Source organism: Aquitalea sp. LB_tupeE (assembly GCF_013391415.1).
Classification (GTDB): Bacteria; Pseudomonadota; Gammaproteobacteria; order Burkholderiales; family Chromobacteriaceae; genus Aquitalea.
Window position 1 is genome coordinate 56,619 of the sequence record NZ_JACAXB010000017.1, and the last position, 56,849, is coordinate 113,467.

Sequence of the window (56,849 nt, forward strand, 5' to 3'; positions counted from 1 at the left end):
TACCCCGCTTTTCTTTCAGTCTCTGCACTTCATTCCCAGCACTCGCGGAGACCTCCCATCATGTACAGCCCCATCCTGCCTGGTATTCAGCGCATTGCCGACGAAATGATCACCTTGCGGCGGCAACTGCATGCCCACCCCGAATTGGGATTTGAAGAGTTCAATACCAGTCGGCTGGTCAAAGAAAAGCTGCAGGCCTGGGGGTATGAGGTGCAGCACGGTATCGGTGGCACCGGCGTGGTCGCCACCTTGCAGTGCGGCAAGGGGCCGAGCATCGGTTTGCGGGCGGATATGGACGCGCTGCCCATTCAGGAGAGCAGTGCGCGCCCCTGGGCCAGCCAGATCGACGGCAAAATGCATGCCTGCGGTCATGACGGGCATACCGCCATCCTGCTGGCGGCGGCCTGCGAACTGGCGCGCAGTCGCCGCTTTGCCGGGACCTTGCAGCTGTTTTTCCAACCGGCCGAAGAAGGACATGGTGGCTCGGGTGCCAAGCGCATGCTGGATGAAGGCCTGTTCCAGCGCTTTCCCTGCGACGCCATTTTTGCCCTGCACAATATGCCGGGCATCCCGTTGGGGAAGATGGGTTTTCGTGCCGGTGCCTTCATGGCCTCCACCGATACCATCACCATCCGGCTGCATGGCACCGGCGGGCACGGCGCAATGCCTCATCGTGCCATCGACCCTGTTGTGGTGGCGTCCGCACTGGTGATGGCGCTGCAAACCATCGTGTCGCGCAATGTCTCCCCGCTGGATAGCGCGGTAGTGACGGTAGGCGCCTTACTGGCCGGCGATGCGGCCAATGTCATTCCCGCCAGTGCCGAGTTGCGCCTGACAGTACGGGCATTGAAGGCGGAAGTCCGCGAACTGCTGCATCTGCGCATTCGCCAGCTGGCCGAGCAGCATGCGGCCGCTTACGGCGCACATGCAGAGGTCATCTTCGAGCATGGCTATCCGGTACTGATCAACGACGACATCATCACCCATCAGGCCAGTCTGTTGGCACGCGAGTGCCTGGGCGCGGGCAATGTGCTGGAAGACATTGCTCCTCTCACCGGCAGCGAAGATTTTGCCTACTGGCTGGAGCAGGTGCCCGGCTGCTACTTCATTGTCGGTAATGGCGATGGTGAGGGCAGCTGCATGGTGCATAACCCCGGCTACGACTTCAATGACGAAGCCCTGCCGCTGGCAGCCAGCTTCTGGGTCCATCTGGTGGAGTACTGGCTGGCCAAGGACGACGTCGTGGCCGATGCCACCCGTTGAATTCCATTGCCCGAGCAAGCAAGGACCTCCCATGCCCCAAAAAATCATTCTCGATTGCGATCCGGGTCACGACGACGCCATTGCCATGCTGCTGGCTCATGGCAGCCCAGCCATCGAACTGTTGGCCGTCACCACGGTGGCAGGCAACCAGACACTGGAAAAAGTGACGCGCAATGCACTGGCGGTGGCCCAGATCGCCGGGATCAAGGCCCCCATTGCCGCCGGATGTGACCGCCCGCTGGTACGGCCAAGTGAAATCGCTCCTGCCATTCATGGTGACAGCGGCATGGACGGGCCGGTGCTGCCGCCACCCACCCGTCAGCTTGACCCCCGGCATGCGGTGGACCTGATCATAGAACTGATCATGGCGCATCCGCCGGGCGAAATTACCCTGGTACCAACCGGCGCGCTGACCAATATCGCGCTGGCTGTGCGCAAGGAGCCGCGCATTGCCGACCGGGTACGGGAAGTGGTGCTGATGGGCGGCGGCTATCACACCGGCAACTGGAGTGCAGTGGCTGAATTCAATATCAAGATCGACCCGGAAGCGGCGCACATCGTATTCAACACACCCTGGCCACTCACCATGGTGGGGCTGGACCTCACCCACCAGGCCTTGGCCACCGCAGAAGTTCAGGCAGGTATTGCCGCCCTGGCCACCCCCCCCAGCCCGCTTCGTGCAGGAGCTGTTGTTGTTCTTTGGCGAGACTTACCGTCGTGAGCAAGGTTTTGCCTGGCCCCCGGTACACGACCCCTGCGCGGTGGCTTATGTAATCGACCCGCAGGTGATGACGGTACGCAAGGTGCCGCTGGATGTGGAACTGCAGGGTGCGCTGACGCTGGGTATGACGGTGGCGGATTTCCGCGCACCGCCGCCGCCGGACTGCCATAGCCAGGTTGCGGTGCAACTGAACCATGCGATGTTCTGGCAGATGGTGGAAACGGCCTTGCGTCATATCGGGGAGGGGGGCCAATGAATACCGGCAAGTCTCAAGTGCCGGTTGCCAGCCTGATGACTGCACTGTTGGCCGCCTGTGTGGCATTCCAGCTCAATGCCAGTATGCTCAGCCCGGTGTTGGTCACCATGGCCAAAGCGCTGCAGGCCAGCGAGGCGGCTGTCGGCTTGTCGCAAACCGCATTCTTTACTGCTGCTGCGCTGTTTTCCCTGTTCCTGCCCCGCCTGGGTGACATGCTGGGACGACGGCGCGTGTTGCTGGGCATGCTGCTGGTGATGCTGGCGGGCAGTGTACTGGCCGCCCTGGCACCATCCATTGGGGTCTTGCAGCTGGCGCGGCTGGTGCAGGGGGTGTCTGGCCCGGTGGTGCCGGTTTGTCTGTTGATGCTGTACCACGAAGTGCATGAACCAAGGCGTTACGGTCTGCTGATGGGTGTGATAACTGCCGTGAATGGTGGTATTGCCGGTATTGATGCCATTGCCGGTGGCTGGCTGGCCACCCAGTACGGCTTCCGCGCGGTGTTCTGGTGCATCGCCGTGGTGGCGGCGCTGGCCTGTCTGCTGGTGGCCTGGCTGGCACCGGAATCGCGGCCATCGCCACAGTCGCGCATGGACTGGCCTGGCGTGTCCGCCCTGGTCTTTACACTGGGCTGCTGGTTGTGGGCCTTGCAACTGCTGGCTGCCGATAGCAGCTGGCCCGCTGTGCTTGGCATGGCGCTGGCCGGGGGACTGGGTTTGCTGCTGTTTCTGTATCAGGAAGGGCGCAGCCCGCAGCCCTTGCTGGCACTGCCCTTGCTGTGCCAGCGCCGGGTCTGGGCCTTGCTGCTCACCACGGTGCTCACCATGACCGGGGTGTTTGCCATCATCAATGGCCTGGTCATGTCCCATGCGCAGGAGACGGCGGGTCACGGCCTGACGGCAGAACAGGCCGCCTGGCTGTTGCTGACTCCCTATGCGCTGATTGGCTGGCTGGTAGGGCCATGGGCCGGTCAGCTGGCACCGCGTGTGGGCTATGGCCGGGTACTGAGGCTGGGCTTGGCTGGAAGCATGCTGGCCATCGTGTTGATGCTGCTCTACGGCTTGTCCAGCCTGTGGTGGATGGTGGCTGCCACCTTGCTGGCGGGGGTGGCTTATGCCGGCACCGCCAACATTATTCTCAATGGGCTGGGTGTGGTGCTGTCACCGGCGGATGCACCGGGCTTGTTGCCCGGCCTGAATGCCGGGGCTTTCAATCTGGGGGCCGGTTTGAGCTTTGCCTTGCTACCGGCCATGGCCTATTACACCGGCCCGGCAGGCGGCATGTTGCTGGGGCTGGTGATGGTGCTGCTGGCCTGGCTGGTGTCTTTGCTGATTCCTCGCCCCGGCAGGGCAGAACTGGCCGTGGTAGCGGCAACTGCTCATCCCACGGTTGCGTCGAGCTGACTTTCCAGCTTGCTGGCCGTTTGCGGTCGTCCCAGCAGATAGCCTTGCACGCCACCGCAGCCCAGCTTGCGCAAATACTGGTGCTGGGCATCGGTTTCCACGCCTTCGGCCAGCGTATTCATGCCCAGTGCCCGTGCCAGGTGAATGATGGCCGATACAATCGCGGCGTCTTCGCTGTCGCCGGGTAGTTCGCAGACAAAGGAACGGTCAATCTTGATGGTGTCCGGCGCAAACCGTTTCAGGTAAGCCAGGCTGGAATAACCGGTGCCGAAGTCGTCAACCGACAGCCGTACGCCCATGGCCTTGAGAATGGATAGCTGACGGGAGGCCAGGTCGGCATCTTCCATCAGCGTGCTTTCAGTCACTTCTATTTCCAGATAGTGTCCCGGCAGCCCGCTACTTTGCAGGGCGGCACGGACGTCATCCGTGAAGTCGGTACGGGCCAATTGTCGTGCTGACACATTTACGGCCATCTTGGGCAGGGGCAGGCCCTGTGCTTGCCAGCTGGCCATTTGCTGGCAGGCCTTGTGCAATACCCAGCGTCCCAGCTGGACGATCAGGCCGCTGTCTTCCGCAATCGGAATGAAGCGGGATGGCATGATCAGGCCCTCGGTCGGATGCTGCCAGCGCACCAGTGCTTCGCAGCCTATCATGGCATTACTGTTGATGTCGTACTGCGGCTGGAACAGCAGGAACAGCTCATTCTGCTCCAGTGCATGGCGCAGGCGGTTTTCCAGCTGCAAGCGTTCGGCCACCTGGCTGTTCATTTCCCGGGTGTAAAAGCGGAAAGTATTCCTGCCCTGGGATTTGGCGTGGTACATGGCCAGGTCGGCATTCATCAGCAGAGTCTGGATATCCTGTCCGTCATCAGGCAGCAGGCTGATGCCGATGCTGCAGCCCACCACCAGCGAGGCACCGCCCACGTCAAACGGAGCCTGCATCGCGCGCAGTATGCGCTCTGCCACCTGTGCCGCTTCGTCTGGCTGGCTGATGGCAGGCAGGATCAGCACAAACTCGTCTCCGCCGGTCCGTCCCACCGTATCCAGCTCGCGTACTGCACCGCACAGTCGGCTGGCCACCTGTTTGAGCAATTCATCGCCCTTGTTGTGACCCAGGGTGTCATTGATGTTCTTGAAGTGGTCCAGGTCGACAAACAGCACCGCCAGCTTGCCGGCCAGGCGCTCTGCCTGGCGAATGGCTTGTTGCAGGCGATCGTGGATGAGAATCCGGTTGGGCAGGTCGGTCAGTGCATCGAATTCCGCCAGATGCTGGATGCGTGCCTCATGCGCCTTGCGTTCCGAAATATCACTGAACAAGGCAACATGGTGGGTGATGTTGCCCTGCTCGTCCGACAGCACGCTGATATTCAGCCATTCCGGGTAGGTTTCCCCGTTTTTGCGCCGGTTCCAGATTTCTCCGGACCACTGCCCGTACTGGCTCAGGTGATGCCACATCTGCTGGTAAAAATCGGCATTGTGCTGGCCGGATGCCAGCAGGGCCGGGGTACGGCCCAGCACGTCCTGTTCGCTATAGCCGGTTATCTGGGTAAACGCGTGGTTGACGGCCAGGATACGGTTGTCGGCGCTGGTGATCAGGATGGCTTCGTTACTGGATTCGAATACCCGCGCCGCCAGCCTTTGCTGACGTGCGGCATGGTGGCGCTGGCTGATATCGCGGGCGGTGGCACACAGATAATGCTCATCCTGATAGGCAAGGCCGGTCAGGGTGACTTCCAGATGCTGGTGCCCATCGACATTCTCCAGCCGGGTTTCAAAGCTGTGCGGCAGGGGGTGATCGCTTGCCGTCGATAGCAGGGACATCAGTTGCCGGTGATGGGCCTCGTCTTGCTCCAGATAGTCTCGTGCTGCCCGGTTGGCGTAAACCAGCGTTCCGTGGCTGTCTTGCAACAGCACCATGTCGGTTGCGTGGTCAATCATGAAGTGATTGAGCTTCAGCGCGCGGCTGTTGGCTTGCAGCTCGGCATGGCTGCGACGCAAATCATCCTGGTAACGTGCCAGCAGCGCGTTGATCCAGCGGTTGAAAAACCAGTACAGCAGGCTGGCACTACCCATGGCCAGCAGCGTCATCAGCACCGTGGCCTTGATCCGCTGCAGCAACTGGGCTTCCAGCAATGTGCTGGCCTGCTGATTCTCCACCTGAATCGACTGCACATGCATGGCGTTGATCAGCGTCCAGTTCCACTCCGGCAGTCGGTGCACATAGGCCAGATGACTGACCGCCTGCTGCTTGTCCGGTTGCGGCACGCTGTAGCTGAGGTAGCCACCCTTGCGGCCCAGTTGCATGGCTTCACGCGCCCGGCTGCGCAAAGGTTCGGGTAGTGACTGGTAGTGCTGGCCCTGCAAGCCTGGCGCGGCCAGGTACAGGCGCAGTACGCCGCGCTCGTCAATCACCATCAGGTCGTCCTTGTCCCCGCCTTGCTGGCTTCCCGCCAGCAGGCTCAAGGCTTGTTGCTGTAGTTCTGCTTCCACATTGGCCAGGTATTCGCCACTGCCGATCAACCAGTCATATGGGGCAAAGTGCCGTGCGTAGGCAATCTTGTCCGCCATCTGCCGGGTGCCGGGCAGATACCAGCGATAACTGGAGAAACCGGCTGCTTGCGGGCCACGGACCGAGGCTATCAGGGTTTGCATGATGTAATGCCCCTGATCGTCCCGGTTATCCAGCAAGGCGCTGCCTTCGCGCTCCGGCACCGTGGGCAGCAGCACACAGCGGCCATCCATGGTGTCGATGAAAAAATAGCCCCGGCCATCAAAAAAACGCAGCGGTCGCAGTGCCGTCACAATCAGCGCCTGTACTTCGGCGGCAGGCAGGCGCTGGTGCTCGTGTTGCCAGATACGTTCGGCCAGCAGATAGGCCTGGTCCACCTGAACGCGCAATTGCTGGCGCATGTCCTCACGGGCACGGCTGCGCATGGCCAGCAGAATGTGGCTGGTCTGCTCTGCCGACGATTGCAGATAGGCACGTGCATGCAGGTAAGCGTCGCGTTCGACTTGTTGTTGGCGTGCGTGGTAATCCGTCCGGCTGGCAAGCAGGAAATAAGTGGCCAGAGTCATGGCCAGCAAGAAGATGATCAGCAGGGTGCCAACTAACTGCAAACGCCACAGTCTGGCCTGATTGCGCAGCATTGATAAACGGATTCCACAAAAATGGCCGGCCAGTATAAATCAATGTCCTGGCTGCGCCGGAAAGAAAGTGCCACAACTTTGATCTGCTTCAGGTAAAATCGCCGGTTGGAAGTCAGACAGACAGTCGCCGCGCTGCTGCGCAAGCAGGGGCGGGGAGGAAAGTCCGGGCTCCGCAGAGCATGATGCCGGCTAACGGCCGGGCGCCGTGAGGCGACGGAAAGTGGAACAGAGAGCTGAACCGCCGATGGCTGACTTGTCAGCACAGGTAAGGGTGAAAAGGTGCGGTAAGAGCGCACCGCGGACGTGGCAACACGGACGGCAGGCTAAACCCCATCAGGAGCAAGACCAAATAGGGGGGCGTTAACGTGGCTCGCGTTGTCCCCGGGTAGGTTGCTTGAGACTGTCGGTAACGGCAGTACTAGAGGAATGACTGTCCAACGACAGAACCCGGCTTATCGGCTGACTTCCAATCCCCCACCCCGCCCGCAGTACCCGTCAGTACCATTTCTTCTGGCTATCGACCTTGCTCAAAAAATAAGCAAAAATTTTTTACCGCCTAAAAAAAAAGCAGTACAATGGCCGCCCTTTTGCTTGTTTGACCGCAGAACACCTGATGCGCATTGGTCCCTACACCCTGAAAAACCGGCTGATCGTTGCCCCCATGGCGGGTGTGACGGACCGGCCGTTTCGCATGCTGTGCAAGAAAATGGGCGCAGCCATGGCGGTGTCGGAAATGATTACGTCCAACAAGTCATTGTGGGCGACGGCCAAGACCTTGCGCCGGGCCGACCACACTGGCGAAGTGGAGCCGATTTCGGTGCAGATTGCCGGTTCGGACCCGCAGCAAATGGCGGAGGCCGCGCGCATCAACGTGGAGCAGGGCGCACAGATCATCGACATCAATATGGGTTGTCCGGCCAAGAAAGTATGTAATGTCGCCGCCGGTTCGGCCTTGTTGCGTGACGAAGCACTGGTGGGCCGCATTCTGGACGCGGTAGTCAAGGCGGTGGATGTGCCGGTGACGCTGAAAACCCGTACCGGCTGGAGTCCCGAGCATCGCAATGCCTTGCGCATTGCACGGCTGGCCGAAGACTGTGGCATCGCGGCGCTGGCGCTGCATGGCCGTACGCGGGAAGACATGTACCGGGGGGATGCCGAATACGACACCATCCGTGCGGTCAAGGCCAGCATCGGCATTCCGCTGATTGCCAACGGCGACATCGACACGCCGCAAAAGGCGCAGCAGGTATTGCAGTACACCGGTGCGGATGCAGTGATGATAGGCCGGGCGGCGCAGGGGCGGCCGTGGATTTTCCGCGAAATGCAGCATTATCTGGAGACGGGAGAATGTTTGCCGCCACCCACGGTGACGGAAATCCGCCAGCTGTTGCTGGAGCATCTGGATGATTTGTACGGGTTTTACGGCGAGTATTCCGGCTGTCGTATCGCCCGCAAGCATATTGCCTGGTACACCAAGGGGCTGAGGGGCTCCAACGAATTCCGCCAGACCATGTACCAGCTGGAAGAAACCGGCAGTCAGCGTCTGGCGGTGGCAGGCTATTTCGATCAGTTGGCGGGTTTGTCGGAACACCTGGAATACCTGGACGAACTGGCAGAAGAGACGGTGTCTGTCTGACTGGCAAGCAGCAGCAGGGTGCCCGGGGGCGGGCTACAGTGCAGTACACAGCGTTCACACCATATGTTGAAGACAGAACAATAAACATGCAAAACAACGAACATATTTCGCAGTCGGTCCGGCTGGCGATGGAACAATATTTCCGTGATCTGGACGGCGAAATACCCGCCTCCATCTACGATATGGTGCTGGCCTGTGTGGAAAAACCCCTGATCGAGGTGGTGCTCACCCACACCCAAGGTAACCAGACCCGAGCGGCAGAGCTGCTTGGGCTCAATCGCAACACCCTGCGTAAAAAAATGAAGTCGTATGATTTGATATGAAGATAAACCGGCCATGCCCCACACAGGATGGCCGGTTTTTTTGTGCCTGCTGGCAAGGCAGGGCAAGCCGCATACGGCCTGGTGCGGGCATCAGGCCACAGTAAAAACAGCTTTTTCATTCATTAGCCAAGGTGGTAGAGAACCATGACCAAAATCGAACGCGCGCTGATCAGCGTATCCGACAAGACCGGTGTTCTGGCATTTGCACAAGAACTGGCCGCACTGGGCGTGCATATCCTGTCGACCGGCGGTACCGCCAAATTGCTGGCTGACAATGGCGTGCCGGTGACCGAAGTGTCCGATTACACCGGCTTCCCGGAAATGCTGGATGGTCGCGTGAAAACCCTGCATCCCAAGGTGCACGGCGGTATTCTGGGTCGTCGCGACCTGCCGGAACACGTGGCTAAGATGGCCGAATACGATATCGGCAATATCGACCTGGTATGCGTGAACCTCTACCCGTTTGAAGCCACCATCGCCAACCCGGACTGTGTACTGGAAGACGCCATCGAGAATATCGACATCGGCGGCCCCACCATGGTGCGCTCGGCAGCCAAGAACTGGGCCCACGTTGCCATCGTCACCGACGCGGCTGACTACGCGGCACTGACTGCCGAACTGAAAGCCAACGACGGCAAACTGGCCAAGACCACCCGCTTCGAGCTGGCCAAAAAAGCCTTTACCCATACCGCCGCTTACGACGGTGCCATCTCCAACTACCTGACCAGCCTGGCTGATGGCGTGGTGAGCGGCAAGCCCGAACGCGTGGCTTTCCCGAACCGCCTGAACGCCCAGTTCGTCAAGGTGCAGGACATGCGCTACGGCGAAAACCCGCATCAGTCCGCCGCCTTCTACCGCGATCTGGACCCGGCCGCCGGTTCCATCTCCGGCTATCGCCAGCTGCAGGGCAAGGAACTGTCCTACAACAACATCGCTGACGCCGATGCTGCCTGGGAAGCGGTCAAGACCTTCGACCAGACTGCCTGCGTCATCGTCAAGCATGCCAACCCCTGCGGTGTGGCCGTGGCCGGTGACACCCTGAGCGCCTACAAGCTGGCTTTTGCCACCGACACCACCAGCGCCTTTGGCGGCATCATCGCCTTCAACCGCCCGGTAGATGCCGAAACCGTGGAAGCCGTGACTGGCCAGTTCCTGGAAGTGCTGATTGCCCCGTCCTTCACCGAAGAAGCCAAGGCCATCATCGCCGCCAAGAAAAATGTGCGCGTACTGGAAATTCCGCTGGAAACCGGTGCCAACCGCTACGAACTGAAGCGCGTGGGCGGCGGCGTGCTGGTACAGACCCCGGATATCCGCAATGTGGCACTGGACGAACTGCGCGTGGTGACCAAGCGTCAACCCACCCCGCAGGAAATGTCCGATCTGCTGTTTGCCTGGCGTGTGGCCAAGTTCGTCAAATCCAATGCCATCGTGTTCTGCAATAACGGCCAGACCGCCGGTATCGGTGCCGGCCAGATGAGCCGCGTGGACTCCACCCGCATCGCCGCCCGCAAGGCGCAGGATGCCGGTTTGAGCCTGCAAGGTGCCGTGGCCTCCAGTGATGCCTTCTTCCCCTTCCGCGACGGTATCGACGTGATTGCCGAGCAGGGCATCAAGGCCATCATCCAGCCGGGTGGCTCCATGCGTGACGAAGAAGTGTTTGCTGCCGCCGACGAGCATGGCATTGCCATGGTGCTGACCGGCGTGCGACATTTCCGCCACTAAGAACTACTGGCAAAAACCTGCTGTGTCGTACTGCTTGCCCAGTCTGCGTCGGCTCGCTTTGCCTGAGGGGAACCGACGCTGATTTGTCAGCTTGCGCTGAGCCGTGCCCGTCTCCCCGCTGCACATGCGGCGGGGAGGGCAGTGCCAAGTAGCGCCCGCCGGAGAAGCCGTGAACAAGACCATCAGAATCATGCTGCTGATTGTGCTGCTATTCGGCCTGGCTGCCACGGTGTACTGGCTGGAACAGCCAGCCCCGACGCCGGCCCCGGCTCCGCTTGTCCACGCGCCAGACCTTAACCGGCTGGCCGAGCAGGCCGTGGCGGTGTATCGCAGCACGCAGAACATGCAGACCGGTGCCAAGCCCGGTCAGTGGAAGCTGGACACCAAGGCCAGCAATAGTCCGGGCCCGTTTGTCGGCACCTTCGGCCCGCTGCAACTGGCGCAGGATGGCCAGGGTCGCCAGCTGTTGCTGACCACCTTTGTGGCGGACACGGCGGATTCGGCCGGCGAGGGCATGGACAGCTTTGCCGCCTCCGGCATCAGCCGCCTGCTGCTGTTTGTATTGCAGAACGGCCAGTACGTGCTGCAAACCGAAAAACAGCTGGAAATGGGAACCAACGGCATGGCGGCCAGCGCGCGTGTGGTGCAGCTGGGGCCGCATGAATGGGGCTGGACCTTGCACAGCAGCTACCTGCAACAAGGCTATACCGCCACTACAGTGGAATTTTTCCACGCCACGGCAACGGATATCCGCAGCATGGGTCATCTGACCGAACAGGCCGACAACAAGGGCGTGTGCGGTGATGCCGGCGGTGATGGCTGCCCGGCGGTGACCGACGTGCAAGCCCGCTGGCAGTGGCGGCCCGTGGCAGGCCCTGATGCGCGTTTTTATCCGCTGGATGTGCAATGGCAGGGGCTGATCGACGGCAAGAAAATCAGCCAGCACACGCAGCTGCTGCCTGATGCAGGCAGCGGGATTTATCCGTTTCCTGCCAATCTGAATGTACAATTCTGAGCGCAGCCCTACCGGGCCTGCTGCTCCATGCCGGCAGCCGGATGGCTGTCGCTAACGATGAAGGATCTCGCAAGATGAAAGTGTTGGTAATCGGTTCCGGTGGCCGCGAACACGCACTGGCGTGGCGTATTGCCAAGTCCAATCGCGTCTCCAAGGTATTTGTGGCGCCGGGCAATGCCGGTACCGCGCTGGACCCCAATCTCACCAATGTCGAGCTGAGCGGCAACGAGGCCCTGGTGGAATTTGCCCGTCGCGAAGACATCCAGCTGACCGTGGTCGGCCCGGAAGCCCCGCTGGCTGCCGGTGTGGTGGATGCCTTCCGTGCTGCCGGGCTGAAAATCTTCGGCCCCACTCAGTACTGTGCCCAGCTGGAAAGCTCCAAGGATTTTGCCAAGGCCTTCATGCAGCGCCATGGCATTCCCACTGCCGGCTACCAGACCTTTACCGATGCCGCCGAGGCCCATGCCTATGTGGCTGGCAAAGGCGCACCCATCGTGATCAAGGCAGATGGCCTGGCCGCGGGCAAGGGCGTGGTGGTGGCCCTGACGCTGGACGAAGCGCATGCCGCCATCGACGACATGCTGGTGGGCAACAAGATGGGCAGCGCCGGGGCGCGCGTGGTGATCGAAGACTTCCTGCAAGGCGAAGAAGCCAGCTTCATCGTGATGGTGGATGGCGACCACGTGCTGCCGATGGCCACCAGCCAGGACCACAAACGCCTGCTGGATGATGACCTGGGCCCCAATACCGGCGGCATGGGCGCGTACAGCCCGGCACCGGTGGTGACCCCGCAAGTGCATAACCGCGTGATGCGCGAAATCATCCTGCCCACCGTGCAGGGCATGAAAAAGGATGGCCACAGCTACACCGGCTTTCTCTACGCAGGTCTGATGATCGACCACGACGGCAACCCGTTCACCATCGAATTCAACTGCCGTTTTGGCGACCCGGAAACCCAGCCCATCATGGCGCGCCTGAAGTCGGACTTCACCGTGCTGCTGGAGGCCGGTGTCAACGGCAAGCTGGATCAGGTGGAAGCCGAATGGGACCGCCGCGTGGCACTGGGCGTGGTGCTGGCTGCCGCCGGTTACCCGGATGCCCCGCGCAAGGGCGATGTCATCACCGGCCTGCCGGCGGAAACCGCAGACAGCATGGTGTTCCATGCCGGTACGGCCTTCAACGCCAGCAAGCAGGTGGTGAGCAATGGCGGCCGCGTGCTGTGCGCGGTAGGCCTGGGCGATAGCGTGAAAATGGCCCAGCAAAAAGCCTATGCCGTGGCCGATGCCATTCATTTTGATGGCAGCCAGCTGCGTCGTGATATCGGTAGCAAGGCGATTAACCGCCCCAAGTAAGCCGGATTGGCAGCATGGCAGACAACGGCACCCAGTGGGTGCCGTTTTTCTTTATCTGTTTTTGATGTCTTGCGTGGGCATTTCTATGCGATTTTCACCGACGGGACACTACATTCTGCTTGTCAGCCATCCTCCAGCAGGTGTCCACCATGTTTGCCTCCCCCGCCCAAACACCACATCAGCCGCGCAGCGACCACGCGCTGTTGCGCCATGCCCGCCGTTGCTGCTGCCGGGTGAGCTACTGGCTGCGCCAATTTCGTAGCCCGGTGCAGATCTCACGCTGTTGTGCCTGGCGCTCCTTGCCACCATCATCCGCAAGGCAGCAAAAAAACTGACCTATATGGCAGGCCCCTACAGGCTTGACTAGACTGCAAATGTCGCTGACATCCGGGAGTCGCTGCCATGTCTATTCGTTTACTCCTTGCCAGTGTACTTGTGACAGCCAGCCTTGCTGCCCAGGCGGCCCAGCCGCTACGTATCCTCACCGAGGATTACCCGCCCTTCAACATGATGGGCAGTGGCGGGCGTATCAGCGGTATGTCCACGGATGTTTTACAAGAGGTATTTCGCCGGGCGGGTGTCAGCTATGCCATGGAGATGCTGCCGTGGATTAGGGCGCTCAATCTGACCATACTGGAAAACAATACCTGCCTTTATTCCACTGCACGTACCGATGCACGCGAGCATCAGTTCAAATGGGTCGGACCCTTGGTGGACAACCCCTGGGTACTCTTTGGCAAAGATGACAGTCGTCATGCCATCAAGTCACTGGAGGAAGCCAGACGTTTCAAGATAGGCGGCTATAGCGGGGACGCGACGGCGCAGTTCCTGATTGATCGCGGCTTCGATGTGGATCTGGCCAGCACCGACCAGCTCAATATCAAGAAATTGCTGGCAGGGCGCATCGACTTCTGGGCGACCGGGAAATATCCTGGTGCAGCCTTGCTGGCCAGAGAAAAAGTCACCCGGCTTCATCCCATCCTGACATTCAACACCCCCATGCTGTATCTGGCGTGCAATCCCGGCATGCCGGATTCGCTCATCCAGCAATTGAATGATCAACTGCGCAGCATGCAGCGTGATGGCACGCTGGCACACCTCTACGCCAAATATATTAACCAGAAAGAGTAAGCAGACTGTAGATCGCGGTTTCATCTGGAGCGGCGCTGCCGCTACAATGGCAGCTTCGCTTCAACTCCTTGCTGATCTGCATGTCGTCTTCCAGCTTGTCCTCGCCGTACCGTCTGCCCAAGGCAGGCTTGCTGATGCAGGCGCGCGCGCGTTTGCGCGCGGGCGGGGTGATTGCCTATTCCACCGAATCCTGTTTCGGGCTGGGTTGCCTGCCGGAGGATGTCAGGGCAATCCGGCGGGTGCTGGCCATCAAGGCAAGGCCGAACCACAAGGGCCTGATAGTCATTGCCGCCGATGTCAGCCAGATCCGTCATCTGGTCAAGCCGCTTTCCGCTGCACAATGGGCGGAACTTGGCCGTTACTGGCCCGGTCCCTATACCTTTTTACTGCCGGCCTCGCGCAAGGTGGCACCGGCCCTGCGTGGCCGGCATGACAAGATCGCCGTGCGCATTACCGCTCATGGCGAAGCAGCTGCCCTGTGCCGCGCGTTGGGCAGCGCGCTGGTATCGACTTCTGCCAACCGTGCCGGACAACGTGCGTTAAAGACTGCACGGGCTTGTCGCATGGCATTTGGCAGCGCGGTACTGACCCTGCCGGGGCGGATAGGCAAACGCAGGAAACCATCCACCATCATTGATTTCACCAGCGGCCGCGTATTGCGCTAGGCCGTTTTAATTCAGATAAGGAAACAACGTGCAGCAGATTTCCATATTCAGCCTGGTGATGAATGCCAGCCTGGTGGTGCAGCTGGTCATGGCAGGCCTGGCCTTGGTGTCGGTGCTGTCATGGGCGCTGATTTTCAACAAGATTGCCGTATTACGTGCTGCGCGTCGCCACAGCGACGAGTTCGAACGCAATTTCTGGAGCGGGGCCGACCTGAACCGCCTGTATGAAGACGCCAATCGCCGCAACGACAGCGTGGGCATGGAACGCATCTTCCAGTCCGGTTTTGCCGAATTCCTCAAGCTGCGTGGCCGCAGCGGTGCCGAGCTGTCGGACATCATGGATGGTTCGCGTCGCGCCATGCGTGCTGCTGCCCAGCGCGAGCTGGATGCACTGGACAGCCATACTTCTTTCCTGGCCACGGTCGGTTCGGTCAGTCCCTATATCGGCCTGTTCGGCACGGTGTGGGGCATCATGCATGCCTTCATCGGGCTGGGTAATGTGGGTCAGGCTACCTTGTCCACGGTGGCACCGGGTATTGCCGAAGCGTTGGTGGCTACTGCCATCGGCCTGTTTGCCGCCATTCCTGCCGTGGTGGCGTATAACCGTTTTGCTACCGATGTGGACCGTCTGGCCACCCGTTTCGATACCTATATGGAAGAGTTTTCCAACATCCTGCAACGTCTGGCTACCCGCTAGTGTTGGCAAGACGCAGGGATTGTTCTGGCTCAAGAACAGAGCTTTCCCTGTCGGTGCTTGAGTTTTTTGTGGGCCGAAGGCATGGTGGACGACCACCCACCCCGAGACCGCCATGTCTGCCCGTCCCGCCGCGCTGTCCTTGCTGACCCTGTCAGCCTTCTTTGCCCTGTATGTCATCTGGGGCTCGACCTATTTTTTCATACGCATCGGTATTGAATCCTGGCCGCCTTTCATGATGGCCGGTCTGCGTTTTCTGTTTGCTGGTAGCGTGATGCTGGCCTTCCTGCTGCTGCGCGGCCATCGTTTGCCCAGCCGGCAGGAACTGCGTGGCGCAGCCATCCTGGGTGTGTTGATGCCCGCCATCGGCAATGGTTTTGTCACGCTGGCGGAAAAACAGGTGTCATCCGGAGTGGCGGCGCTGGTGGTGGCCACCGTGCCATTGTTCACCGTATTGTTTGGTCGCTTTTGTTTTGGCCTGCGTGCACGTGGTCGCGAGTGGGCAGGTATCGCGCTGGGCATGCTGGGCATGCTGGTGCTGAACTTGGGGTCGAATTTGCGTGCCAGCCCCATGGGGGCGTTCTGGCTGCTGTTCGCCTCCGCCGGTTGGGCGCTGGGCTCGGCCTGGAGCCGGGTGATTGTTCAGCCCAAGGGGCCGATGGGCAGTGCCTGGATGATGATTTTCGGTGGACTTGCCTTGTTGCTGGGCAGTGCCGCTACCGGTGAGCACCTGTCGGCGACACCCTCATGGCAGGGTTGGGCGGCCATTTTCTACCTGTCGGTGTTCGGTTCCATGGTGGCCTACAGTGCTTACCTGCATTTGCTGAAAACCGTATCGCCCGCTGCCGCAACCAGCTATGCCTATGTCAATCCCATCATCGCCGTCCTGCTGGGCATGTTGTTATTGGGCGAGCATGTCGGTCAACAGGAAGTGCTGGCCATGGTCATCATTCTCTCCGGCGTGGTACTGATCAGCTGGCGCAAATAAAACCGTACCTGCTACTTTGTTGTTATCCATACAGGGGCCCTGCGCGGCCCCTGTTGCATTGTGCCGTTACCCACTGTGGTTTTATGGCGACGTTGCTGCAACAGGCCTGTAGCCGTGCAGTACCACCGCAGTGTGTCGGTCTGCGGCTACTTGTCTGCCTGATTATCCCTGCCGTATTTACGAAGCTACTCACGTTTTAGTTTCGAAAAACATCCACTTTAATACCACTTTTACTGGATTTTCCTTTCCCCATTCTCCTGCCCCTTCGCCGGATGGAATGCCCGGCATGCTGCATTTTCCGCGTTGAAGCACAGCCACATCCCGTCTTTTGGCGCAGTCATCACTCAATTGGTATTGACGTGGTATTTAAGTGGTATTAATTTTACAGCCATGACGGGTGTGGTCTTGCAGGGCAAGGAATGCGATATTCGCCGTGTTACCAACCAGACCAGTTGCAGACCGCTTATGGAAAACCGATGGAGTGCACTCAAACCGGAAGGCGAGTCCACCACACCGCTGTATTTGCAGCTTGCCCGCAAACTGGCCGAAGCCATCAATGCCGGCTGGTGGCAGGCCGATGAAGCCCTGCCTTCCGAACGCACCTTCTCCGAAGAGCTGGGCATTTCGCGGGTGACGGCACGCAAGGCGATGGACGTATTGCTGGAACAGGGGCTGATCCGGCGTCGGCATGGTTCCGGCACCTTCATCACGCCAAGACTGGAACAGCCCTTGTCACGGCTGGTGGGGTTTACCGAGCAATTGCGCCAGCGCGGCTTCGAACCTTCCTCGGTATGGCTGGAGCGCGGCATTCATCCGCCCAGCAATGACGAGGTGATCAAGCTGGGCTTGTCCCCCACCTCGCAGGTGGCAAGGCTCAAGCGTCAGCGCCTGGCGGATGGCGTGGTGATGGCGATTGAGATGACCACATTGCCAGTAGCCGTTTTGCCAGAGCCACATAAAGTGGGTAACTCGCTGTATGCCTACCTGGATAGTGCCGGTCATGCGGTGGTGCGTGCCTTGCAGCATATCCGTGCGGTGAATGCCTCGGCCGAGATTGCTGCGCTGGCCGGTATCCGGCAAGGAGAAGCCATGTTGCTGATCACCCGCATCGGCTTCAGTGCCGATAACCAGGCGATAGAACTGACTGATACCTATTGCCGTAACGATTATTACGATTTTGTAGCTGAACTGAGACGATGACGAAAGCACATGTACTGCAGGGCCGCATCCTGACTGCCGACGGTTGGCGGGATGGCAGGCTGGAAACCGGGCCGGGTGGCCGCATTGCCGCCCTGGACGGCAGCTTGCCGGGTAGTCGCACGGCGGCACGCTACATCCTGCCCGGCTTCATCGACCTGCATGTACATGGCGGTGGCGGGGTGGACATCATGGAGGGCGGCCTGGCGGCCGAATCGGTGGCGCGGCTGCATGCCCGCCACGGCACCACTAGCATGCTGGCCACCACCATGACCGCCCCCATGGACGAGATAGAAAGCGTGCTGGCCGCACTGGGTCCCTCCTGCCGCCAGCGCGCCAGCGGCAGTGCCCGTTTGCTGGGTGTGCATCTGGAAGGTCCGTACATCAATCCCGGCAAGCTGGGTGCACAGCCGGACGATGCCTGCCAGGCCGTGCTCTCGCAAATCGAGACGCTGGGTCGGCTGGCCCCGATTGCCTTGCTGACACTGGCACCGGAAATTCCCGGCCACATGGACATCATCCGTGCCTTGAGTGATGCCGGTATCCGGGTGCAAATCGGCCACACCCTGGGCAGTTACGAAGACGGGGTACAGGCTTTGCAGCAAGGTGCCGCCGGGTTCACCCATTTGTTCAATGCCATGACCGGCCTGCATCACCGCGAGCCGGGCATGGTGGGGGCGGCGCTGGCTCATGCCGAGTATGCCGAGCTGATTCCCGATTTGCTGCATGTGCATCCCGGTGCCATCCGCACCGCCTTGCGTGCCATCCCGCGCCTGTACTGCGTGACCGACTCTACTGCCGCAGCCGGCATGCCGGATGGGGAATACAAGCTGGGCTCACATACCGTGCACAAATGCATGGGCGGGGTGCGGCTGGCCGACGGCACCCTGGCCGGCAGCACGCTGACCATGGATCAGGCCTTGCGCAATCTGGTGTCCATCGGCCTGCCACTGGCCGAAGCTTCGCACCGCTTGTCACTGTATCCGGCTGATTACCTGGGGCATGCCGACCGTGGCCGTTTGCAAACCGGGGCATGGGCCGATGTGCTGGTGCTGGATGCCGAGCTGAATTTGCTGGATGTCTATCTGGAAGGGGAACACCTTGTCGTCTCTGATGTATGAAGAAGCACTGTCTGCTGCGGATGCCGTGGCGGCGCAACACATGTATGCGGATGAAGGCCTGGCCGTGCTGGGCCGCGAGCTGGCTTCCACACCGCCCACACTGGCGCTGACCGTGGCACGCGGTAGTTCGGACCATGCCGCCAGCTATTTTGCCTATCTGGCCATGCAGCGCCTGGGCGTGCCGGTGGTGTCCTTGCCGATGTCGCTGGTCACCCTGCATCACGCCCCGCTGGCGGTAAAGGGCCAGCTGGCTGTGGCGCTGTCCCAATCCGGGCAAAGCCCGGACCTGATCGACACCACGAGCCGTCTTGCCGCTGCCGGTGCGCGCACCGTGGCCTTGGTCAACAAGCATGAATCGCCGTTGGCGGCAGCGTGTGAGTGGTCGTTGCCGCTGTGTGCCGGTGAAGAAAAAAGCGTGGCCGCCACCAAGAGCTATATCGCTTCGCTCTCCGCCGTAGCCCGACTGGTGGCGCACTGGCAGGGCGATGCCGCGTTGCTGCAGGCGCTGGACCAACTGCCTGCCCAGCTGCAACAAGCCTGCCGGCAGGACTGGAGTGCAGCCATTCCGGTGCTTGGCCAGGCCGAACGCATCATGGTGGTGGGCCGTGGTCTGGGTTTTGCCGTGGCGCTGGAAGCTGCGCTCAAGTTCAAGGAAACCTGTGCGATCCAGGCCGAGGCTTTCTCCGGTGCAGAAATCAAGCATGGCCCGATGGCCTTGATCGACGAAGGCTATCCGCTACTGGTATTTGCGCCGCGTGGGCCGGAACAACAAGGTCTGATCGACCTGGCTGCGGAAATGCGCGGCCGCGGTGCGCGGGTGTTGCTGGCGGCCCCGGACACGGTAGCCAGCCGCGACCTGACGCTGAGTGTGGCGGACGACGAGGCGCTGGACCCGCTGCTGGCCATCCAGAGCTTCTATCTGATGGCGGCGCAGCTATCCGAAGCACGTGGGATGAATCCCGATACTCCACGGCATTTGTCCAAGGTTACCAGAACGCATTGAGACCGGTACCGAACCCGGCCACTACCCGGTGGCCCATTGCTGAACCATTACGGCTTGTTGCCGTGCAAGGTGCCAACCGGGCCGTCAGGCGGCCCGGTGGCCCCTGCATGGGCTGAGCTGCAGGAGTCCCGCCGCGATTTCGGCCACTCCTGACCTGACAGGAGCTGCCCGATGTTGCCCCGTCTTTCCCGAGCTGGTGCCGTATCTGCGGTGTCGCCGCCCATGTCTGCAGTTTTCCATTGGCCGCCAAGCGCGGCCAGACCCGTGTTCCTGTTTGTCCGCTGCCCCCTATGCATGCAGCCGGGCAGGCATGGTCACGAAAAACCCTATCCTGCGCGGCAGGCCTTGCTGGCGACTGCTGCCCAGACAAGACGGAATGGCAACTGACCATTCCACATCCAAAGGAGGCGTTGAGGTGAGTACACAAAACAGATTTGCGGGCATTCAGCAGCTGGGCAGGGCCCTGATGCTGCCGATTGCGGTATTGCCGGTGGCAGGTTTGCTGCTGCGGCTGGGGCAGCCGGACCTGCTCAACATCAAGGTGATGGCGCAGGCCGGGGATGCCATCTTCGGCAATCTGGCGCTGATATTCGCCATTGGCGTGGCGGTGGGCTTTGCGCGTGACAACAATGGCGCGGCGGGCCTGGCTGGTGCCATTGGCTATATGGTGCTCAGCGCGGTGCTGAAGGTGATGCCGGACACCCTGCTGGCCTATGCGGTGTTCAATCCGCTGGTGCATCTGGATGCAGAGGGCAAACCGTTTGCCATCAATATGGGTGTGCTGGCCGGGATATTGTCCGGCCTGATTGCCGGGGTGCTGTACAACCGTTACAAGGACATCAAGCTCCCCACTTATCTGGCCTTCTTTGGCGGACGGCGCTTTGTGCCGATTGCCACCGGTTTTGCCATGCTGCTGCTGGGGGTGGTGCTGGGTCTGGCCTGGCCACCGGTGCAAAACGGCATTGATGCTGTCGGCAAATGGCTGATCGGCGTCGGTGAAATCGGGCTGTTTATTTATGGTGTGCTCAACCGTCTGCTCATCGTCACCGGTTTGCATCATATTCTGAATACCATGGTGTGGTTCCAGGTGGGTGACTACACCGATGCCGCGGGCAAACTGGTGCATGGTGACCTGACCCGCTTCTTTGCCGGAGACAAAACCGCCGGCATGTTCATGAGCGGCTTTTTCCCGGTGATGATGTTCGGCCTGCCCGCTGCTTGCCTGGCGATGTATCGGGCGGCCAAGCCGGAGAACAAGGCCGCCGTGGGCGGGGTGTTGTTTTCCATGGCACTGACTGCCTTCCTGACCGGGGTGACCGAGCCGGTCGAGTTTGCCTTCATGTTCCTGGCCCCCATGCTGTATGCCATCCATGCGGTACTCACCGGCATAGCCATGGCCTTGATGTATGCACTGGGGGTGCATCTGGGTTTTGGCTTCTCCGCGGGTCTGTTCGATTACCTGCTCAATTTCGGTATTGCCCAGAAACCGCTGCTGTTGCTGCCGGTGGGCCTGCTGTATTTCGTCATCTATTACGGCCTGTTCAGCTTTTTCATCCGCAAGTTCGATTTGCAAACCATGGGCCGCGAAGCCGCGCCACAGGTGGCCGTGGTGGCAGTGGAGGGGTCTTCCCGTGGGCATGCGTTTATTCGTGCCTTGGGTGGGGCGGCCAATCTGAAGTCGGTGGATGCCTGCACCACCCGCCTGCGCTTGCAGGTGGCTGACAATGACAAGGTGGATGAAGCCGCGCTCAAGACACTGGGGTCACGCGGGCTGATCAGACCGGCTGCCGGCAGCGTGCAAGTGGTGCTGGGACCGGAGGCGGACCTGATCTCTGATGAAATCCGCACCGCCCTGCAACAGGCTGACAGCCAGCTGGCAGCCCCGGTGGTGGTGGCCAGCCATGCCTCAGTGGCGCATCAGGCAGGAGGCCCCCGCATGCAGCGCGAAGACTGGCTGCAAGCACTGGGCGGGCAGGCTAATGTGAAGCGTGTACAAGCGGTGGCCGGTGGCCGCCTGCGCATCGAGGTGGCGGACAGCGCGCTGGTGGATATTGCCGCGTTGCAAGCTCTGGGTGCGCGTGGCGTTACCACCTTCTCCTCCAGCTTGCTGCATGTGTTGCTGGCGGAAGACCCTGCTCACTTTGCCAGTTTCCTTCAGGTGTAAAACCTGCATCGCACTACATGGCGGTGAGCCTTGACTGGCAAGGATTTCACCGCTTTGTTGGTAGCCTGCACACTACTTTTGTAGTCACTTGCTTACAACGCAAAAGGAGCAGAAATTGAATGGCGCAGGGCACGAGATGACCCTGCACCATTATCAAATTAGGAGGATGCATCATGACGTTGAAAGTTGCCATTAATGGTTACGGTCGTATTGGCCGCATGGTGGTCCGCGCCTGGCAGGAGCGTTTTGCTGACCGCGATATCGAAATCGTGGCCATCAATGACCTGGGCAAGCCGGAACTGCACGAACACCTCACCCGTTTTGACAGCGTGCATGGCCCGTTTGGTGGCAGCATCGCGCTGGAAGGCGATGCCCTGGTGGTGAACGGCAAGCCGATCAAGCTGCTCTCCATCCGCAACCCGGCAGAACTGCCGTGGAAAGAACTGGGCGTGGATGTGGTACTGGAATGTACCGGCATCTTCACCAAACGTGAAAAAGCGGCGCTGCACCTGGAAGCCGGTGCCAAGCGCGTACTGATTTCCGCTCCGGCCAACGACGCCGATGCCACCGTGGTATTCGGTGTCAACGATGACGTGCTGACCAGCGCCATGACCGTGGTGTCCAATGCCTCTTGCACCACCAACTGCCTGGCTCCGCTGGTTGAACCGCTGATCGATACCATCGGTATCGAACGTGGCCTGATGACCACCATCCATGCCTATACCAACGACCAGGTATTGCTGGATACCGATCACTCCGACCTGCGTCGTGCCCGCTCCGCAGCTGTCTCCATGATTCCCACCAAGACCGGTGCTGCCGCTGCCGTGGGTCTGGTTCTGCCCAAGCTGCAAGGCAAGCTGGACGGCTTTGCCGTGCGTGTGCCGGTCAGCAATGTCTCGCTGGTTGACCTTACCTTTACCGCCAGCCGTGATACCACCGTGGCCGAAGTGAATGAGCTGATCACCACCGCTGCCAAGGGCAAGCTGGCCGGCGTTCTGGCCGTCAACACCCTGCCGCTGGTATCGCGTGACTTCCTGCACCACCCGGCTTCCAGCGTGTTTGACTCCACGCTGACCCGCGTGATTGCCGGTCGTGAAGTCAAGGTGCTGTCCTGGTACGACAACGAGTGGGGCTTTGCCAACCGTATGCTGGACACCTCGCTGGCCTGGGCTGCCGCCAAGTAATCTGGCAAAAGCGATTCAACCAATCCGTTCTCCCGGGCAGCGTCAGAACTGCCGGGGAGAAGTCGGTGCAGTAAACCCGGTTGTCATTGGTCAGAAGGTGGCAGCCTGGGTGTTTCGTTCGTAGATGTGCTTCTATATGGTCTCTCCCAAGAGCTTGGCCGAAGAATCAGTGATTCTTCGGCCATTTTTTTGCCCATGGCCGGGCATCTGCACCCGCGAGAGTCATCTCCGTCATCCTGATGACAGGCTTGCCGTCACAGCATTATGGTTGCGTCCGGTACCAGCCTTGCTCAGTCGTCTGCCAGCAATTGGGGCATGCGTGGCGGTACTGGCATGTCGATGATGATGGAGGTTTTGGTATCGCCAAACTGCATCAGCTGGGCAATCAGGGTTTGCAGGCTGGGCATGGTATCGACTGCCACTTTCATCATCAGGCCGCTGGTGCCGGTGATGGATGCACACTCCACGACCTGCGGCATGCTGCGGATGCGATCAATCACCACGTAATATTCCAGGTGCTTCACCGTCAGCTCAATCATGCACAGAATGGGTAAACCGACCTTGGCCGGGTCAATCTGCGCCCGGTAGCCGGTAATCACCCCCTGCCGTTCCAGCTTGTCCACCCGGTCGGCAATGGCGGGGGAGGACAGATTCACCCGTCGGGCCAGTTCGGCAAAGCTGATGCGGGCATTTTCGTGCAGGCTGCTCAGTATTTTTTTGTCGAATTTATCCAAGTTTGGATTCCAAGGTTTTTTGCTGCAAAAAAGCCATTTTACAAGGTTAAATAAGGAAATTTCCAATATTTCCACATTAAGAAATGGCTTCTTGCTCCGTACAATGCCTGCCTTATCGGAGCTGTTGCGGCACTGTCCCGCCGTGATGGTTCTTGTCTGGATTCGTTGCTGATGGGTACATGTCCCTGTACCTGTTTGAAACTGTCCTGGTGATCTCTTTGTCCCTGGTCTCAAGTCAGACAAACAAATTTTTGACGAAGGCCATTCCGGGTCTGCCATGCGGCAGGCCCGTTTTTTTTGTCGGTATGGCATGGTCTACGTGGCAAGATAGGGTGGTGGCGCGCTGGATGACAAGATTTGCAGAAGTTTTGGCAACTATTTAAGAAATGTCATATTTCTGTAATCGCTGCTTTTTATCCTTGCCATCATCAAACCGGGACTGGACCGATACATGGCTGCCAATATTCTGCTTGTCGAAGACGAGCCTGCAATTCAGGAACTGATTGCGTTTAACCTCAACCAGGCTGGGCATCACGTGTTGCGCGCCAGCACGGCCGAGGCTGCGTTGACCCTGGTGCGTAATGCACTGCCGGATCTGGTGCTCTTGGACTGGATGCTGCCAGGCGCGTCCGGGGTGGATATTGCCAAGCGCCTGCGCTCGGATGAGCGTACCAAGCATATCCCCATCATCATGCTGACTGCCCGCTCGGATGAGCAGGACAAGATTACCGGGCTGGAGTCTGGTGCTGACGACTACATCACCAAGCCGTTTTCCCCGCGTGAATTGCTGGCCCGCATCAAGGCCGTGCTGCGCCGTCGTGCCCCGCAGATGACCGATGATGCGGTTGAAGTACAAGGCTTGCGCCTGGACCCGATCACCCATCGTGTCAGCGGTAATGGCGACACCATCGACCTGGGGCCGACCGAATTCCGTCTGCTGCACTTTTTCATGACCCACCCGGAACGCGTGCATTCCCGTTCGCAACTGCTGGATCAGGTGTGGGGTGATCATGTATTTGTCGAAGAACGCACGGTAGACGTACACATCCGCCGCTTGCGCAGCTCGCTGGAAAGCACGGGTCACGATGGCCTGATCCAGACCGTGCGCGGCACGGGCTACCGTTTCTCCACTCAGCAGTGAGGCTGACTTGCGCGAATTCTTGCAGCGTACCCTGGTCTGGCTGATTGTCATCCTCTTCATCGGCCTTGCCTTCTGGGCATTTTCCGGTCCGATCGAAGGCCTGATCGCTGCCGGTGTCGCCCTGCTGGCCTGGCTGGGTTTTCACCTGTACCACATTGCCTTGCTGCTGCGCTGGCTGGAGCAACCCACTGCCGAGCGGGTGCCAGATGGTTTTGGTGCCTGGCATACCGTATTCATGACGCTGTATCGCACCATGCGCAGCCAGATGCAAAGCAAACGCAAGCTCACCAATGTGCTGGAGCGCTTCATCAATGCCGGTGAAGCCATGCCGGATGGCGTGGTGGTGCTGGACGAGCATGATCGCATCGAGTGGATCAACCCGATGGCGATGGAGCACCTGAATCTGGATCGCAAACACGATGTGGGCAACCAGATTCTCAACCTCATCCGCCAGCCCAGTTTTCATGCCTACATGAAAAACGCCAGCTTCAGCCAGCCTTTGATCTTGCAGCTGACCCAGCCGCGTGAACTGGTGATTTCGGTGCAACTGGTACCGTTTGATTCCACCCGCAAATTGCTGCTCAGCCGCGACATCACCTCGCTGGAGCGGGTACAAACGGTGCATCGCGATTTTGTCGCCAATGTATCGCACGAATTGCGCACTCCGTTGACCGTCGTCGGTGGTTTTCTGGAAACCCTGTCCGACATGGAAGAGGTGGACCAGGCCACGCTCAGCCACTTCCTGCCCATGATGATGGAACAGTCACGGCGCATGCAGAGCCTGGTAGAAGACCTGTTGACCCTGTCCCGGCTGGAGAACAGCCCCAAGGCGGTGATGGCGGAAAAAGTGAACATGCAGGACATGCTGGACACCCTGATGGTGGAAGCCGAAGGCTTGTCGCAGGGCCGCCATCATGTCCGGCTGGAAAAAAACTGCAAACAATGGTTGTGGGGCAGTGCCCAGGAGCTGCATTCCGCCTTTGGCAACCTGGTATCCAATGCCGTGCGTTACACCCCGGAAGGCGGCGATATCGTGCTGTCGTGGAAGGCGGAAGGCGAGCGGCTGTGTTTTTCGGTCAAGGACAGTGGTATCGGCATCCCGCGTGAGCATATCCCGCGGCTGACCGAACGCTTTTACCGGGTAGACCGTGGCCGCTCACGCGGCAATGGCGGTACCGGCCTGGGGCTGGCCATCGTCAAGCATGTGGTGGCAAGACACAATGCCCGGCTGGATATCCGCAGCGAGCCGGACAAGGGCAGTACTTTCAGTGTGATTTTCCAGCGCGAGCGTTCGGCCGAGCCAGAATCCCAGTCGGAACACCAGGCCTGAGCCTGACAGGCTGCGTACTTGCACGCATGGTCAGCACGCGGTGGAGGCCGCATAATCAGCGGCTGAATGGAATCCGGGAGTGACCATGCTGCACCATGTCGTGTTGATGCGCTTTGTGCCGGCAGCCTCGGCGGAAGATATTGCCAGTATCAGCCAGCAGTTTGCCGCTCTGGCCCGGCAGATTCCCGGCATCCTGACACTCAGCGGTGGCCCGGATGTCAGCCCGGAAGGTTTGCAACACGGCTTTACCCATGGCTGGCTGGTGCAGTTTGTCGATGCTGCCGCCCGCGATGCTTATCTGGTTCATCCGGCGCACCAGGCTTTCGTTTACATGCTGAAACCATTTGTTGATGACGTTTTAGTTTGTGATTTCTCTGCACATTGACCGCTTATCGCCGCAATATGGGCTTGGCCTGCCTGCGCAGTCGCGCTAGGATGTTCTTCTTTATGCGCCAACCCCCGACTCCGGACCACATCATGAATCGTCTGCAATCCATCCGTCCGTTCGGCCAGCGTATCTGGCTGGACAATCTGTCCCGCGAGCTGTTGGCTTCGGGAGAACTGGTCCGTCTGCTGCAAGAAGACGGCATTGCCGGTGTGACTTCCAATCCGGCCATTTTCTACAAGGCCATCAGTACCGATGCCAGCTATCAGGCTGACCTGACCCGGCTGAAAGCGGATAGCAGCCTGAGCGCAGAGCAACGCTACGAAGCACTGGTGGTGCCGGACATTCAGGCCGCTTGCGACTTGCTGCAGGAGCAATACCGCAGCAGCGCCGGCAACGACGGCTATGTCAGCCTGGAAGTGTCACCGGCCCTGTCGCATGACGAAGCGGGCACGCTGGACGCTGCACGCCGCTTGTGGGCTGCCATCGACCGCCCCAATGCCATGATCAAGATTCCGGCCACTGCCGCAGGCATTCGCGCTTTCCAGACGCTGACTGCCGAAGGCATCAACGTCAACATCACCCTGCTGTTCAGCCTGCCGCAAGTGGAAGCCGTCTGGGACGCTTATATCGACGGCCTGAGCGCACGCCATGCTGCTGGCAAGCCGGTGACCGGTATCAAGGCCGTGGCCAGCTTCTTCCTGTCCCGCGTCGATAGCCTGCTGGACCCGCAACTGCCCCCGGCCTTGCAAGGCAAGGCGGCCATTGCGCTGTCCAAGGTGGCTTATGCGCGTTACCAGCAGCGCTTCCATGGCAGTGAGTTTGCCGCACTGAAGGCCGCAGGTGCCTGGCCGCAATTCCTGCTGTGGGCATCGACAGGTACCAAGAACGCCGCTTACTCCGACGTGTTGTATGTGGAAAGCCTGATTGGCGACGAAACGGTCAACACCGTGCCGGATGCTACCCTGGCCGCTTTCCGCGACCACGGCGTTGCTGCGCTGACCCTGCCGCAGGATGCACAGCAGGCCCAGATCACCTTGCTGGATGTGGCTGAGGCTGATATTGACCTGGTAGCCGTGGGTGACAAGCTGCAACAGGACGGGCTCAAGCTGTTTGAAGATGCTTTTGCTGCCTTGTTGAAGCTGACCGCCTGAGGATGCTGCTCAGAAAGTAAAAAAAGGATGCCTTGCGGCATCCTTTTAGGCTGCTGGCAGCGTGATTTGTCAGGGTTCTACTGGCCCCGGCAAAGCCGGGCCTTCCGGATAACAGATCGACTCCGCAGCCTTCCCATTTATTCCCAATCCCCCCGCCCTTGCCCCGCAAGAGAGCCTCGCTTTCCTACCAGAAAGCGAGAAGGGGTTTTGAAAGGATGCCTGGCGGCATCCTTTTTGGTTTTACGGCCCGGCTAGTGTTCAGCAGGCTTGCTGGCGGCGCTGGGCCATGCGCAAACCAGCGTTGCGCAGTTCATCTGCGTTCAGTGTGGCGGCGGCAGTGGGAATCAGCCAGGCCTCTTCAGAGGCGGCATGCTCCCGATATTGCCGTACGAATTCGGCCACCGCGTTTTCGCTGATGCTGTCCAGCTCGCCATTGCGCAGGGCGCGCAAATCGTCACGGATGGCATTCCAGCACGAGTGCAGATAGCCGTGTTCGGCTTCCAGTTGCTCGATGCGCGGAGCGGCAGTGGGGACGCGCTCCAGCAGGATGGGAAACAGTTCCTCCTCCTCGTCGATGTGGTGGGCCGGGCCGGCGACGTCAAAGTAGCGGATTACCCCGTCTATGGTGTTCTTCACCGCATCATTGACGCCATGTTCGGTGATATAGCCGGGTAGTTGGTCCAGTTGATCGCAAAAGCGACGGATCTTGTCATGACAAGCCAGTAGCATGTCCAGCGGTTGCTCGAAACTGGCGCTGCTGGTGTTGCCAATATCATTCAGGGTAAGCATGGTGGGTGGCCTCAAGCTGGGAGAATGGTTCGAGTGTGCCGTGCTGCAATGCAAAAAACCATGATTCTGCTCAAATGCTTCACACAGAATGGGCTACCGGCGTCCAGGCTGGCACAATGCGCTATTGTGCGCCTGCCAGGCTGCCGACGGAAACATTCGTGCAGGCCTGGTCGCCATCGGTAATTCGAAAGGTGGAAATGGACATTCCCTTTATCGTCAAAGATATACAGCTGAGTGACCCGGTCTTGGCCGAGGAGATATTGCGTATTCAGCTGCAGGCGCATCAGGTGGAGGCGCAATGGCTGGATTATCCGGCACTACCCGTACTGTGGCGGAATGTTGCCCAGGTCATGGCCTGCACCGACCGGGTGATCGGTGCATTCGAGGGCGAAACCTTGCGCGGAGTGCTGGTGGCAAGCAGGCGTCAGCAAGGTGGCTGGCATATCGAGCGTACGGTGGTGGACCCCGCCTGCTTTGCCAGTGGCTGGGGCTATCGTCTGCTCAATCATCTGCTGGCCGATGCCGATGAGGTCAGCGTGGATACGGCGGAGGTCAATCAGGCGGCTATTGCCCTGTACCACAAGGCTGGTTTTGTCTTGCAACAGCGCTGGACGGTGCCGGACGGCCTGGTGCTATGGCGCATGTTGTACTGTGCCGGTCGCCTGCAACCCGTGCTGCATCTGGAGCCCAGCGGTTGGGTGCGTGAAGCCAGACAGATTCCCTCGCCCAATTGTGATGCCCGCGAGCAGGGCCAGCCGGAGCTGCTGGTCATTCATAACATCAGCCTGCCGCCTTACCGCTACGGCAGTCAGGCCGTGGAGCAGTTGTTCACCAACAGCCTGAATCCGGACGAAGACCCGTTTTTTGCTAGCATCAGTCAGTTGCGGGTGTCCGCCCATTTCTTTATCCGACGTAACGGCCAACTGGTGCAGTTTGTACCGGTGCAGTCGCGGGCCTGGCATGCCGGAGTTTCCAGTTGGCAGGGCCGCGAGCGTTGTAATGATTTTTCCATCGGTGTGGAGATGGAAGGCTGCGATTTCGAACCCTTTGCCGATGCCCAGTACCAGATGTTGCTGGCGCTGATCGAGGAGCTGCGGCTGCACCTGCCGCTACGGGCAATGACCGGGCATGAGGACATTGCCCCGGGGCGCAAGACAGATCCGGGCCCCTTCTTTGACTGGGCGCGTGTCCGTGCCCGGATTGACCTGCCAGTGTAGTAATGGCACTACATAGTAAAATTTCATCCGTTTTGCATCATTTGGCCGCTTGCTTCGCAGCGGCCATTTTTGTTACCAGTGGCTGCGGCAAAATCTGATTACGGCGTAATTTTTAATATAAATAACTGATAAATAAAGAAAAATTGAATTGATGGATTGGGTTTGTAAACGATTACATCGGGTGATTTTGCTCGGGCAAATAAAAAAGGCAGGCTAAAAAGCCTGCCTTTTGATGTAGTGACTTGACTACAGTTCGACTTGGGCACCCAGCTCCACCACGCGGTTGGTGGGGATCTGGAAGAAGTCGGTCGCGCGCAGTGCGTTCTTGCTCATCCATACAAACAGCCGCTCACGCCAGCGCGCCATGCCCGGCCGCTCGGTGGAAATGATGGTTTCGCGCGACAGGAAGAAGGACGTATCCATCAGTTCGAAGGCCAGACCATCGGTTTCGCACAGCGATAGTACATTCAGCACGCTCGGGTCTTCCTTGAAGCCGTAGCGGGCCACCACGCGCCAGAACGAGGGTGACAGCTGCACCACTTCCAGGCGTGCATCCTCGGCAATATACGGTACGTCCTCGGTGCGTATGGTCATCAGCACGATGCGCTCGTGCAGCACCTTGTTGTGCTTGAGGTTGTGCAGCAGGGCATGCGGTACGCCATGCAGGGTGCTGGTGAGGAACACGGCAGTGCCTTGTACCCGGGTGGGCGGGAAGGCCTCCAGGTTTTCGATGAAGCTGTCCAGCGGCAGCGCCTGTTCACGCAAGCGGTCGAACAGCAGCTTGCGACCCTGCTTCCAGGTGGTCATCAGCATGAAGATGATCATGCCCAATACCAGTGGCAGCCAGCCGCCGGAGAACAGCTTGAGCAGGTTGGCACTAAAGAAGGCAAAGTCGATGATGCCGAACAGTACCGTGACGAACAGGGCCAACGGCAGTGGCCAGCGCCAGTTGACGCGTGCCACCACGAAGAAGAGCAAGGTGGTGATCAGCATGGTACCGGTGACTGCAATGCCGTAGGCCGAGGCCAGGCTGTCAGAAGTCTGGAAGGTCAGAACAACGACCAGCACGGCAACCAGCAAGGCCCAGTTGACGAAGGGCAGGTAGATCTGGCCGATTTCTTTCTCGGAGGTATGCGAAATCTCCATGCGCGGGCTGTAACCCAGCTGGATGGCCTGGCGGGTGAGCGAATAGGCACCGGAAATCACCGCCTGCGAGGCAATCACCGTGGCCAGGGTGGCCAGGATGATCAAGGGCAGCAGGGCCCATTGCGGTGCCAGCATGAAAAAGGGGTTTTCAATGGCCTTGGGATTGATCATCAGCAACGCGCCTTGGCCAAAGTAATTGAGTACCAGTGCGGGGAGCACCAGACCGTACCAAGCCAAGCGGATAGGTTTCTTGCCGAAGTGCCCCATGTCGGCGTATAGCGCTTCCGCACCGGTCAAGGCCAGTACCACAGAACCCAATGTCAGGTAGGCACCAACACCGTGCTGAAGCAGAAACCGGATTGCATGCAAGGGGTTGATCGCGGCCAGTACCGCAGGGGCTTGCACAATCTGCAGCAGGCCGAGCACACCGATGGTGAAGAACCAGAATGTCATCACCGGGCCGAACAACATGCCGACACTGGCGGTGCCGAAGCGTTGCAGAATAAAGAGAAACACCAATACCACCACGGCCAGCGGCAAGATGTAGGGCCCCATGCTGGGACTGAGTACTTTCAGACCTTCAGCAGCGGACAGTACCGAAATGGCTGGAGTGATGATGGCGTCACCGTAGAACAGCGAGGCTCCGAACAGACCCAGCAGTACAATTTTCCAGCGTGCCGCATGGGTGACATAGTGGCGGGCCAGCGCCATCAGCGCCATGATGCCGCCTTCGCCGTGGTTGTCGGCACGCAGTACGAAGGCGACGTACTTGATCGATACCACGAAGATCAGCGACCAGAATATCAAGGACAAGATACCAAGAATGTTTTCCGGGCTGGTCGCCATGTTATGGGCAGTAAAGCATTGTTGCAGGGTGTAGAGCGGACTGGTACCGATATCCCCGTACACCACGCCCAGCGCAGCCAGCGTCAATCCGGCCATGGCTTGTTTATTGTGAGCCTGCATGATTTGTGTGTGACTTCTGTTGTGGGTTGAGCATGCGTGCCATTCCTGCCCGTCTTGTTGCGCTGCGGAATTAGAGATGGCCTGTGAGCGCGAAGGTTACTACTGAGTCAGGACAGCGCCAAGCTAATGCTGCAATGCCGGCTGCTTTCTGTTGGGGCTTGTCGGCGGAAAGCCACAATGTGGTCTCGATGACTCCAGGGTGGGGCTGCGGCTAAGCCACGCTGTCAGGATGCTTTCCCGTCACCCACGCAAAACGCTACAATCAACCCTATTTAGCCGAATACCAAGGACGCATCATGCGCGCATCGCAGTTTTTCATTTCCACCCTGAAAGAAGCCCCCGCCGACGCCGACATCACCAGCCAGAAGCTGATGATTCGTGCCGGTTTCATCCGCAAGGTTGCTGCCGGTATCTATTCCTGGATGCCGATGGGCCTGCGTGTGGTGCGCAAGGTGGAAAACATCGTGCGCGAAGAAATGAACCGTGCCGGTGCCATTGAAGTATCGTTGCCGGTGGTGCAGCCGGCCGGCCTGTGGCAGGAATCCGGCCGCTGGGACACCATGGGCGAAGAAATGCTGCGCTTCAAGGACCGTCACGAGCGTGACTTCGCCCTGCAGCCGACCGCTGAAGAAGTGATCACCGACATCGCCCGCAGCGAACTGCGCAGCTATCGCGCCTTGCCGAAGAACTTCTACCAGATCCAGACCAAGTTCCGCGACGAGCGCCGTCCGCGCTTTGGCGTGATGCGTGGCCGCGAATTCACCATGAAGGATGCCTACTCCTTCGACCGCAGCGCCGAAGCTGCCGGCGTGAGCTACGACAATATGTATGCCGCCTACTGCCGCATCTTTGACCGTCTGGGCCTGACTTACCGCGCCGTGGCTGCCGATACCGGTGCCATCGGCGGTGACCGCTCGCACGAATTCCAGGTGATTGCCGATACCGGTGAAGATGCCATCATCTACTGTCCCGATTCCGACTACGCCGCCAATATCGAACTGGCTGAGGCCGTGGCCCCGGCTGGTGAACGCCCTGCCGCTGCCGCCGCGCTGACCAAGGTGCATACCCCCAAGGTAAAAACCATTGCCGAACTGGTGGATTTCCTGTCCATCGACATCAAGAGCACCGTCAAGGCGCTGGTGGTGGAGGGCAGCGAAGGCGAGGCGGTGCTGATGCTGGTGCGTGGCGACCACGAACTGAACGAAGTGAAGGCCGAAAAAGTGACCGGCATCAAGAAGCCGCTGACCATGGCATCGCCGGCCATTATCCGTGAGGCTTTCGGTGCCAATCCGGGTTCGCTGGGTCCGGTTGGTTTCAAGGGCCGCATCATTGCCGACCGTACCGTGGCCAAGATGGCCGATTTTGTCATCGGCGCCAACGAAGACGACCAGCACTACACCGGAGCCAACTTCGGCCGTGACTGTGCCGAGCCGGAAGTGGCCGACATCCGCAATGTGGTGGCCGGCGACCCCAGCCCGGACGGCAAGGGCGTACTGGCCATCCAGCGCGGCATCGAAGTGGGCCATGTGTTCTACCTGGGCACCAAGTACTCCGCCGCCATGAATGCGACTTTCCTGGATGAAGACGGCAAGCCCAAACCGTTCGAAATGGGCTGCTACGGCATTGGTGTCACCCGTATCCTGGGTGCTGCCATCGAACAGAACCACGACGACAAGGGCATGATCTGGCCGGATAATATCGCCCCGTTTGCCGTGGCCATCTGCCCGGTCGGTTACGATCGTTCCGCCGAAGTGAAAGCCGCTGCCGACAGCCTGTATGCCAGCCTGCTGGCCAAGGGCGTGGATGTGATTCTGGACGACCGTGGTGAGCGCCCGGGTGCCATGTTTGCCGACTGGGAGCTGATTGGCGCGCCGCATCGCGTCACCATCGGCGACCGTGGCCTGAAGGAAGGCAAGGTAGAGTACCAGCAGCGTCGTGATGCTGCGGCAACGGCCGTCGCGGCAGATGCTATTCTGGAACATCTGCTCGCCAAACTGTCCTGATGAAAATCCTCCTGCCGCTGCTTGCCCTGTTCACCATGCTGGCCTGTTCGCCAGCATGGGCGGGTGCGCAGCGCGAGGAGGCACTGGCTGCCAATGTGGCATCGGCAATGAGCCGTACCATTGCCGATGTCAACGCACCACGACTGGTGTTTGACACCCCGCAGGAAGGCCAGGCCTGGCTGGCCGAGATGTCGCGCCGCCTGCAAAAGCGCATTCCGGACAGCTGGATGCGCGAACGTCTGCTTACCGCCATTCAATACGAGTCCACCCGTGCCGGGCTGGATCCGCAAATGGTGCTGGGCCTGATCCAGGTGGAAAGCGGTTTCAACAAATACGCCATTTCCCCGGCGGGTGCCCGTGGGCTGATGCAGGTGATGCCTTTCTGGGTGCGCCAGATCGGCAATCCGCAGCACAATCTGTTCGAACTCACGCTCAACCTGCGTTATGGCTGCACCATCTTGCGCCATTATCTGGACATGGAGCGCGGCAATCTCTATCGCGCACTCGGCCGTTACAACGGTAGCCTGGGTCGGCCGGAATATCCCAATCTGGTGATTGGCGCCTGGAAAAAACAATGGTCCTGGACTGCGCCAGTACCAGTCAAAGTGGCTGGTAGTAACCTGCCTTTAGATCAGTAGACTTTGCACGCAAGTAGCGTGCATTTTTCTTTCCTCTTCGCTTGAGGATGTTGCATGTTTTCCCTTCCCCACACGGCAACCGCTCCGTTTTGTCCCGCTGAAGTACAAGGCAGCATCCGCATTGATGCCCGCGCGCCCTGGTGGCAGCGGCTGCGCCGTTTTGCCGGCCCAGGCTTGCTGGTGGCGGTGGGATATATGGACCCGGGAAACTGGGCAACCGATATCGAGGCAGGCTCGCGCTTTGGCTACGGCCTGTTGTGGATTGTGGTGCTGTCCAGCCTGGTGGCCATGGTATTGCAGCTGATGTCCGCCCGGCTTGGCCTGGTCACCGGGCAGGATCTGGCCCAGGCCAGCAGCGCCTATTACGGACCCACCGGCAGGGTGGTGCAGTGGCTTAGCGCCGAAGTGTCGATTATTGCCTGCGATGTGGCCGAGGTGCTGGGCTGCGCCCTGGCATTCAAGCTGTTGTTTGGCGTGCCATTGGCCTGGGGCGTGGTGCTGACGGCATTTGATACCGTCATCGTGCTGGGCATGAAGGGCAAGGGTTTCCGGCAGATCGAGGCCGTGGTGCTGGGGCTGATTGCCACCATCGCATTGTGTTTTGCCATTCAGGTGTTCATGGTGGGGCCGGATTGGCCCGCGGTGGCACGCGGCTTGTTGCCTTCGAATCCGGGGGGGGACTTGCACCAGGCCGTGGTGTTGGGTCTGGGCATTGTCGGGGCCACCATCATGCCGCACAACTTGTACCTGCACTCCTCGGTGGTGCAAACCCGCAAAGTGGAAAGCGGCAAACACAGCCTGCGGGATACCTTGGCGCTGTGCCGCGTGGATACCGTGCTGTCCCTGCTGCTGGCCATGCTGGTGAATGGGGCCATTCTCATTCTGGCCGGTGCCGCCTTCCATGCGGTGGGCCAGCCGGTGGTGGATGATATCGAACAGGCTTATCGGCTGATTACACCGCTGGCCGGTGGGGCGGCAGCGCTGCTGTTCGGCCTGGCCTTGCTGGCATCCGGTCAAAGTTCCACGCTGACCGGCACCGTAGCGGGGCAGGTCATCATGGATGGATTCTTGCAAATCCGCATTCCCTGCTATCAACGGCGGCTGATTACCCGAGGCCTGGCCTTGCTGCCTGCCTTGTGCGGCGTTTTGCTGCTGGGCGAGGGGGCTGTGGGACGCATGCTGGTGTGGAGCCAGGTGGTACTCAGCCTGCAGCTGCCGCTGGCGATGTGGCCTTTGCTGCGCATCACGGCCAGTCGCCGGTTGATGGGTGAATTTGCCTTGTCGCCAGCCATGCAATTATTGGGCTGGCTGCTGTTTGTGCTGATCTGCGGGGCCAACCTGTTACTGATTATTGGCCTGTAAGCAATAAAAAAGCCGCCATCCGGCGGCTTTTTTATCGAGTGGGCGTGGTGTTCAGTCTTCCTGCGTTTGCAGCAGTTTTTTCAGCAGGCCAGCCAGTTGCCCTTTTTCTGCCTCATCCAGGTTTTCCATCAATTCGGCTTCGGCAGCCAGGTGGTTGACCACCGCTTCTTCAATCACGGCAAAGCCCTTGGCGCTCAGGGTGACAATCACACCGCGGCGGTCTTCCGGGTCGGGCGAGCGGGTGACCAGACCGGCTTCTTCCAGGCGGTTGATGCGGTTGGTCAGCGCGCCGGAGGAAATCAGCACCATGCCTTGCAGCTGATTGGGCGACAGCTGGTAGGGCTCGCCACGGCGGCGCAAGGCGGCCAGCACGTCAAATTCACCGACATTCAGGTTGTAGCGGGCCAGGTCCTGCAACACGCGGCGGGTAATGAAATACTCCATCCGCACGATGCGGCCAATCACATGGGTGGACGAAGCGTCCAGCTCGGGGCGTACTTCATTCCAGAGGGCGACGATGCGGTCGATCTGATCAGGCTGTTGATGCATTCTGCGATATTCCAGGTAAGGGAGGGGCGTGGCTTTCCGTTCCGGGCGCAAAGCGTATCATGAGTTGTCGGTGAAGTATCTTTTCTTGAAGATACTGGCGCGCGATTTGACACCCTGCGGCAATGGCTGCCCGGTTGCCATGTCAGGCCGGGCGGGCCATTCAGTCACTCAGCCTGAGCAAACGCCAATCATCAGCCTGTCGGCAAACTTGCCACAGACCGGTGACTCAGGCAGCTGGCTTGCCTTTGCCCGGATGCGGGGCCTTGGGCAAGGTGATCTGACGGGTGCGCGCCAGCCTGTCGTGCAGGAACAGGTGATCTTTGTCGTAATAGGCAGCCAGGTAAGGCAGGGCGCACCAGGCCAGTGAAATCAGCAGTGCCTCACGGCCATGTCCCAGATTGCGCGACCAGGCCAGGTAGGAGATGGCTGGCATGCCGACAAACAGCAGCAGCGCGATGACATAGCGAAAACCGGCCTGGCGCCAGTCAATCAGTTTATTGTCATCCAGGCGCACCAGCTTGAGACGCCAGGCTTTCATCGCCACGGTCTGGCCCGACTTGACCCAGCTGCTGCCAAAATAACCGAACAGGCTGCCCGCCAGCGCCAGTTGCGTCAGCAGGTCCAGCAGCAATGAGCGACCCAGCCAGGCTTGCAGGCCGGTCATGACGGCAGAAACGGTAAGCAACAAGGCGGCAATCAGCAGTAGTTCGTAAAACTGGCTGCACAGTCGGCGGCCAATGCCGGCGTCGGAAAAGGATGAAGACATGAAATGGGAACGAGTAGAGGGTTAACCGGAAGCTTGTGGTCTGGATGCACCTTGTTTCAGGCGCTGAATGGCTTTTTCCCGCTCGGCCGGTGACAGGGCTTGCAGCGTTTTCCAATTGTTGCGGATTTGCTGGCGTTGTTCCAGCGTCAGGTCCGACCAGATCTTCAGCTTGCTTTGCAGGCGCAGTTTACCGGCAGCGTCGAGACTGCGGTATTCCGGCACGATGGCCAGCAGGTTTTTCTTTTTTTCCGGTGCGTAACGGTCCCATTCGCTGGCCAGCGGTGCCATTACGGTTTGTTGTTCGCTATCCAGCTGGTCCCAGCGCGGGTTGTTCAGCGGACTGGCTCCAACCGGCAAGGCCAGCAGACTTCCCAGCAAGATAAGCGGCAGGACCTGGCGCGGCTTAATCATGGAGATTGCCTGTGAAGTGCGGGTCCATGAAAGCTTCCAGCGGCAGTTCATGTGACAGGATGGCTGCATCAACGGCTTCTTCTTCCATCAGCAGGCCTTCGGCCAGCCAAATGCCGGTACTGGCCGCCATGGCAAAACCGAGCGCCAGTGCACTGCGGCGTAGTGCCTGGGTATGCCGAAGCACCCACAAGCCAAATCGTTCACCCAGAGTCGGCGGCTGGGCGATACGCTGGTCAAAGCGGGCAAGCGCCCGTTCGCGCGCCTGTTGCAGGCCTTGTCTGATGTTGGGGTCCGCTTCCTGTGAAGCGTGATTCAGGATGCGGTTGACGGAGCGGGTCAATTTGTCTTCCCCGCCAAGTGGGTGGTTCGAAGGTTTCATAACACCACTCCTTTTTGCTGCAGGATGGCGGCCAGGGTATGCGTGGCGCGCGAACAATGGGTTTTGACGCTGCCTTCTGAACAGCCCATCACCCTGGCCGTCTCGGCAACATCCAGTCCTTCCCAGTAACGCAGCAGAAAGGCCTCGCGTTGACGGGTAGGCAGCAGTTGCACCGCACCATCAATCAGTTGGGCCACTTCCTTGCGGGCATACCATTTTTCCGGATTGCTGCTGGCTTCATCCGCGGCGATGCTGAGCGTTTCCAGCGGGTCGGCTGTTTCGTCTTCCTCACGTACCGGCAGCAGGGACGACAGCAAGGTACCAAAGAAATTCCTGACCTTGGCCCGGCGGAAGTGGTCGCGAATGGTGTTTTGCAAGATGCGCTGAAAAATCAGCGGCAATTCGGCTGCCGGTGCGTGGGCGTAGCGGTCCGCCAGTTTCATCATGGCGTCTTGCACGATGTCAAGCGCATTTTCGTCGTTGCGAACGGCGTAAAAGGCTTGCTTGAAGGCGCGGCGTTCCACCGACAGCAGAAAGTCGGCCATTTCCTTGCGGCTTGCCATGTGAGGAGGGAATTCAGGTTGATGCCAGCCGCAGATAGTAGCAGAGCCGGGCAGGCAAGACCACCCCGGGGATTTCCCTGTTTTTACCGTGGCTTAGCGCGTTTTTGCACCTGCACAAAAGCCTTGACCATTATTTGAGGGATACGCTAAGGTCTTCCATCACAACGGGATGAAACACAAGTCAATTGCCAAGATTGACTGCAAGACAAGACAAAGAGGCACAAGATGCAGATATCGGGCGCGGAAATCCTGGTCCGTTGCCTGCAGGAAGAAGGGGTCGAATTTCTGTTCGGCTACCCCGGCGGCGCGGTTCTGGAAATTTATGATGCCATCTTCCGGCAGGACAAATTCAAGCACGTTCTGGTACGTCATGAGCAGGCTGCCGTGCACGCGGCGGATGCCTACTCGCGTTCCAGCGACAAGGTGGGCGTTGCACTGGTGACCTCCGGTCCGGGTGCCACCAATGCCGTCACCGGCATTGCCACGGCCTATATGGACTCCATTCCAATGGTGGTGATTTCCGGCCAGGTGGCGACGCCCGCCATCGGCCTGGACGCCTTCCAGGAAGTGGACATGGTGGGCATTACCCGTCCGTGTGTGAAGCACAACTTCCTGGTCAAGGACATCAACGACCTGGCGGCCACCATCAAGAAAGCCTTTTACATTGCCAAGAGCGGCCGTCCCGGCCCCGTGGTGGTGGATATTCCCAAGGATGTCACCCAGCAAAGTGCCGAATTCCACTACCCGGAAAACGTGCACATCCGTTCCTATGTGCCTGCCACCCGCGGCCATCCGGGACAGATCAAGAAGGCCATCAACCTTCTGCTGGAAGCCAAGCGTCCGTACATTTATGTCGGTGGCGGTGCCGTACAGGGCAATGCTGCAGCCGAAGTCACCGAACTGGTGAAGTCGCTGGGCCTGCCGTGTACCAACACCCTGATGGGCTTGGGTGCCTATCCGGGTTCTGATCCGCAATTCCTCGGCATGCTGGGCATGCACGGTACTTACGAAGCCAATATGGCGATGCAGTACTGTGATGTGCTGATTGCCATCGGTGCGCGTTTTGACGACCGCGTGATCAGCGTGCCTTCGCACTTCCTGTCGCAGCCGAAGAAGATCATCCACATCGACGTGGACCCGTCTTCCATCTCCAAACGCGTGAAGGTGGACGTACCCATCGTGGGCGACGTCAAGCACGTGTTGCGCGAAATGCTGGACATCCTGCGTCAGTCCGGTCAGAAGCCGGATGCCGCTCACCTGGCTGGCTGGTGGAAGCAGATCGAAGAATGGCGTGGTCACAACAGCCTGCTGTACACCCCGTCCACCGAGCTGATCAAGCCGCAATACGTGGTGGAAAAGCTGTACGAGATTACCGGCGGCAAGGCCATCATTGCCTCTGATGTGGGACAACATCAGATGTGGGCGGCCCAGTATTACAAGTTTGATAATCCAAAGCAGTGGCTCAATTCCGGCGGCTTGGGTACCATGGGCTTCGGTTTGCCGGCAGCCATGGGCGCGCAACTGGCCAATCCGGATGCAACCGTCGCCTGTATCACCGGCGAAGGCTCCATCCAGATGAACATCCAGGAGCTGTCCACCTGCAAGCAATACCATACCCCGGTCAAGGTGGTGGCGCTGAACAACCGCTACCTGGGCATGGTGCGCCAGTGGCAGGAATTCTTCTACGGAACCCGTTACTCCGAGTCCTACATGGACGCGTTGCCGGACTTCGTGAAGGTGGCCGAGGCCTATGGCCACGTTGGCTTCAAGATTGAAAACCCGTCCGATGTAGAACCGGTGTTGCGCGAGGCGTTTGGCCCTGCGTTGAAGGAGCGCCTGGTATTCCTCGACTTCCGTACTGATCAGTCCGAGAACGTGTTCCCGATGATCCAGAACGGCAAGGGCCTGGACCAGATGGACTTGCCGCCGCACATGCGCGATGTCCAGCAGCTTCCTTTCGAGAACAACCGTGACTACGGCAATATGTGCTGAGGCGGACGGTATGAGACATATTCTTTCGATCTTGCTGGAAAACGAAGCGGGCGCACTGTCCCGCGTGGTGGGCCTGTTTTCGGCCCGGGCTTACAACATTGACTCTCTGACGGTGTCGACTACCGAGGATGCGACACTGTCACGGATGACGATCGTCACGCATGGTTCTGACGAAGTCATCGAGCAGATCACCAAGCAGCTCAACAAGCTGATCGAGGTGGTCAAGGTGATAGACCTCAACGAATCCGAGCACATCGAACGCGAGATGATGCTGATCAAGGTGCGCGCTACCGGCAAAGACCGGGAAGAAATGAAGCGCATGGCGGATATTTTCCGCGGTCGCATCATCGATGTTACGGAAAAGACATACACCATCGAGCTGACTGGTACGAGCGACAAGCTGGGGGCCTTTATCGAGGCCATTGACCGCGCAGTGATCCTGGAAACGGTCCGTACTGGCGCATCCGGCATTGGCCGTGGTGAACGGGTTCTGAAAATCTGATATATCTATACATCTGGCGGCGGGCCACAGCAGGTGGCCGCCCGGATAACAAGGGACGAAGCAAATGAAAGTGTATTACGACAAGGACGCGGATCTTTCCATCATCAAGGGTAAGAAAGTCGCCATCATCGGTTACGGCTCGCAAGGCCATGCCCACGCCCAGAACCTGAAAGAGTCTGGCGTTGATGTGATTGTTGGTCTGCGCAAGGACGGTGCGTCCTGGAAAAAGGCTGAAGCCGCTGGTCACAAGGTGAAAGAAGTGGCCGAAGCAGTGAAGAAGGCCGATGTCGTGATGATCCTGCTGCCGGACGAATCGCAGCCGGACGTATACCGCACCGAAATCGCCCCGAACATCAAGAAGGGCGCTGCCCTGGCATTCGCCCACGGCTTCAACGTGCATTACAACCAGATCGTTCCGCGTGAAGACCTGGACGTGATCATGGTGGCCCCGAAAGGCCCGGGCCACACCGTACGTTCCGAATACGTGAAGGGTGGCGGCGTGCCGACCCTGATCGCCGTTTACCAGGACAAGTCCGGCAAAGCCCGTGACGTGGCCCTGTCCTATGCTGCTGCCAACGGCGGTACCAAGGGTGGCGTGATTGAAACCAACTTCCGCGAAGAAACCGAAACCGACCTGTTCGGCGAGCAAGCCGTACTGTGTGGTGGCGCGGTTGAACTGGTGAAGGCCGGTTTCGAAACCCTGACCGAAGCCGGTTACGCTCCGGAAATGGCTTACTTCGAATGCCTGCACGAACTGAAGCTGATCGTCGATCTGATGTACGAAGGCGGCATCGCCAACATGAACTACTCCATCTCCAATAACGCGGAGTATGGCGAGTACGTGACCGGCCCGGAAGTGGTGACCTCCGCCACCAAGGAAGCCATGAAAAAGGCGCTGTACCGCATCCAGTCCGGCGAATACGCCAAGATGTTCATCCTGGAAGGCAAAACCAACTATCCGAGCATGACTGCCCGTCGTCGCCTGACCGCCGATCACCCGATCGAGAAGGTTGGTGCCGAACTGCGCGCCATGATGCCCTGGATTTCCAAGAACAAACTGGTTGACCAGTCGAAGAACTGATTTCGAAGTCGGTCAGTGTACAAAGCCGGGGCAACCCGGCTTTTTTCATTGCCAGGGCCCTGCCGGGTATGGGGTCTGGCACAGTTTTGCTGCTGACAGCGGCTTGGATTACACTATGCGGTTCTGCGCCACGGCGCCCGATTTATCCAGATCGTCGACGCATTGACTACCGGCTTGCCTTGCTGCCGGTTCAGCGCCGTATCGACTGTTTCGCTTACGGATAACTTCATGATGCATGAACCCGTTCCGGGCAAGCCTTCCCTGCGCCGCCAGGGTATTTACCTGTTGCCCAACTCCTTTACCCTGGCCGCGCTGTTTGCCGGTTTCTACGCCATCGTCCAGGCGATGAACCAGAACTTCCAGATTGCCGCTGTGGCCATTTTTGTTGCCATGATTCTGGATGGCATGGATGGCCGCGTTGCCCGTCTGACGCACAGCCAGAGTGCGTTTGGTGCCGAGTTTGACAGCCTGTCGGACATGGTGAGCTTTGGTGTGGCCCCGGCGCTGGTGGCCTATGAATGGCTGCTCAAAGACATGGGCAAGCTGGGCTGGATGGTGGCTTTCATACATTGTGCCGGTGCAGCGCTGCGGCTGGCCCGCTTCAACACCATGATAGGCAGTACCGACAAACGCTGGTTTACCGGCCTGCCCAGCCCGGCTGCCGCGGCGCTGGTGGCCGGGCTGGTGTGGATCTGCCACGCCTATGACTACACCGGCCTGCCAGGTTTGCAGTGGATTCTGCTGGGCTTTACCGCTTTTTCCGGCATTACCATGGTGACCAATGTGAAGTTCTGGAGCTTCAAGGAAATCCACCTGCGCCGTCGCGTACCGTTTGTGATGCTGCTGGCGCTGGTGATGGGTTTGCTGCTGCTGATGTCCGAGCCACCGCTGGTGCTGTTTGGTTTCTTTGTCTGCTATGCGCTGTCCGGCTATGTGATGGCTGCCTGGCGCTGGTGCAAGCCGAAGCCCGAGATGCTTTGAAACTGCTGTCGCTTGTACAGATCACCCCGTTTACGCTTGGCGTAACGGGGTTTTTTATTGCCCGGCGTGACGTAGGTATTGGACAGAATTGTCCAATTTTTGTCTGAATTGTTCTGATGACTCAATCCGGATGCTGACGGCTTTTGGTGTCTGGCGTAGCCAGTTTTTATGAAATATTAGACTTAATGTCAAATATTTGCATATTTGACACAGGATTTTTGATTTTCCAGCCCATGTTGCACTGCGTGTTTGACGAAATATTGTCCAATCGATACATTGGTTAAAACTTTGCTGCAGGAGCACAACATGCAATTGGACATTGAACGACTGATCGAAGACCTGGGCGGCCCCGGTGCGGTGGCTGAAGGCCTGAGTCAGCTGTTTCCCGATGAGCCGGTCAGCCGTGCAGCAATCTACAAATGGAGAGAACGTGGCAGCCTGCCGCTGTCACAGTTGAACAAACTGGCGCAACTCGCCGCCAGCCAGGGCAAGAGATTCGATTTCAACGATTACCTGAACGCCGCCGGGACAGCAGCACAGGGACAAGGGAGAGCATTCGACATGGGCGACCGTCTTTACATTTTTGATACCACCTTGCGTGATGGCGAGCAGTCGCCGGGCGCTTCCATGACCAAGGAAGAAAAGATCCGTATCGCCCGTCAGCTGGAACGTCTGGGTGTGGATGTGATCGAGGCCGGTTTTGCCGCTGCCAGCCCGGGTGATGCTGAAGCCATCCGCGCCATTGCCGAGGTGATCAAGGATTCCACCGTCTGTAGCCTGGCCCGCGCCAACGAGCGCGATGTGCGTGCCGCCGGTGAGGCCATCAAGCCTGCTGCGCGTGGTCGCATCCACACGTTCATTGCCACCAGCCCCATCCACATGGAAAAGAAGCTGCGCATGAGCCCGGATGAAGTGGTGGCCGCAGCAGTAAAGGCGGTGCAGATTGCCCGTGAATACACCGACGATGTCGAATTTTCCGCCGAAGACGCCTTGCGCTCGGACATCGACTTCCTCGCCCGCATCTTTGGCGAAGTGATCAAGGCCGGTGCCACCACGCTGAACGTACCGGATACCGTGGGCTACGCCGTGCCGCGTGCCACCGAGGCTTTCTTCCGTGAGCTGATCAGCAAGACGCCGGGTGGCGACAAGGTGATCTGGTCCGCCCATTGCCACAACGACCTGGGCATGGCGGTGGCCAACAGCCTGGCCGCAGTTCTGGGTGGTGCCCGTCAGGTGGAATGCACCATCAACGGCTTGGGTGAACGTGCCGGTAATGCCGCGCTGGAAGAAATCGTCATGGCCGTGCGTACCCGCAAGGATATCTTTGCCGTGGAAACCCGTGTCGATGCCACCCAGATCGTGCCGGCGTCCAAGCTGGTGTCCACCGTCACCGGCTATCCGGTGCAACCGAACAAGGCCATTGTCGGTGCCAACGCCTTTGCCCATGAGTCCGGCATCCATCAGGATGGCGTGCTCAAGCATCGCGAAACCTACGAAATCATGTCCGCCGAAAGCGTGGGCTGGAGTGCCAACCGCCTGACGCTGGGCAAATTGTCCGGTCGCAATGCCTTCAAGACCAAGTTGACCGATCTTGGCATCGTGCTGGATAGCGAAGAGGCACTGAACGCCGCTTTCGCCCGCTTCAAGGACCTTGCCGACCGCAAACGCGAAATTTTCGACGAAGACCTGCACGCGCTGGTGTCGGACGAAATGGTGTCCACCCTGCAGGAGGACTACAAGTTCGTGTCGCTGAAGATCAACACCGAAACCGGTGAGGCCCCGCAAGCTGCCATCGTGTTTGTCGAACACGGCGTGGAAAAGCGCTGTGAATCCAGCGGCTCCGGCCCGGTGGATGCCGCCTTCAAGGCCATCGAAAGCACGGTCAACAGCGCGGCCGAACTGGAACTGTACTCAGTGAACGCCATTACCAAGGGCACCGAATCGCAGGGCGAAGTCACCGTGCGTCTGGCCAAGGACGGCCGTGTGGTGAATGGTCAGGGTGCTGATACCGACGTGATTGTGGCCAGTGCCAAGGCTTATCTGTCCGCACTGAACAAGCTGAGCAACCGTCAGGAGCGTGTGAAGGCACAAGGCGACGTTTGATGATTCGATTTTGTTTTCAGCCGGGCTAACTGCCACAGCCCGGGACTGGTCTGACGGATTTTCCCCATCCCGTTCCCGTCAGGCCGGACCCGCCCGGTGGCAGCCATCCGGCAACAGGTTTCAGTTCACCCTTTGATTGAAACCACAGGCTCACAAGGCCGCTTCCCATTCAGCCCCGGCTCACAAGGCCAGTGCGGCAGACAGCCGACCCAGGAGGTCGGCGTTGTCGCGCTGGCGGGCTGACACCCGTCTTACTCTCCCGCCTGTCCCGCGTTATCATCGCGCCTGCTTCATTCATGCAAGGCACCCACATCATGTCCCAGGGATTTTTCATTACCGGCACCGATACCGAAATCGGCAAAACCCATTCCGCCATCGCGCTGATCCGCCATTGGCAGGCACAGGGCCAGCGGGTACTGGCGATGAAGCCGGTGGCTTCGGGCTGTGAAATTCTGCTGGACGGCAGCTGGCTGAATGATGATGTTGCCCGGCTGGTAGCCGCCACCGGCCAGCAGGATCTGGACCTGATGAACCCCTACCGCTTTTTGCCGCCGGTATCGCCGCACATCGCCGCGCGTGAGGCCGGGGTAGACATTTCGCTGGAACATATCGTCAGCCACTACCGGCAACTGGCAGCGCAGGCGGACACCGTGCTGGTGGAAGCCGCCGGAGGCTGGCTGGCCCCGGTGGCGGATGGTGTGTACATGGAAGACATGGCGCGGGCGCTGCAACTGCCGGTGATTCTGGTGGTGGGCATGCGGCTGGGCTGCATCAACCATGCCTTGCTGACGGTGCGGGCCATACAGGCATCCGGCCTGACATTGGCGGGCTGGGTGGCCAACCGGGTCGTGCCACAACAGCTGGCCTATGCCGACAATCTGGCTACCCTGCAAGCCGCCATCGATGCGCCCTTGTTGCTGGAACTGCCTTATGAAGACAAGGCGGTCAATGATTGACCGGGCTGGCCAGCAGCGTGCTGCTCAAGGCCTGGAACAACATGCTGTCATCCGGCCCCAGTCTGTCTTGGGACAAACTGACATCCCGGCCCAGATTGCGTAGTCGCCAGGCAATTTCCTGGCAGACCAGCATGATTTCCAGTTGCAGGTCTTCTTCTTGTGCCAGCGGCTGGCCGCCTTGCATGCCGGTACTGAACAGCGAACGCTGAATGCCATCAAACTGGCTCAGGCAGCGCTGGAGCACGGCTGCCCCGTTACTGCCCAGTTTTTCTTCCTGCAGGTTCAGCAGCAAATGCGTGATTTCCCCGATGTGCTTGAGCAGACCATGCAAGGTGGCTGTGGCATTACCTGCTTTGTCCCCTGCGGGTGTGGGCTGGTGTTGCCGCAGCAGGCGGCTGAGCAAGGACACCGACGGGCGATGGAACTCGCCCGGAATGATGCGTAGTGCGATATCCAGCCTTTGGTGGGCATGGGGTTGATGCAACAGCATCTGGGTGGCCATGTCCGCCACGGCAATGATTTGTCCGGCCACACCCAGCTGCTTTTCTTTCTCCCGACGCGGATAGCCACTGCCATCCAGCCGTTCGTGGTGCTGCAAGATGGCCAGGGCGATGGCTTCCAGCTGTGCATGCTGGCCCAGCTGCAACATCTGGCGGTAGCCGATCAAGGGATGCGTCAGGCGCACCCGCCATTGGCTGTCATCGGCGGTTTTGCTCTGGCGGGGTGTCTGATAAAGCTCCCCGATGTCATGAAACAGGGCTGCCAGTGCAATTTGCTCCAGCAGGGCGCTGGATTGACCTGTACGCATTGCTAGTCCCAGGCTGATCAGGCAGCACAGCAGGCTGTGCCCCAGTTGCTGTTTTTCTTCCAGCATGGCTAGCAGCACCAGCAGCGCGTGATTGAGCGGCAAGTCTTCCAGTACGGCAAGGCAGGCATGGCGATGTGCCGGCTTTTCCAGCAGTGTCTGTAACAGCCAGTGTTGTTCCAGTAGCTGACGAAAGCGTTCATGCAGTACGCGATGGCCAGCAAACTGCGGCAAGGCCAGGCTGGCTTCCAGTGGTGTGCGCAGCTGGTGTTGCGGCAGGGCTTGAACATGTTTTTCCTGCAAGGTCATGCCGCTGCGCAGCAGGATGCTGCCGTCCTGCGCTGCCAGGGTGTGTTCCACCACAATCGGCTGACGGGCCATCAAGCCGGACAGGGAGGCAAGAAAATGCGGGTTGGCGCTGAACTGAGCACGACTGGCATTGGGCATGATGGATGTCTGCGGTGTGGGCTGGCAGGTTTTAGCAGTAAATGATGTGGACTAATCGTCATTATTTGCCATCGTAACCCAATTACAAGTTCATGCATTTTGAATTTACATCGCTACCGCAGTGTGACATAAAAGATTCTTGTTTTTATTTTCATCTGACCTAGCATTGCAAACAGCTGTTGAATTTTGTTGTCAGTGTTTGAACAGGCCGCCAGCCATCCTGCGGCCGGAAAAGGGGGACGCATGTCCTGCCTTCGCCTCTGCGGCATCAGCGCCATATGGTTTGTCCTCCACAGCACCGCCGTGCAAGGGGAAACTGCGGCTTTCAATCTGCAGGCCCCCGCCACTTCTCTGGCCAGACTGGAATACGACCTGCACAGCATGCTGCTGTGGGTGACCGGGCTTATCTTCCTGCTGGTGTCGGGCGTGATGCTGTTTGCCATCGTGCGACACCGCAAATCACGCGCTTACCGCGCCAGAACCTTTCACGAAAACACCACGGTGGAAATCATCTGGACAGTGATTCCACTGCTGATCCTGCTGGCCATTGCCTGGCCGGCCACCCGTGCCGTGCTTAGCCAGAAAAGCACGCATGGCGAGGACATGACCATCCGCATTACCGGCTATCAGTGGAAATGGCGTTACGACTATCTGGATGACAATTTCGGTTTTGTCAGCCATCTGTCCACCCCGCGCACCGGCACTGCGGCCGGTGCCGCACTGCCGGAACATTATCTGCTGGAGGTGGATGAGCCATTGGTACTGCCCACCGGGCGCAAGGTACGGCTGCTGCTGACTGCCAACGATGTCATCCATTCCTGGTGGGTACCGCAGCTGGGGGTGAAGCAGGATGCGATTCCCGGCTTTCTGCGTGATGCCTGGTTCATGGTGGACAAGCCCGGCATTTATCGCGGGCAGTGTTCCGAGCTGTGCGGCAAGGACCACGGCTTCATGCCCATTGTGGTGGATGCGCGCAGCCCGGAGGACTATGCCCGCTGGCGCGATGCCCGGCTGAAACAGGCGGCGACTGCGGCGGATGATCCGGCCAAAGCATGGACGCTGGCGGCGCTGCGCCAGCGGGGCGAAACGGTATACAGCCAGAACTGCCTGCCCTGTCATCAGGCCAGTGGCAAGGGCATTCCCGGTAATTTCCCGGCGCTGGACGGCTCGCCGGTGGTCAATGGCGACAAGGCCGCGCATCTGCGCATCGTGTTTTTTGGCAGCCAGCGTAATCCGGCCATGCAGGCCTGGGGCAAGCAGTTGTCGGATACCGATATCGCCGCCGTCATCACTTACGAGCGTAATGCCTGGGGCAATCATAGCGGGCAGGTGATACAGCCTGCGGAAATCCACGCGCTGCGTGGCAGTAGCGGCTAGGAGGCGGTCATGGATCTGGCAAGCAATACGGCGCATGGCATGGTATCGGCACACAAGCCGCAAGGGCTGGCGCGCTGGCTGTTTGCCACCAATCACAAGGACATCGGTTCCATGTATTTGTGGTTTGCCTTCTGCATGTTTCTGGTGGGCGGTGTGCTGGCGCTGTGCATCCGTGCCGAGCTGTTCAGCCCCGGCCTGCAATTCTTCCAGCCGGAGCTGTTCAACCAGCTGACTACCCTACACGGGCTGATCATGGTGTTTGGTGCCATCATGCCGGCCTTCACCGGCCTGGCCAACTGGATGCTGCCCTTGATGATAGGCGCACCGGACATGGCCTTTGCCCGCATGAACAACTGGAGCTTCTGGCTGCTGCCACCTGCCATGACCCTGCTGCTGCTGTCCTTCATCGTGCCCGGCGGTGCGGCGGCAGCCGGCTGGACGCTCTATGCGCCGCTGTCGGTACAGCTGGGCATGGGCATGGATCTCACCATTTTTGCCATTCACATTCTGGGCATCAGTTCCATCATGGGTGCCATCAACATCGTGGTCACCATCATCAATCTGCGTGCGCCGGGCATGCGCATGATGAACATGCCGATGTTTGCCTGGGCCAGCCTGATTACCGCCTATCTCATCATTGCGGTGATGCCGGTGCTGGCCGGTGCTGTCACCATGGTGCTGGCGGATCGTCACTTCGGTAGCCACTTCTTCAATGCCGCCGGTGGTGGCGACCCCGTCCTGTACCAGCATGTATTCTGGTTTTTCGGTCACCCGGAGGTGTACATCATGGCCTTGCCGGCCTTTGGCATTGTCAGCCAGGTGATTCCCACCTTCGCCCGCAAGCCCTTGTTCGGCTACAGCTCCATGGTGTACGCCACCAGCTCCATCGGTGTGCTGTCCTTCATGGTGTGGGCGCACCACATGTTTGTCACCGGCATGCCCGCTACGGCGCAGCTGTTCTTCATGTACGCCACCATGCTGATTGCCGTGCCCACCGGGGTGAAGGTGTTCAACTGGATTGCCACCATGTGGCAAGGCAGCATGAGTTTTGAAACGCCAATGCTGTTTGCCATCGGCTTCATTCTGCTGTTCACCATCGGCGGCCTGTCCGGCGTCACGCTGAGTGTGGCGGCGGTGGATGTCCAGCTGCATGGCAGCTATTACGTGGTGGCGCATTTTCACTATGTGCTGGTGGCCGGTGCCTTGTTCAGCCTGTTTTCCGCCGTGTATTACTGGTTTCCCAAGATGACCGGGCGCATGTATGTGGAAAGGCTGGGCCAGCTGCATTTCTGGTGGTCCTTGTTGTGGTTCAATGTCACCTTCTTTCCCATGCACTTTCTCGGTCTGGCCGGCATGCCGCGCCGCATCCCGGATTACGCGCTGCAATTTACCGACTTCAACCGCATTGCCAGTATTGGTGCCTTCATGTTTGGCCTGGGCCAGCTGATTTTCCTGGTGAACATCCTGTACTCGCTGCGCCATGGCAAAACCGCGCCGCAGCAGCCATGGGAAGGGGCCAACACCCTGGAGTGGCAAATACCCACGCCCGCGCCTTACCACAGCTTCAACCCGCCGCCGCAGCTGGAAACGGCTGAAAACGGCGTGGTGCTGAGCATGCGGGATAGCGGACAAGCTTAGCCGGAACCTGATATGGACAGTCGGCGGGTGGCCAATACGGTATTGCTACGCAAGCTGTTGCTGGCGGTATTGCTGATGTTTGGCTTTGCCTGGCTGCTGGTGCCGCTATACCGGGTGCTGTGCGAGGTGAGCGGCCTGAACCGCGTGGTGGCCGCCGATGCCTTGCCGGAGGCCACTGCCAGTCAGCCGCCAGTCCGCCCGGTAACCCTGCAGCTGGACGCCATGGTGCAGCCCGGCCTGCCCTGGCAGGTGCGGCCGGTGCAATCCCGGCTGCAAGTGAAGACCGGCCAGCTCATCCAGTTGGAGTACGAAATGCGCAACAACAGTGAACGGCAGGTGGTGGGACAGGCCATTCCGCGTTATCTGCCGGCCGAAGCGGCGGCCTATGTGAAGAAGCTGGAGTGTTTCTGTTTTCGCCAGCAAGCCTTCAGGCCGGGCGAGGTGCGGCGTTTTCCGGTGGTGTTGCTGATCGACCGGCAGCTGCCCGCCGCTATCGACAGCATCACGCTGGCCTACAGCGTGTTTGACGTACCGGGGCAGGGGCGTGCGCCATGAGCGGCTGGCGCGGCGTGCTGGCCGTGTTGTCGGCTTTTTGCGGTATCCGCCAGCGCAAGGCGGTACAGCAGGACAGCCAGTTGCGACCATGGCAACTGGTCATCACCGCACTGGTGCTGGTGCTGATGCTGATTGGCTTGCTGCTGGCGCTGGCGCGCTGGATAGGTGCTTGAGGAGAGTGCAATGGAGCATCCGGAACAACCGCTGGCCGGCGCGTATTTCGTTCCAGCCCCGTCCTGCTGGCCGGCGCTGGGCGCGCTGGCATTGTTTTGTCTCGGGCTGGGTGCGGCGCTGGCCGTCAATGCCATGGCGTGGGGTGGCGGGCTGTTGCTGCTCGGCGCGCTATGCCTGTTGCGGATGCTGGTCGGCTGGTTTGGCGATGTGATTGGCGAAAACCAGCAAGGCTGTTACCGGCAGCAGGAGGACCTGTCGTTTCGCTGGGGCATGGGCTGGTTCATTTTTTCTGAAGTCATGCTGTTTGCCGCGTGCTTTGGCGTGCTGTTCTGGCTACGGCTGGTGGCCCTGCCCACGTTGGGCAGCCTGGATTACAAATGGCTGTACCCGGATTTTTCCCCCAGCTGGCCATTGCAGACCGCACCACAGCCCACGCAAAGCTACCGGGCGATGGAGGCCTGGGGCCTGCCCGCATTCAATACCCTGATTCTGCTGACATCGGGTGCCACGCTGACCTGGGCGCACTGGGGCCTGTTGCAAGGGCGGCGACGGCAGTTACAAGCCGGTTTACTTTGTACCTTCAGCCTGGGGGGCTTGTTCCTGTTGTTGCAGGCCTTCGAATACCACCACGCCTGGACGGCTTGGCGGCTCACTTTGTCGGCCGGGGCTTACGGCATGACTTTCTATCTGCTGACCGGCTTGCATGGCCTGCACGTGCTGCTGGGGAGCCTGATCTTGCTGGTGGTATGGCGGCGGGTACGGCGAGGGCATTTTGACCGCCAGCACCATTTCGCCTTCGAAGCGGCAGCCTGGTACTGGCATTTTGTCGATGTGGTGTGGCTGTTGCTGTTTGTGCTGGTGTATTGCTTATGAGCCGGACTCAGCCCGCCTGCTGCGGCCGCCACCAGCCAAACAGCGCGCCCAGCAGCAACAGCATGAACAAGCCGATGGACAGGCCGACCCGCAAGGTCAACGAACGGATCAGCCGTTGCGAGCCCGATTCCGCCTTCAGCAGGCCGGACAACCCCCAGAACAGCGCCAGCACGATACAAGCCAGCAAGAACACGATGATGATTTTCATGGCGGAATCCCCCGGTGCGGCCAGGACAGCGAATACATGTACTCAGTCTAGTGGCAAAAAACGCGGTCGTGGGTTTCTGTTGTTATGCGTGTTGTTACCTTTTGTACTGGCGCTGTGGCAATGGCAGCGCGGCATGGACAAATTGCCGTTGGAGCAGGCACTGGCCATGCGGCAGCCGCAGCCGCCGGCCAGTACCCTGCCGGTGCAAGGTGCGGTAGATCTGGCGCGTTACCGGCTGCAGGGCGTCCGTGCTGCCGGGCTGCCCATCCTGCTGGCCAACAGTCTGCTGGACGGCATGCCGGGCCAGCGCGTATTGCAACCCATACGCTTGGGCGATGGCCGCCTGATTCTGGCCGACCTTGGCTGGCGTGCGCTCAAGCAGCCCTTGCCGGATCTGGCTTTGCCCGCGCAATTATCCGGCCAGTGGTGGCCCTGGCATGGACGCTGGACCTTGCCTGGCGCGCGGCTGGGCACGGCAGGCGAAGTCGATGCGGTGGACATGGCGGCCCTGGCGCGCCGCTATCCGGGCCGCTGGCACGCCGGTGTTTTCATTGTCCAGCCGCCCTTGTCCGGTTTGCAGCCATGGCCGCTGTCACCACCCTTGTCCGCCCAGCGCCATTTCGCCTATGCCGTGCAGTGGCTGTTGCTGGGGCTTTGCCTGTTGTGGCGCTGGCGGCGGAGTGGGGCATGAACGCGCGCCGCATTCTGCTCTTCATGTTGCTGCTATGCCTGCTGCCACCATTGGCAGCCTGGTTCAGCTATCACTACTGGCAGCCTGAGGCCGGCAAAAGCTATGGCCGCATGCTGCCCTTGCAAGCCTTGGCAATTGCCGGTCATGCCGCCTGGCCGCAAGGAAGGTGGGTACTGGTGACGCAGCAGGGGGGTGGGGCTTGTGAACAGGCTTGTCGGCAACGTTTGCATGCCATGCGGCAGATTCATCTGGCGCTGGGCGAAGCGGCACCACGCCTGCGCCGGGTCGTGCTTTATCAGCCGCCGGCCAGTCCGGTACAGGGCGATGGCGTGCTGGCGTTGCCCGGCGACATAGCCGGCGCACTGGGGCCCGGCTTTTACCTGATCGACCCGCAAGGACGGCAACTGCTGTTTTATGCCGATACGCTCAGCCCGCCCGCCATCATTCGCGAGTTGACCATGCTGTTGCGGGTGAACAACGGGCTGGGCTGAGTCTGACCCGGCAGCATCTTGCCGACGGCAGGACAATAAGGAGACTGCAATGCGAAAGCTGCTCTGGCTGGCGGTCTTGCTGGCCTTCATCCTGTTGCCGCTGGGTGCTTATGTCCGCTTGTCACAAGCGGGGTTGGGCTGCCCGGATTGGCCAGGCTGCTTTGGCCAACCATCCCCGGCGCAGGCGGCGCAGGACATTGCCCACGCCATGCAGTTGCATCTTGATGGGCCGGTCAGCACGGACAAGGCGTGGAAGGAAATGACACATCGTTATCTGGCTGCAGGGCTGGGCCTGTTGCTGCTGGCTTATTGCGGGCAGGCCTGGCGCACCCGTCAGCAACGGCTGGCAGCCAGCGGACTGTTGGTCTTGCTGTTGTTGCAGGCCATGTTGGGGATGTTGACCGTGACCCTGCAATTGCGCCCGTTGATTGTCGCCAGCCATCTGTTGCTGGGCATGTGCCTGTTTGCCTTGCTGTGCAGCACGGCCTGCGCACGCTACTGGCCGTCACAGGCGGTGGCACCGTCTCACTGGCGGCTGGCGGCCTTGCTGCTACTGGTACTGGCAGGTCAAATTGGCCTGGGTGGTTGGATGGCGGCCAATCAGGCCGCGCTGGCCTGCCAGGGGTTTCCGCGCTGCAACGGTGACTGGTGGCCCACCATGCAGCTGTCGGCCGCCCTGCCGGTCTGGCCTGGCGCAAGTCCGCTGTCCTTGGCCGCCCTGGTAGCGCTGCACTGGGTGCATCGCGTGGGGGCGGCGCTGTTGTCCGGCCTGCTGTTGCTGACGCTATGGCGCTTGTGGTTCTACCCGTCCTTGCGTCGCCAGTTGTGCCTGTTAGGCCTGCTGGCCGGGCTGCAACTATTGCTGGGCATGGCCAATGTCCTGCTGCAACGCCCTTTGCCCATTGCACTGGCCCATCATGTGCTGGCCATGCTGTTGCTGGCTACCGCATGTGGGTTGCTGTGCCGCTTGCACGCCCGTACTGCGCGATACGTGGCCTCCATGGTGCAGCACGCAGATCGTCCGCCATAGGCCAGGACCGGGAAGTGCATCGGCCCGCACCCGCATCGAATGGCGCTGGCATGATGCCGTGAGTTTCTTGCTGTACCGGTACTTCGCCAGTATCCTGACAGGTTGTTACATGGCCGGGCCTGCCGCCCTGCCGGCTCAATTCCATCTGTCTGCTAGTGGTTACCTGATGCGTTTTCTGTTGCGATTTTTCATGCTTGCCAGCCTGTTGCTGGCCATGGCTGCCTGTGCCCCCAAGGGGGAAGTGAAGCTGGACCTCAAGGGTACTGACATGAGTGGCACCCAGTTGGGTGGCGATTTCAGTCTGACCGACCATCAAGGCAGGCCGCGCAAGCTGTCGGATTATGCCGGCAAGGTGGTTGCCTTGTTCTTTGGCTATACCCATTGCCCTGATGTCTGCCCCACCACCATGCTGGAATACGCAACAGTGATGAAAAAGCTGGGCGCAGATGCTGACAAGGTACAAGTGCTGTTTGTCACGGTAGACCCGGAGCGCGATACCAGCGCGGTACTAGCGGCCTATGTGCCGCACTTTGATGCGCGCTTTATCGGCCTGAGTGGTACGCCCGCGCAGATCGACAGCGTCAAGTCAGCTTACAAGGTAGTGGCTCAAAAGGTGGTCGGGGCAGGGGGCGCTTATACCGTGGATCACAGCGCCGGCTCCTATCTGTTCGACAAGAGCGGCAAATTACGCGTTTATGAAGCCTACGGCACACCTGCAGACAGCCTGACCCATGATATTCGTCAGCTGTTACGCTAGAATTCAGCCATTGATTCAACTTTAAATCGCGGAAAGAAGCATTCATCTTGAGCCAAGACAATACCGCCGGCATGCCGCATGGCGACCACGCCCAACCCGATCTGTCCAGGTACACACTGGCCACGCCGGTTGAGGTGGTGCACCATCTGGCCTCCATTGCCAAGTCGGGTCATATGGTCACGGTGTTTTCCAACAAGGGCAAAACCTTCATCCTCACCCGCTTTCTGGAGGTGGACGCCAAGCGCGGCGTGCTGCTGCTGGACTGGGGCGCGGACCCGGTCACCAACGATCAGCTGCTGGCCAGCGAGCGCAATGTGTTTGTCTGCTCGCCCGAGGGGGTGAAAACCCAGTTTGTCACCACGGCGGCCCGCAAGGTGATGCTTGATAGCGGCCCGGCCTTCGAGGTGGACCTGCCCGAGCAGGTTATCAAATTGCAGCGGCGCGAATTTTTCCGCATCCAGACGCCGGTGAGCAATCCGGTCAGCTGCCATATTGCCGATTACCCCAACCGCCCGCTGGACCTGGTGCTGTTCGATATCAGCCTGGGTGGCTGCAGCCTGTGGTTGCCCGCGGCGCAAACGCCGGGTTTCGAGCTGGGACAGCAATATCTGGATTGCAGTTTTGAACTTAGGCCGATTGGCAGCCTGCGGGCTGGCATCGAAGTGCGACACCACCTGACCACCCGTTTGCGTAATGGCAACGACGCAGTGCGTGTCGGCTGTGCTTTCCTGAAAATGACCCCGTCGTCGGAAACGCTGGTGCAGCGCTATGTCGGCCATCTGGAACGCGAACGCCGCGCGCTGGTTGGCTGATGGTCATCCCATTTTTCATTTCCATTGTCTGTTTATCATCATGACCCTGACCATTGCCCTGTCCAAGGGGCGCATCTTTGAAGAAACCCTGCCCCTGCTGGCCGCTGCCGGTATTGTTCCGGCGGAAGATCCGGAATCCTCGCGCAAGCTCATCATCGGCACCAATCACGCCGATGTGCGGCTGGTGATTGTAAGAGCGTCGGACGTCCCCACTTATGTTCAGTACGGTGCTGCCGACCTGGGCATTGCCGGGCGCGATGTGCTGATCGAACACGGTGGCGATGGCCTGTATCAGCCGCTGGACCTGAACATTGCCAAGTGCAAGATGATGGTGGCGGTGGAAAACGGTTTTGATTACCAGAATGCCGTGCGCCAGGGGGCCCGCCTGAAAGTGGCTACCAAGTACCCGAAAATCGCCCGTGAACACTTTGCTGCCAAGGGTGTGCACGTGGACATCATCAAGCTGTACGGCTCGATGGAACTGGCTCCGCTGGTGGGGCTGGCCGATGCCATCGTCGACCTGGTGTCCACCGGCGGTACGCTGCGTGCCAACAATCTGGTGGCCGTGGAACACATCATCGACATCAGCTCGCGCCTGGTGGTGAACCAGGCCGCGCTCAAGCTCAAATACGACCGCATCCAGCCGGTGCTGGATGCCTTTGCCTCGGCCGTGCCGGCATAAGGCAGAAACGGAATCCCATGCTGAAACTGTCTTCGACCCAAGCTGATTTCCAGCAGCAACTGCAAGCACTGCTGGCCTTTGAAACCGCGCAGGATCCGGCGGTAGACAGCGCCGTGGCCGCCATTTGTGATGACGTCAAGGCGCGTGGTGATGCTGCGGTACTGGAATACACCAATCGCT

Annotated in this window: 55 protein-coding genes, 1 other RNA gene and 1 pseudogene (1 of these 57 only partly in view); 46 read left to right on the plus strand and 11 right to left on the minus strand. The window is 59.8% G+C overall.

Features of this window, described 5'->3' with window-relative positions; translation table 11 throughout:
* Positions 1-60 precede the first annotated feature (60 nt).
* The 4 genes from HWX34_RS08435 to HWX34_RS08445 are packed head-to-tail and all read left to right on the plus strand — an operon-like array spanning position 61 to position 3,640.
* Positions 61-1,263, plus strand: a complete 1,203-nt coding sequence (locus HWX34_RS08435) for a M20 aminoacylase family protein (protein ID WP_178971832.1) — start codon at positions 61-63, stop codon at positions 1,261-1,263.
* 31 nt (positions 1,264-1,294) lie between these two features.
* Positions 1,295-1,984 (plus strand): nucleoside hydrolase, encoded by a 690-nt coding sequence (locus tag HWX34_RS08440; protein WP_218645114.1) that lies wholly within the window; start codon positions 1,295-1,297, stop codon positions 1,982-1,984.
* Entirely contained in the window at positions 1,956-2,240 is a 285-nt protein-coding gene (locus HWX34_RS21555; protein ID WP_218645115.1) for a nucleoside hydrolase, read from the plus strand. Before HWX34_RS08440 ends, HWX34_RS21555 begins: the two co-directional genes overlap by 29 nt.
* Positions 2,237-3,640 carry an MFS transporter gene (locus HWX34_RS08445; protein ID WP_178971833.1) on the plus strand — a complete coding sequence of 468 codons (1,404 nt, stop codon included), beginning with the start codon at positions 2,237-2,239 and terminating at the stop codon, positions 3,638-3,640. The genes HWX34_RS21555 and HWX34_RS08445 overlap by 4 nt, the downstream gene beginning before the upstream one ends.
* On the opposite strand, the gene HWX34_RS08450 is transcribed toward HWX34_RS08445, so the two are convergent.
* On the minus strand, positions 3,616-6,786 hold the full coding sequence (locus HWX34_RS08450) for an EAL domain-containing protein (RefSeq protein ID WP_178971834.1): 3,171 nt from the start codon (positions 6,784-6,786) through the stop codon (positions 3,616-3,618). The two genes, HWX34_RS08445 and HWX34_RS08450, sit on opposite strands and share 25 nt — an antisense overlap.
* Positions 6,787-6,894: 108 nt before the next feature.
* Here HWX34_RS08450 and rnpB point away from each other — a divergent pair.
* The 15 genes from rnpB to gap all read left to right on the plus strand — a co-directional run bounded on the left by rnpB (position 6,895) and on the right by gap (position 22,981).
* Positions 6,895-7,257, plus strand: an RNA gene (gene rnpB, locus HWX34_RS08455) — RNase P RNA component class A.
* 142 nt (positions 7,258-7,399) lie between these two features.
* Positions 7,400-8,422 (plus strand): tRNA dihydrouridine synthase DusB, encoded by a 1,023-nt coding sequence (gene dusB / locus HWX34_RS08460; protein ID WP_178971835.1) that lies wholly within the window; start codon positions 7,400-7,402, stop codon positions 8,420-8,422.
* Between the two features lie 86 nt (positions 8,423-8,508).
* On the plus strand, positions 8,509-8,745 hold the full coding sequence (locus tag HWX34_RS08465) for a helix-turn-helix domain-containing protein (protein ID WP_045845804.1): 237 nt from the start codon (positions 8,509-8,511) through the stop codon (positions 8,743-8,745).
* A 144-nt stretch (positions 8,746-8,889) separates the two neighbouring features.
* Positions 8,890-10,467, plus strand: coding sequence for a bifunctional phosphoribosylaminoimidazolecarboxamide formyltransferase/IMP cyclohydrolase (purH, locus tag HWX34_RS08470; protein ID WP_178971836.1), 1,578 nt, complete (start codon positions 8,890-8,892; stop codon positions 10,465-10,467).
* Between the two features lie 169 nt (positions 10,468-10,636).
* Positions 10,637-11,482 carry a hypothetical protein gene (locus HWX34_RS08475; RefSeq protein ID WP_178971837.1) on the plus strand — a complete coding sequence of 282 codons (846 nt, stop codon included), beginning with the start codon at positions 10,637-10,639 and terminating at the stop codon, positions 11,480-11,482.
* Between the two features lie 74 nt (positions 11,483-11,556).
* On the plus strand, positions 11,557-12,834 hold the full coding sequence (gene purD, locus HWX34_RS08480) for a phosphoribosylamine--glycine ligase (protein WP_178971838.1): 1,278 nt from the start codon (positions 11,557-11,559) through the stop codon (positions 12,832-12,834).
* A gap of 402 nt (positions 12,835-13,236) precedes the next feature.
* Positions 13,237-13,965: an ABC transporter substrate-binding protein gene (locus HWX34_RS08485; RefSeq protein ID WP_178971839.1), complete on the plus strand. Its 729-nt coding sequence runs from the start codon at positions 13,237-13,239 to the stop codon at positions 13,963-13,965.
* An 80-nt stretch (positions 13,966-14,045) separates the two neighbouring features.
* Positions 14,046-14,630: an L-threonylcarbamoyladenylate synthase gene (locus tag HWX34_RS08490; RefSeq protein ID WP_218645116.1), complete on the plus strand. Its 585-nt coding sequence runs from the start codon at positions 14,046-14,048 to the stop codon at positions 14,628-14,630.
* Between the two features lie 37 nt (positions 14,631-14,667).
* Positions 14,668-15,327 carry a protein TolQ gene (gene tolQ / locus HWX34_RS08495; RefSeq protein WP_370459711.1) on the plus strand — a complete coding sequence of 220 codons (660 nt, stop codon included), beginning with the start codon at positions 14,668-14,670 and terminating at the stop codon, positions 15,325-15,327.
* A gap of 112 nt (positions 15,328-15,439) precedes the next feature.
* On the plus strand, positions 15,440-16,312 hold the full coding sequence (gene yedA / locus HWX34_RS08500; RefSeq protein WP_178971841.1) for a drug/metabolite exporter YedA: 873 nt from the start codon (positions 15,440-15,442) through the stop codon (positions 16,310-16,312).
* 465 nt (positions 16,313-16,777) lie between these two features.
* Complete coding sequence (locus tag HWX34_RS08505; protein WP_178971842.1) at positions 16,778-17,512, plus strand: GntR family transcriptional regulator; 735 nt, start codon at positions 16,778-16,780, stop codon at positions 17,510-17,512.
* Positions 17,509-18,630, plus strand: coding sequence for an N-acetylglucosamine-6-phosphate deacetylase (gene nagA, locus HWX34_RS08510; RefSeq protein WP_178971843.1), 1,122 nt, complete (start codon positions 17,509-17,511; stop codon positions 18,628-18,630). The genes HWX34_RS08505 and nagA overlap by 4 nt, the downstream gene beginning before the upstream one ends.
* The gene (locus HWX34_RS08515; RefSeq protein WP_255496635.1) at positions 18,611-19,633 is read left to right on the plus strand and encodes an SIS domain-containing protein; all 1,023 of its coding nucleotides are present in this window, start codon (positions 18,611-18,613) and stop codon (positions 19,631-19,633) included. Before nagA ends, HWX34_RS08515 begins: the two co-directional genes overlap by 20 nt.
* A 415-nt stretch (positions 19,634-20,048) precedes the next feature.
* Positions 20,049-21,797 (plus strand): N-acetylglucosamine-specific PTS transporter subunit IIBC, encoded by a 1,749-nt coding sequence (gene nagE, locus HWX34_RS08520; RefSeq protein ID WP_370459697.1) that lies wholly within the window; start codon positions 20,049-20,051, stop codon positions 21,795-21,797.
* A 173-nt stretch (positions 21,798-21,970) separates the two neighbouring features.
* On the plus strand, positions 21,971-22,981 hold the full coding sequence (gap, locus tag HWX34_RS08525; RefSeq protein WP_178971845.1) for a type I glyceraldehyde-3-phosphate dehydrogenase: 1,011 nt from the start codon (positions 21,971-21,973) through the stop codon (positions 22,979-22,981).
* A 290-nt stretch (positions 22,982-23,271) separates the two neighbouring features.
* Here gap and HWX34_RS08530 read toward each other — a convergent pair whose 3' ends face one another.
* Positions 23,272-23,715, minus strand: a complete 444-nt coding sequence (locus tag HWX34_RS08530) for an Lrp/AsnC family transcriptional regulator (protein ID WP_178971846.1) — start codon at positions 23,713-23,715, stop codon at positions 23,272-23,274.
* 451 nt (positions 23,716-24,166) lie between these two features.
* Here HWX34_RS08530 and phoB point away from each other — a divergent pair, with 451 nt between their 5' ends.
* The 4 genes from phoB to tal all read left to right on the plus strand — a co-directional run bounded on the left by phoB (position 24,167) and on the right by tal (position 27,725).
* Entirely contained in the window at positions 24,167-24,856 is a 690-nt protein-coding gene (gene phoB, locus HWX34_RS08535) for a phosphate regulon transcriptional regulator PhoB (RefSeq protein ID WP_178971847.1), read from the plus strand.
* Between the two features lie 7 nt (positions 24,857-24,863).
* The gene (gene phoR, locus HWX34_RS08540; protein ID WP_178971848.1) at positions 24,864-26,186 is read left to right on the plus strand and encodes a phosphate regulon sensor histidine kinase PhoR; all 1,323 of its coding nucleotides are present in this window, start codon (positions 24,864-24,866) and stop codon (positions 26,184-26,186) included.
* Positions 26,187-26,271: 85 nt separating this feature from the next.
* Positions 26,272-26,571: a Dabb family protein gene (locus HWX34_RS08545; protein WP_178971849.1), complete on the plus strand. Its 300-nt coding sequence runs from the start codon at positions 26,272-26,274 to the stop codon at positions 26,569-26,571.
* A gap of 92 nt (positions 26,572-26,663) precedes the next feature.
* The gene (gene tal, locus HWX34_RS08550; protein ID WP_178971850.1) at positions 26,664-27,725 is read left to right on the plus strand and encodes a transaldolase; all 1,062 of its coding nucleotides are present in this window, start codon (positions 26,664-26,666) and stop codon (positions 27,723-27,725) included.
* Positions 27,726-27,983: 258 nt separating this feature from the next.
* Here the strand turns inward: tal and HWX34_RS08555 are convergent, their stop codons facing one another.
* Positions 27,984-28,514, minus strand: coding sequence for a hemerythrin domain-containing protein (locus HWX34_RS08555; protein WP_178971851.1), 531 nt, complete (start codon positions 28,512-28,514; stop codon positions 27,984-27,986).
* A gap of 197 nt (positions 28,515-28,711) precedes the next feature.
* Between HWX34_RS08555 and HWX34_RS21560 the strand changes: the two are divergent.
* Positions 28,712-29,146: pseudogene (locus HWX34_RS21560) on the plus strand (GNAT family N-acetyltransferase); the annotation flags it as partial.
* Positions 29,147-29,155: 9 nt separating this feature from the next.
* Positions 29,156-29,731, plus strand: coding sequence for a 1,6-anhydro-N-acetylmuramyl-L-alanine amidase AmpD (gene ampD / locus HWX34_RS21270; RefSeq protein WP_255496649.1), 576 nt, complete (start codon positions 29,156-29,158; stop codon positions 29,729-29,731).
* Between the two features lie 246 nt (positions 29,732-29,977).
* Here the strand turns inward: ampD and kup are convergent, their stop codons facing one another.
* A complete protein-coding gene (gene kup / locus HWX34_RS08565; RefSeq protein WP_178971853.1) occupies positions 29,978-31,843 on the minus strand; it encodes a low affinity potassium transporter Kup in 1,866 nt (621 codons plus the stop codon).
* A 296-nt stretch (positions 31,844-32,139) separates the two neighbouring features.
* On the opposite strand from kup, the gene HWX34_RS08570 reads away from it, so the two are divergent.
* Genes HWX34_RS08570 through HWX34_RS08580 form a run of 3 tightly spaced genes read left to right on the plus strand, consistent with a single transcriptional unit; the run spans position 32,140 to position 35,846 of the window.
* Complete coding sequence (locus HWX34_RS08570; protein ID WP_178971854.1) at positions 32,140-33,846, plus strand: proline--tRNA ligase; 1,707 nt, start codon at positions 32,140-32,142, stop codon at positions 33,844-33,846.
* Entirely contained in the window at positions 33,846-34,484 is a 639-nt protein-coding gene (locus HWX34_RS08575; protein WP_178971855.1) for a lytic transglycosylase domain-containing protein, read from the plus strand. The genes HWX34_RS08570 and HWX34_RS08575 overlap by 1 nt, the downstream gene beginning before the upstream one ends.
* 54 nt (positions 34,485-34,538) lie before the next feature.
* A complete protein-coding gene (locus tag HWX34_RS08580; protein ID WP_178971856.1) occupies positions 34,539-35,846 on the plus strand; it encodes an Nramp family divalent metal transporter in 1,308 nt (435 codons plus the stop codon).
* A gap of 51 nt (positions 35,847-35,897) precedes the next feature.
* On the opposite strand, the gene HWX34_RS08585 is transcribed toward HWX34_RS08580, so the two are convergent.
* The 5 genes from HWX34_RS08585 to HWX34_RS08605 all read right to left on the minus strand — a co-directional run bounded on the left by HWX34_RS08585 (position 35,898) and on the right by HWX34_RS08605 (position 38,514).
* Positions 35,898-36,395: a MarR family winged helix-turn-helix transcriptional regulator gene (locus tag HWX34_RS08585; protein WP_178971857.1), complete on the minus strand. Its 498-nt coding sequence runs from the start codon at positions 36,393-36,395 to the stop codon at positions 35,898-35,900.
* A 226-nt stretch (positions 36,396-36,621) separates the two neighbouring features.
* Complete coding sequence (locus HWX34_RS08590; protein ID WP_178971858.1) at positions 36,622-37,161, minus strand: RDD family protein; 540 nt, start codon at positions 37,159-37,161, stop codon at positions 36,622-36,624.
* A 21-nt stretch (positions 37,162-37,182) separates the two neighbouring features.
* Positions 37,183-37,572, minus strand: a complete 390-nt coding sequence (locus HWX34_RS08595; RefSeq protein ID WP_178971859.1) for a DUF3106 domain-containing protein — start codon at positions 37,570-37,572, stop codon at positions 37,183-37,185.
* Positions 37,565-37,951, minus strand: coding sequence for a DUF3619 family protein (locus HWX34_RS08600; protein WP_178971860.1), 387 nt, complete (start codon positions 37,949-37,951; stop codon positions 37,565-37,567). The genes HWX34_RS08595 and HWX34_RS08600 overlap by 8 nt, the downstream gene beginning before the upstream one ends.
* The gene (locus tag HWX34_RS08605; protein WP_178971861.1) at positions 37,948-38,514 is read right to left on the minus strand and encodes an RNA polymerase sigma factor; all 567 of its coding nucleotides are present in this window, start codon (positions 38,512-38,514) and stop codon (positions 37,948-37,950) included. Before HWX34_RS08605 ends, HWX34_RS08600 begins: the two co-directional genes overlap by 4 nt.
* Before the next feature lie 225 nt (positions 38,515-38,739).
* Between HWX34_RS08605 and ilvB the strand changes: the two genes are divergently transcribed.
* The 6 genes from ilvB (at position 38,740) to bioD (ending at position 46,129) form a co-directional block, all read left to right on the plus strand.
* Positions 38,740-40,506, plus strand: a complete 1,767-nt coding sequence (gene ilvB / locus HWX34_RS08610; protein ID WP_178971862.1) for a biosynthetic-type acetolactate synthase large subunit — start codon at positions 38,740-38,742, stop codon at positions 40,504-40,506.
* Between the two features lie 10 nt (positions 40,507-40,516).
* Positions 40,517-41,008, plus strand: coding sequence for an acetolactate synthase small subunit (gene ilvN / locus HWX34_RS08615; RefSeq protein WP_045845778.1), 492 nt, complete (start codon positions 40,517-40,519; stop codon positions 41,006-41,008).
* Positions 41,009-41,072: 64 nt separating this feature from the next.
* Positions 41,073-42,089, plus strand: a complete 1,017-nt coding sequence (ilvC, locus tag HWX34_RS08620) for a ketol-acid reductoisomerase (protein WP_178971863.1) — start codon at positions 41,073-41,075, stop codon at positions 42,087-42,089.
* A gap of 231 nt (positions 42,090-42,320) precedes the next feature.
* On the plus strand, positions 42,321-43,070 hold the full coding sequence (pssA, locus tag HWX34_RS08625; RefSeq protein ID WP_370459712.1) for a CDP-diacylglycerol--serine O-phosphatidyltransferase: 750 nt from the start codon (positions 42,321-42,323) through the stop codon (positions 43,068-43,070).
* A 306-nt stretch (positions 43,071-43,376) separates the two neighbouring features.
* On the plus strand, positions 43,377-45,173 hold the full coding sequence (locus HWX34_RS08630) for a 2-isopropylmalate synthase (protein ID WP_045845775.1): 1,797 nt from the start codon (positions 43,377-43,379) through the stop codon (positions 45,171-45,173).
* 314 nt (positions 45,174-45,487) lie between these two features.
* Entirely contained in the window at positions 45,488-46,129 is a 642-nt protein-coding gene (gene bioD / locus HWX34_RS08635) for a dethiobiotin synthase (protein ID WP_178971865.1), read from the plus strand.
* Here bioD and HWX34_RS08640 read toward each other — a convergent pair.
* Positions 46,119-47,381 (minus strand): HD-GYP domain-containing protein, encoded by a 1,263-nt coding sequence (locus tag HWX34_RS08640; RefSeq protein ID WP_178971866.1) that lies wholly within the window; start codon positions 47,379-47,381, stop codon positions 46,119-46,121. The two genes, bioD and HWX34_RS08640, sit on opposite strands and share 11 nt — an antisense overlap.
* Before the next feature lie 243 nt (positions 47,382-47,624).
* On the opposite strand from HWX34_RS08640, the gene coxB reads away from it, so the two are divergent.
* From coxB to HWX34_RS08665, 5 genes are read left to right on the plus strand one after another with little or no spacing between them, the layout of a single operon-like run.
* On the plus strand, positions 47,625-48,758 hold the full coding sequence (coxB, locus tag HWX34_RS08645; RefSeq protein ID WP_178971867.1) for a cytochrome c oxidase subunit II: 1,134 nt from the start codon (positions 47,625-47,627) through the stop codon (positions 48,756-48,758).
* A 9-nt stretch (positions 48,759-48,767) separates the two neighbouring features.
* Complete coding sequence (ctaD, locus tag HWX34_RS08650) at positions 48,768-50,396, plus strand: cytochrome c oxidase subunit I (protein ID WP_178971868.1); 1,629 nt, start codon at positions 48,768-48,770, stop codon at positions 50,394-50,396.
* A 12-nt stretch (positions 50,397-50,408) separates the two neighbouring features.
* Positions 50,409-50,951: a cytochrome c oxidase assembly protein gene (locus HWX34_RS08655; RefSeq protein ID WP_178971869.1), complete on the plus strand. Its 543-nt coding sequence runs from the start codon at positions 50,409-50,411 to the stop codon at positions 50,949-50,951.
* Complete coding sequence (locus HWX34_RS08660) at positions 50,948-51,124, plus strand: DUF2970 domain-containing protein (protein ID WP_178971870.1); 177 nt, start codon at positions 50,948-50,950, stop codon at positions 51,122-51,124. Before HWX34_RS08655 ends, HWX34_RS08660 begins: the two co-directional genes overlap by 4 nt.
* A gap of 10 nt (positions 51,125-51,134) precedes the next feature.
* Entirely contained in the window at positions 51,135-51,998 is an 864-nt protein-coding gene (locus HWX34_RS08665) for a cytochrome c oxidase subunit 3 (RefSeq protein WP_178971871.1), read from the plus strand.
* Between the two features lie 7 nt (positions 51,999-52,005).
* Here the strand turns inward: HWX34_RS08665 and HWX34_RS08670 are convergent, their stop codons facing one another.
* Positions 52,006-52,206: a DUF2909 domain-containing protein gene (locus HWX34_RS08670; RefSeq protein WP_045845771.1), complete on the minus strand. Its 201-nt coding sequence runs from the start codon at positions 52,204-52,206 to the stop codon at positions 52,006-52,008.
* Between the two features lie 88 nt (positions 52,207-52,294).
* On the opposite strand from HWX34_RS08670, the gene HWX34_RS08675 reads away from it, so the two are divergent.
* From HWX34_RS08675 to hisD, 7 genes are all read left to right on the plus strand, one after another.
* Positions 52,295-52,897 carry an SURF1 family protein gene (locus HWX34_RS08675; RefSeq protein WP_370459699.1) on the plus strand — a complete coding sequence of 201 codons (603 nt, stop codon included), beginning with the start codon at positions 52,295-52,297 and terminating at the stop codon, positions 52,895-52,897.
* On the plus strand, positions 52,894-53,388 hold the full coding sequence (locus tag HWX34_RS08680; RefSeq protein WP_178971873.1) for a hypothetical protein: 495 nt from the start codon (positions 52,894-52,896) through the stop codon (positions 53,386-53,388). The genes HWX34_RS08675 and HWX34_RS08680 overlap by 4 nt, the downstream gene beginning before the upstream one ends.
* 49 nt (positions 53,389-53,437) lie before the next feature.
* Positions 53,438-54,418 carry a heme A synthase gene (locus HWX34_RS08685; protein WP_178971874.1) on the plus strand — a complete coding sequence of 327 codons (981 nt, stop codon included), beginning with the start codon at positions 53,438-53,440 and terminating at the stop codon, positions 54,416-54,418.
* A 109-nt stretch (positions 54,419-54,527) separates the two neighbouring features.
* On the plus strand, positions 54,528-55,175 hold the full coding sequence (locus HWX34_RS08690) for an SCO family protein (protein WP_255496637.1): 648 nt from the start codon (positions 54,528-54,530) through the stop codon (positions 55,173-55,175).
* A gap of 47 nt (positions 55,176-55,222) precedes the next feature.
* A complete protein-coding gene (locus HWX34_RS08695; protein ID WP_231588817.1) occupies positions 55,223-55,987 on the plus strand; it encodes a flagellar brake protein in 765 nt (254 codons plus the stop codon).
* 40 nt (positions 55,988-56,027) lie between these two features.
* Positions 56,028-56,669 carry an ATP phosphoribosyltransferase gene (gene hisG, locus HWX34_RS08700; protein WP_089082604.1) on the plus strand — a complete coding sequence of 214 codons (642 nt, stop codon included), beginning with the start codon at positions 56,028-56,030 and terminating at the stop codon, positions 56,667-56,669.
* Positions 56,670-56,686: 17 nt separating this feature from the next.
* On the plus strand, positions 56,687-56,849 hold the 5' end (the start) of the coding sequence (gene hisD / locus HWX34_RS08705) for a histidinol dehydrogenase (protein WP_178971875.1). 1,130 nt of this gene lie beyond the right edge of the window; the window shows 163 of its 1,293 coding nt (coding positions 1-163); the start codon lies at positions 56,687-56,689; its stop codon lies beyond the right edge, outside the window.

Coding starts and splice junctions, on each gene's coding strand:
- HWX34_RS08660 (WP_178971870.1), top strand. CDS start 50,948: ATGAGCGGCTGGCGCGGCGTGCTGGCCGTGTTGTCGGCTTTTTGCGGT.
- HWX34_RS08605 (WP_178971861.1), bottom strand. CDS start 38,514: ATGGCAAGCCGCAAGGAAATGGCCGACTTTCTGCTGTCGGTGGAACGC.
- nagA (WP_178971843.1), top strand. CDS start 17,509: ATGACGAAAGCACATGTACTGCAGGGCCGCATCCTGACTGCCGACGGT.
- tal (WP_178971850.1), top strand. CDS start 26,664: ATGAATCGTCTGCAATCCATCCGTCCGTTCGGCCAGCGTATCTGGCTG.
- ilvN (WP_045845778.1), top strand. CDS start 40,517: ATGAGACATATTCTTTCGATCTTGCTGGAAAACGAAGCGGGCGCACTG.
- HWX34_RS08600 (WP_178971860.1), bottom strand. CDS start 37,951: ATGAAACCTTCGAACCACCCACTTGGCGGGGAAGACAAATTGACCCGC.
- HWX34_RS08630 (WP_045845775.1), top strand. CDS start 43,377: ATGCAATTGGACATTGAACGACTGATCGAAGACCTGGGCGGCCCCGGT.
- HWX34_RS08445 (WP_178971833.1), top strand. CDS start 2,237: ATGAATACCGGCAAGTCTCAAGTGCCGGTTGCCAGCCTGATGACTGCA.
- HWX34_RS08490 (WP_218645116.1), top strand. CDS start 14,046: ATGTCGTCTTCCAGCTTGTCCTCGCCGTACCGTCTGCCCAAGGCAGGC.
- HWX34_RS08655 (WP_178971869.1), top strand. CDS start 50,409: ATGGACAGTCGGCGGGTGGCCAATACGGTATTGCTACGCAAGCTGTTG.
- coxB (WP_178971867.1), top strand. CDS start 47,625: ATGTCCTGCCTTCGCCTCTGCGGCATCAGCGCCATATGGTTTGTCCTC.
- purD (WP_178971838.1), top strand. CDS start 11,557: ATGAAAGTGTTGGTAATCGGTTCCGGTGGCCGCGAACACGCACTGGCG.
- HWX34_RS08435 (WP_178971832.1), top strand. CDS start 61: ATGTACAGCCCCATCCTGCCTGGTATTCAGCGCATTGCCGACGAAATG.
- hisG (WP_089082604.1), top strand. CDS start 56,028: ATGACCCTGACCATTGCCCTGTCCAAGGGGCGCATCTTTGAAGAAACC.
- HWX34_RS08665 (WP_178971871.1), top strand. CDS start 51,135: ATGGAGCATCCGGAACAACCGCTGGCCGGCGCGTATTTCGTTCCAGCC.
- HWX34_RS08570 (WP_178971854.1), top strand. CDS start 32,140: ATGCGCGCATCGCAGTTTTTCATTTCCACCCTGAAAGAAGCCCCCGCC.
- HWX34_RS08580 (WP_178971856.1), top strand. CDS start 34,539: ATGTTTTCCCTTCCCCACACGGCAACCGCTCCGTTTTGTCCCGCTGAA.
- HWX34_RS08485 (WP_178971839.1), top strand. CDS start 13,237: ATGTCTATTCGTTTACTCCTTGCCAGTGTACTTGTGACAGCCAGCCTT.
- HWX34_RS08450 (WP_178971834.1), bottom strand. CDS start 6,786: ATGCTGCGCAATCAGGCCAGACTGTGGCGTTTGCAGTTAGTTGGCACC.
- pssA (WP_370459712.1), top strand. CDS start 42,321: ATGCATGAACCCGTTCCGGGCAAGCCTTCCCTGCGCCGCCAGGGTATT.
- ilvB (WP_178971862.1), top strand. CDS start 38,740: ATGCAGATATCGGGCGCGGAAATCCTGGTCCGTTGCCTGCAGGAAGAA.
- HWX34_RS08555 (WP_178971851.1), bottom strand. CDS start 28,514: ATGCTTACCCTGAATGATATTGGCAACACCAGCAGCGCCAGTTTCGAG.
- phoB (WP_178971847.1), top strand. CDS start 24,167: ATGGCTGCCAATATTCTGCTTGTCGAAGACGAGCCTGCAATTCAGGAA.
- HWX34_RS08640 (WP_178971866.1), bottom strand. CDS start 47,381: ATGCCCAATGCCAGTCGTGCTCAGTTCAGCGCCAACCCGCATTTTCTT.
- dusB (WP_178971835.1), top strand. CDS start 7,400: ATGCGCATTGGTCCCTACACCCTGAAAAACCGGCTGATCGTTGCCCCC.
- HWX34_RS08575 (WP_178971855.1), top strand. CDS start 33,846: ATGAAAATCCTCCTGCCGCTGCTTGCCCTGTTCACCATGCTGGCCTGT.
- yedA (WP_178971841.1), top strand. CDS start 15,440: ATGTCTGCCCGTCCCGCCGCGCTGTCCTTGCTGACCCTGTCAGCCTTC.
- HWX34_RS08670 (WP_045845771.1), bottom strand. CDS start 52,206: ATGAAAATCATCATCGTGTTCTTGCTGGCTTGTATCGTGCTGGCGCTG.
- HWX34_RS08690 (WP_255496637.1), top strand. CDS start 54,528: ATGGCCGGGCCTGCCGCCCTGCCGGCTCAATTCCATCTGTCTGCTAGT.
- HWX34_RS08440 (WP_218645114.1), top strand. CDS start 1,295: ATGCCCCAAAAAATCATTCTCGATTGCGATCCGGGTCACGACGACGCC.
- HWX34_RS08545 (WP_178971849.1), top strand. CDS start 26,272: ATGCTGCACCATGTCGTGTTGATGCGCTTTGTGCCGGCAGCCTCGGCG.
- kup (WP_178971853.1), bottom strand. CDS start 31,843: ATGCAGGCTCACAATAAACAAGCCATGGCCGGATTGACGCTGGCTGCG.
- ilvC (WP_178971863.1), top strand. CDS start 41,073: ATGAAAGTGTATTACGACAAGGACGCGGATCTTTCCATCATCAAGGGT.
- ctaD (WP_178971868.1), top strand. CDS start 48,768: ATGGATCTGGCAAGCAATACGGCGCATGGCATGGTATCGGCACACAAG.
- HWX34_RS08585 (WP_178971857.1), bottom strand. CDS start 36,395: ATGCATCAACAGCCTGATCAGATCGACCGCATCGTCGCCCTCTGGAAT.
- HWX34_RS08595 (WP_178971859.1), bottom strand. CDS start 37,572: ATGATTAAGCCGCGCCAGGTCCTGCCGCTTATCTTGCTGGGAAGTCTG.
- purH (WP_178971836.1), top strand. CDS start 8,890: ATGACCAAAATCGAACGCGCGCTGATCAGCGTATCCGACAAGACCGGT.
- bioD (WP_178971865.1), top strand. CDS start 45,488: ATGTCCCAGGGATTTTTCATTACCGGCACCGATACCGAAATCGGCAAA.
- HWX34_RS08680 (WP_178971873.1), top strand. CDS start 52,894: ATGAACGCGCGCCGCATTCTGCTCTTCATGTTGCTGCTATGCCTGCTG.
- HWX34_RS08590 (WP_178971858.1), bottom strand. CDS start 37,161: ATGTCTTCATCCTTTTCCGACGCCGGCATTGGCCGCCGACTGTGCAGC.
- ampD (WP_255496649.1), top strand. CDS start 29,156: ATGTTGTACTGTGCCGGTCGCCTGCAACCCGTGCTGCATCTGGAGCCC.
- HWX34_RS08465 (WP_045845804.1), top strand. CDS start 8,509: ATGCAAAACAACGAACATATTTCGCAGTCGGTCCGGCTGGCGATGGAA.
- gap (WP_178971845.1), top strand. CDS start 21,971: ATGACGTTGAAAGTTGCCATTAATGGTTACGGTCGTATTGGCCGCATG.
- HWX34_RS08685 (WP_178971874.1), top strand. CDS start 53,438: ATGCGAAAGCTGCTCTGGCTGGCGGTCTTGCTGGCCTTCATCCTGTTG.
- HWX34_RS08505 (WP_178971842.1), top strand. CDS start 16,778: ATGGAAAACCGATGGAGTGCACTCAAACCGGAAGGCGAGTCCACCACA.